The sequence below is a fragment of the Streptomyces sp. NPDC003697 genome, from assembly GCF_053587115.1.
The window spans coordinates 1-56,968 of sequence record NZ_JBSFNN010000027.1; the positions used below are offsets into that span (position 1 = coordinate 1).

The following is a 56,968-nucleotide window of genomic DNA, read 5'->3' on the forward strand; positions in this document are numbered from 1 at the left end:
GTCCTGGCGGTGGTGGCTGGAGTACTGGCCATGCACGCGCTGTCGCCATCGGGGTCACCCTCAGCGGGACAGCACGCCGCCCGGAGCGGTGGCTGCACCGCCGGTTCAATTCACGCAGGGTGCGGAAAGTGTGAAATCGGGCATGACCTCAGGACGGGTGGAAACCCGCATCGCGTCGGGCGCCGGTGCGCAAAGGGAACCCGCGCCTCCACCCCGGCGCCCGGCATCCGCCCAGGGGGCTGTCCGGCGGAGCGGACCCCGAGGAAGCCGACGGCACCTGGCAGCCCGCGTCTCCGGCATGATCCGCCGGACAGACCCTGGCCCTCGGCCGAGCCCGTCGCGCGTAGGCTGCTCGGCATGAGCATCATCGGGGTAGGCATCGACGTGGCCGAGATCGACCGGTTCGCCGCGTCGCTGGAGCGTACGCCCACCCTCGTCCAACGCCTGTTCAGGGACAGCGAGTTGCTGCTGCCCTCCGGGGAACGCCGGGGCGTCGCCTCGCTCGCCGTCCGCTTCGCCGCGAAGGAGGCCGTGGCCAAGGCCCTGGGTGCCCCGGCCGGGCTGCACTGGACCGACGCGGAGGTCTACGCCGAGGACTCCGGGCAGCCCCGCCTGCGGGTGAGGGGCACGGTGGCGGCCCGTGCGGCCGAACTGGGGGTCCGCTCCTGGCACATCTCCCTGAGCCACGACGCGGGCGTGGCCTCGGCGGTGGTGATCGCGGAGGGCTGACGGGCGGGGGCCGAGGTGTTCGGCGGGGGGTCGGGCCCCGGCCTGTGACGGCGGGACCTGGTGTGCGTCGGGGCCGAGCCTGTGACGGCGGGGACCGGATGTTCGGCGGGGCGGCTCCCGGCCCGTGACAAGCGGTGAACGCGGCGTTCGGCGTTCGTCTGATTACTCGTCAATATCCATAGGACCGTCTGGGCTGGCTGGGCCGTCTGGGCTGTCCGGGCCCTCAGGACAGTGGGCGGTCCCCCGCCCCCGCCCCGGACGGGCGTCGCAGCCGTCGCCGGGGGCGGATGACGCGCCGGGGCCGACCGGATCGCTGCAGCACGGGACGCATCCGGGGCAGACTCGACCACATGCGTACCGCGTACAGCGTAGAGACGGTAAGGACGGCCGAACGCGAGCTGATGGCGAGGCTCCCCGACGGCGCCCTCATGCAGCGGGCCGCTGCCGGACTGGCCGCCGCCTGCGCGGACTTGCTCGGCCGGGTCTACGGGCGCCGGGTCGTGCTCCTCGTCGGCAGCGGGGACAACGGTGGGGACGCCCTGTACGCCGGCGCCCGCCTCGCCCGCCGCGGTGCCGGTGTCACCGCGGTGCTGCTCGCGGACCGCGCCCACCCCGGCGGTCTGGCCGCCCTGTGCCGCGCGGGCGGCACGGTCGCGCGGCCCCCGGACGCCGGGGACCTGATCGACCGGGCCGACCTGGTCGTCGACGGCATCGTCGGCATCGGCGGCAAGGGCGGCCTGCGCCCCGACGCCGCACTGCTGGCCGAGCGGGCGGCCGCGTCCCGGGCCGCGGTCGTCGCCGTCGACCTGCCGAGCGGGGTGGAGGCCGACACCGGTGAGGTGCGCGGGGCCGCCGTCCGCGCCGACCTGACCGTCACCTTCGGCACGCACAAGCCGGGGCTGCTGATCGACCCGGGGCGGGAGCACGCCGGTACGGTCCGGCTCGTCGACATCGGCCTCGACCTGCCCGCCACCCCCGAACTCGAGGCGCTGCAGCACGTGGACGTGGCCCGGCTGCTGCCGCTGCCCGCCGCCGAGAGCGACAAGTACCGGCGGGGCGTCGTCGGCATCGCCGCCGGCTCCGCCCGCTACCCGGGCGCCGCCGTGCTCGCCGTGTCGGGCGCGCTGCGCGGCGGGGCGGGCGCGGTGCGCTACGTCGGTCCCGCCGGGCAGGCCGTGATCGCCCACTTCCCCGAGACCCTCGTGTCCGACCGGGGGCCGAGCAGGGCGGGCCGCGTGCAGGCGTGGGTGGTCGGACCCGGCGCAGGGGACGACGCCGCCACCGTCGCCGAGGTCGTGGACACGGACGTGCCCGTGCTGATCGACGCCGACGGGCTGCGGCTGGCCGACCGGGACGCCGTACGGTCCCGTACCGCGCCGACCCTGATGACCCCGCACGCCGGCGAGGCCGCCGCGCTGCTCGGTGTGACCCGCGAGGAGGTGGAGGGCGCCCGGCTGTCGTCCGTCCGCGAACTCGCCGCCCGGTACGGAGCCACCGTGCTGCTCAAGGGGTCGACCACCCTGGTCGCCGCGCCGGACGGCGCTCCCGTGCGGGTCAACCCGACCGGGACGCCCTGGCTCGCCACGGCCGGCAGCGGCGACGTGCTGTCGGGCCTGGCCGGCTCACTGCTGGCGGCCGGCCTGTCCGCGCGGGACGCGGGCAGCGTGGCCGCCTACCTGCACGGCCTCGCCGGCCGCTTCGCCGCGGACGGGGCACCGGCGGGCGCCCACGACGTGGCGGAGATGATCCCGCAGGCCTGGCGGGACGTACGGGAGGCATAGCGTCACGGGGGACGGAGTCGAGGGGGGTGTGGCCCCGGCCCCGCGCCGTCCCGGGCCCTGCCCGGCGGTGCGGAGCCGTGCCCGGCCGGGCCGCTGAGCCCGCGGGGCGGCACGGCTTCCGCCGGGGGCGCACACGTCCCGCCCGGACGGCCGGGTCTGTCTGATGGCTCACATTCCCCGCCGGGCCCCGCGCGTCCGGCCGGGGCGGAGGGTGGCGCCCGGGCCCGTGCGGGTGCGCCGGGCCGTCAACTGCCCCTACCGGGACCGGTGCGGGACCTGTGGTTCCGGGGCGGAAGGACGCGCCCGTGCCCGGCCCGGCACCCGATGGGACGCGGCCCCGGTGCCGCGGGGCCGTCCGGCCCCTCTGAGACACTGGGGGCGCGATGACTGAGACAGCACACCCGCGGACGGCACCGCTGCGTGCCCGCGCCGAGATCGATCTGGCCGCCCTCCGGTCCAACGTCCGCGCCCTGCGCGCCCGGACGTCCGGTGCGGCGCTCATGGCCGTGGTGAAGTCCGACGCCTACGGCCACGGCGCCGTTCCGTGCGCCCGCGCGGCGCTCGCCGCGGGAGCCACCTGGCTCGGCACCGCCACGCCCGAGGAGGCCCTCGCCCTGCGCGCGGCCGGGCTGGCGCCGGAGCAGGTCAGGATCATGTGCTGGCTGTGGACGCCCGGCGGTCCCTGGCGGGAGGCCGTCGAGGCCGACCTGGACGTGTCGGTGAGCGGGATGTGGGCGCTGGAGGAGGTCCGTGAGGCCGCCCGGCAGGCGGGACGGCCCGCCCGCGTGCAGCTCAAGGCCGACACCGGGCTGGGACGCGCCGGCTGCCAGCCGGCCGACTGGGCGGAGCTCGTCGCCGCGGCGCTGCGCGCCGAGGCCGACGGCCTGCTCCGCGTCACCGGACTGTGGTCCCACTTCGCCTGCGCCGACGAGCCCGGCCACCCCTCCATCGCCGCCCAGCTCACCCGGTTCCGCGAGATGGTGGCGCACGCCGAGGCCCAGGGCGTGCGGCCGGAGGTGCGGCACATCGCCAACTCGCCCGCCGCGCTCAGCATCCCCGAGGCCCACTTCGACCTCGTACGCACCGGGATCGCCCTCTACGGCATCTCGCCCAGCCCGGAACTGGGCACTCCGGCCGACTTCGGGCTGCGGCCCGTGATGACCCTGTCCGCGTCGCTGGCGCTGGTGAAGCATGTGCCGGGCGGCCACGGCGTCAGTTACGGGCACCACTACGTCACTCCGGGCCGGACCACCCTCGGCCTCGTGCCCGTCGGTTACGCGGACGGCGTCCCGCGCCACGCCTCCGGCACCGGACCGGTCCTGGTCGGCGGCAAGTGGCGGACGGTCGCGGGGCGGGTGGCCATGGACCAGTTCGTGGTGGACCTCGGCGGCGACGAGCCCGAAGTGGGCTCCGAGGCGGTGCTGTTCGGGCCCGGTGACCGGGGCGAGCCCACCGCCGAGGACTGGGCGCAGGCCGTGGGCACCATCGCCTACGAGATCGTCACCCGGATCGGGACGCGCGTTCCCCGCGTCCACGTGAACGAAGTCGAGGACGTGAACGTGGATGTCTGCGGGAACGAGGACGTCCATGGCGACGACGACGCGGACGGGCCGGCGAACCGGCGGCACGGATAACGGGCAGCAGGTCCCGGCGCCGTCGCGCCCCCGGCGACGCGAGGACCGCCACCACGGCACCGGCACCACCGGCATCGGGCACCAGGCCGGCCCACCCGACAGTGAACGCACCGAACTGCAGTACGGCGAGGAGGAGCGCGACGTGAGCGAGAGCAGCGCGGAGGCCGCCGCGAGCGCCGCCAGGGCCGCCGCCTCCGCCACGGCCGGGCCCGGCTGGCGCAGGGCGACCGGCGTCGCCGGCGCCGCGCTGGGCGTGCTCGCCGCGGGCGCCGCCGCGGGGGTCGCCATAGAGCGGATGACCGTCGGACGCGGCATGCGCAGGAAGGCCCGGCTCGCCCTGGACGCGGCCGCGCCGTTCGGGACGCTGCGCGGCACCCCCGGCACCGCGTACGCCGACGACGGCACCGAGCTGTACTACGAGGTCGACGAACTGTCCCCGGACACCGCCGCCGCGCACCCCGCGCGGCGCCGCCGGCGCTTCGGGCGCAAGGACCCCGCCCCCCTCACCGTGATATTCAGCCACGGCTACTGCCTGAATCAGGACTCCTGGCACTTCCAGCGGGCGGCGCTGCGCGGCCTCGTCCGGACCGTGCACTGGGACCAGCGCAGCCACGGCCGCTCCGGCCGGGGTGTGTCCCAGGTGCGGGACGACATGCCGGTCGACATCGACCGGCTGGGCCGTGACCTCAGGGCCGTCATAGACGCCGCCGCCCCCGAGGGCCCGCTGGTTCTCGTCGGGCACTCGATGGGCGGCATGACGGTCATGGCCCTGGCCGCGCACTGTCCCGAGCTGATCCGCGACCGGGTCGTCGCCGCCGCCTTCGTCGGCACCTCCCCGGGGCGGCTCGGCGAGGTCAACTTCGGGCTCCCCGTCGCCGGCGTCAACGCGGTGCGACGGGTGCTCCCGGGTGTGCTGAAGGCGCTGGGACAGCGGGCGGACCTGGTGGAGCGGGGACGGCGGGCCACGGCCGACCTGTTCGCCGGGATCATCAAGCGGTACTCGTTCGGGTCCCGGGACGTCGACCCGGCGGTCGCCCGGTTCGCCGAACGGATGATCGAGAGCACACCGATCGACGTGGTCGCCGAGTTCTACCCGGCCTTCACCGAGCACGACAAGACCGACGCGCTGGCCTGTTTCCGGAACATACCGGCGCTGGTCCTCGCGGGTGTGGACGACCTCGTCACGCCCAGCGAGCACAGCGAGGCGATCGCCGGCCTGCTGCCGGACGCGGAACTGGTGCTGGTCCCGGACGCCGGGCATCTCGTCATGCTGGAACACCCCCAGGTCGTCACCGACCGCCTCACCGCTCTGCTCGCCCGCACCGGGGCGGTGTCCACCACGGCTACCGTGGGTGGCTGCGACTCCGCCTCCTCCTGACGGAGGTGGCTGCCGGCCCCGGCTGCGGTCCGGCCCGGACCGGCGCCCTGCGGGGTGCGATCGGTAACTACTGCGAGTGTGCGAGTGAGTGAGTGATGGTGGAAGAAAGCGCGGCCCCGCCCCCCTCGGCCGAGTTGATCGTCAACTCCCCGGAGCAGATGCGGGAGCTGGGGCGTGAGCTCGCCGAGCTGCTGCGCGCGGGCGACCTCGTGATGCTCACCGGGGAGCTCGGCGCCGGCAAGACGACGCTGACCCGCGGACTGGGCGAAGGTCTCGGCGTGCGCGGCGCCGTCACCTCCCCGACGTTCGTCATCGCCCGTGTGCACCCGTCCCTCGGCGACGGCCCGCCGCTGGTCCACGTCGATGCCTACCGGCTGTCGGGCGGGCTGGACGAGATGGAGGACCTCGATCTCGACGTCTCGCTGCCGGAGTCGGTCGTCGTCGTGGAGTGGGGCGAGGGCCGGATGGAGGAGCTGACCGACGACCGGCTGCACGTCCTCATCCACCGGGCCGTCGGCGACACCACCGACGAGGTGCGGCACGTGACGCTGACCGGGATCGGCGCGCGGTGGGCGCACGCGGACCTCGGGGCGCTCACCGCCTGAGCGGGCGAACGCCGGACGGGCCGCCGCCCGGACGACGGCGGTCCCACGGCGGCTGCCCGCTGCCCGAACGAAGCCGGCACACGAGGACGCCGCCACCGGGCAGCGACGCCGCTACCTGATGACGACGACCTTCTGCCCGATGGTCGCGAACATCCACATCGCCTCGCCGTCCTCGCGGGCCTCGCGGATGCCTCCGGTCCTGACGGCCGGGTCGGCCACGGGCTTCGCACCGTTCACGGCGGCGCTGAAGCCGATGACGGTGTCGCCCACGGTGGCGAACCGCACCACGTGCTCGACGGGCACCCCGTCGGTGCCGTTGGCCGCGCTCGAACGGGACGTGACCGCGTAGGTGCCCGGCAGCGGGTCGACACTGCCGGGCATGACCCTGAAGGTGTTCTCGACCCTGTTGCCCGGGCCGACCAGCCACACCCGGTCGTCGTCCACCGAGTACACGACCCGTTCACCCGTGCCCGAGCCGCCGGGCAGGGCGGTGGGGTGGCGTTTGTCGCGGGGTGCCTTGGTGGCGCTCGCCGTGGGCCTCGCACTCGGGTCGGGACGGCCGCTCAGGCCCGGCGGAACGGTCGCCTGGGCCTGGTAGGCGAGGTAGCCGACCGCGGCGACGGCCACCGCGGTGAGCCCGGCCGTGAATCCCGAGCTGCTCCCTGCCACCTCGTCCACCTCGCGTCGCGTCGTACGAGCTGCTTTTCCGGGACCGTAGCAGCCGGGGGGCGCCGGACCCGGGCGGCCGTGCGCGGCCCGCGGGAGCCGTAGGCTGTTTGCGTGCTCTTGCTCGCTCTGGATACCGCCACCCCCGCCGTCACCGTCGCCCTGCACGACGGGTCGGCCGTCATCGCCTCGTCGAGTCAGGTGGACGCCCGTCGGCACGGGGAACTGCTGCTGCCGGCCGTCGACCGGGTGCTCTCCGAGGCCGGGCTCAAGCTGGACGCCGTCACGGGCGTCGTGGTCGGCGTCGGCCCCGGCCCGTACACCGGGCTGCGCGTCGGGCTGATGACCGCCGACACCCTCGGGCTCGCCCTCGGCGTCCCGGTTCACGGCGTGTGCACGCTCGACGGCCTCGCCTACGCGGCCGACGTCCCCGGCCCCTTCGTCGTGGCGACCGACGCCCGCCGCAAGGAGGTCTACTGGGCCCGGTACGCCGACTCCCGCACCCGTGTCACCGAACCGGCAGTGGACCGGCCCGCCGACATCGCCCGCCAGGTCGCGGGGCTGCCCGCCGTCGGCGCGGGCGCACTGCTCTACCCCGACACCTTCCCCCATGCGCACGAGCCCGAGCACGTCTCGGCGGCCGCCCTGGCCTGCCTGGCGGCCGAGCGGCTGGCCGCCGGGCAGGAGCTGCCCGCGCCCCGGCCGCTGTACCTGCGCCGACCGGACGCCCAGGTGCCCAAGAACTACAAGGTGGTCACCCCCAAGTGACAGGACAGACGACGACCGGGCCCGCGACCGGCGGCCCCGCGGCTCCCGTCCTGCGCGAGATGCGCTGGTGGGACATCGATCCGGTGCTGGAGCTGGAACGCGACCTCTTCCCCGAGGACGCCTGGTCCCGGGGCATGTTCTGGTCCGAGCTGGCGCACGCCCGCGGCCCGGAGGCGACCCGGCGCTACCTGATCGCCGAGGACGGCGGCCGGGTCGTCGGTTACGCCGGCCTCGTCGCCTCCGGCGACCAGGCCGATGTCCAGACGATCGCCGTCGCCCGCGACCACTGGGGCACCGGGCTCGGCTCCCGGCTGCTGACCGAGCTGCTGCGGGCGGCGACCGCCTTCGAGTGCGCCGAGATCATGCTCGAGTGCCGGGTGGACAACGTCCGCGCGCAGAAGCTCTACGAGCGCTTCGGTTTTGAACCCATCGGCTTCAGGCGCGGCTACTACCAGCCGGGGAACGTGGACGCCCTGGTGATGCGCCTGTCCACAGCGTCCGACGGCGGCCCCGCCGCGGACGCCCCTTCCGTCAACGGCGTACAAGGAACCGAGATCCATGGCTGACCTGCGGGACGAACCGCTCGTCCTCGGCATCGAGACCTCCTGCGACGAGACCGGCGTCGGCATCGTCCGCGGCACCACCCTGCTGGCGGACGCGGTCGCCTCCAGCGTCGACGAGCACGCCCGCTTCGGCGGTGTCGTGCCCGAGGTCGCCTCCAGGGCCCACCTGGAGGCGATGGTGCCGACCATCGAGCGCGCGCTGAAGGAGGCCGGCGTCACCGCGAAGGACCTCGACGGCGTCGCGGTGACCGCCGGTCCCGGCCTGGCCGGTGCCCTGCTGGTCGGGGTCTCGGCGGCGAAGGCGTACGCCTACGCGCTGGGCAAGCCGCTGTACGGCGTCAACCACCTCGCCTCCCACATCTGCGTGGACCAGCTGGAGCACGGCCCGCTGCCGGAGCCGACGATGGCGCTACTGGTCAGCGGTGGCCACTCGTCCCTGCTGCTGTCCTCGGACATCACCTCCGACGTGCGGCCCCTGGGCGCGACGATCGACGACGCGGCGGGCGAGGCCTTCGACAAGATCGCCCGGGTGCTGAACCTCGGCTTCCCCGGCGGCCCGGTGATCGACCGCTACGCCCGCGAGGGCGACCCGCAGGCGATCGCCTTCCCGCGGGGCCTGACCGGGCCGCGCGACTCGGCGTACGACTTCTCCTTCTCCGGTCTGAAGACGGCGGTGGCCCGCTGGATCGAGGCCAGGCGGGCCGCGGGCGAGGAGGTCCCGGTGCGGGACGTGGCGGCCTCCTTCCAGGAGGCGATCGTGGACGTGCTGACGCGCAAGGCGGTGCGGGCCTGCAAGGACGAGGGTGTCGACCATCTGATGATCGGCGGTGGGGTGGCGGCCAACTCGCGGCTCCGCGCGCTGGCGCAGGAGCGCTGCGAGGCGGCCGGCATCCGGCTGCGGGTGCCGCGCCCCAAGCTGTGCACGGACAACGGCGCGATGGTCGCCGCGCTCGGCGCGGAGATGGTGGCCCGGGGCCGTACGGCGTCGGACTGGGACCTGTCGGCGGACTCGTCCCTGCCGGTGACGGACACGCACGTGCCCGGCGAGAACCACGCCGGTGGTCACGACCACGTGCACGAGGCCGGCGAGGAGAACCTGTACTCGTGACGGTCGCCGTGATGTGGGAGGCCCGGGCGGTCGCGGGCCGCGGTGAGGAACTGCTGGCCTGGGCCCGGACCCGGGAGCTCCCGGTGAGGCCCCTGCGCCGGGAGACGTTCCGGGCGCCGCAGGAACGCGTCCTGGTCATCACCTGGTGGGACGCGCCGTACGACGCCGACCTGCCGGAACTGCCCGAGCCGGGCGAGGACCTGGTGACCCGGGCGGTGCACCGGTGGCGGTTCGAGTCGCTGGGCGAGGACACGCAGGAGGCGGGGACGCCGGACACGGCACCGGCGCCCTGAGACACGGGCGGCACCCGCGCGGTCCCGGCCCGGGTCACCCCGCCCGCGACACCCCGGCCTGTGACGCCCCCGCCCGCGAGGCATCCGTCCGGGACCCGCCCGTGCCCGCCACCCCCACCTGCGACACCTCCGTCTGGCAGCGCAGCCGCCGGTCCGGGCCCAGGACCCGCAGCGGTCCCGTCAGCGTCAGCCGGGCCGTGTGCCGGACGTCCGCCGTCGAGGCCGCCAGCCTCAGTTCCAGCGCCCCCGGCTCGACCACCCGGGCGCCCGTGCGGTCGGTGAACGCCGACAGGTCCGCGTGGAAGCGGAAGGTCACGCGCCGCGCCTCGCCCGGGGCCAGGGCCACGCGCCGGTAGCCGATCAGGCGGACGTCCGGACGCGTCACCGACGCCACCGGGTCGTGCAGGTAGAGCTGGACCACCTCGGCGCCCTCCCGGTCACCGGTGTTGCGGACCGTCAACGAGAGGTCGTACGAGCCGTCCGTGCCGATCTCCGTGTCCTCCCCGCCCGCGAAGTCGCCCCAGGCGAACGTCGTGTACGAGCGGCCGTGCCCGAAGGGGTGGAGCGGGGTCGGGTCCAGGCTGCTGACGTCACCGGCCAGGCCCAGCGGGGGCTGGAGGTACGTCCACGGCTGGCCTCCCGGGGTCCTCGGCACGCTGACGGGCAGTCGGCCCGAGGGGTTGACCCGGCCCGACAGGACGCCCGCGACCGCGGCGCCGCCCTCCTCGCCGGGGAAGAACGCCTGCACCGTCGCGCCCAGCCGGCCGTGCCAGCGGCCGAGCGCGTAGGGCCGGCCGGTGAGCAGGACCAGGACCACCGGCACGCCCGTCGCCAGCAGCGCCTCCAGCAGCTCGCCCTGGACGCCGGGCAGGGTCAGGTCCGCCACGTCGCAGCCCTCGCCCGACGTGCCCCGGCCGAACAGCCCCGAGCGGTCGCCGAGCACCGCCACGCACACGTCCGCCTCCGCCGCCCGCGCGACCGCCTCCGCGAAGCCGGAGACATCCGGCTCCGAGACCGCGCAGCCCTCGGCGAAGGTCACCTTGGCGTCGGGCAGTTCGGCGCGCAGTGCGTCGAGCAGCGTCGGGATGGCGATGCCCGTCGGCACTTCGGGGTGCTGGGTGCCCACGTGGGAGGGGAAGGAGTAGCAGCCCAGCATGGCGAGCGCGTCCGCCGCCCGCGGGCCGACCACCGCGACACGGAGGTCCGGGGACAGCGGCAGCAGGCCGTCCGGGTTGGACAGCAGGACCACCGACTCCTCGGCCAGCCTGCGGGCCACGGCCCGGTTCGCCGGGGAGTCCAGGTCCACCGACTCGGGCACCTCGGGCTGCCAGTCCTCGTCCAGCAGGCCCAGCTCGCACTTCTGGAGCAGGACGCGGCGGGCGGCGCGGTCCACCAGCGACTCCGGGACCGTGCCCCGACGCACGGCCGCGACCAGGTCCTCGCCGTAGCACTTCAGCGTCGGCAGCTCCACGTCGATCCCGGCGCGCAGCGCCACGTGCGCCGCCTCGGCCGGGCTGCCGGCGACCCGGTGCAGGGTCCGCAGGAAGTCGATGCCGAAGTAGTCGGCGACCACCGTGCCGGTGAAACCCCACTCCTCCCGCAGCAGCCCGGTCAGCAGGTGCGGGTCCGCCGACGCCGGGACGCCGTCGGTCTCGGTGTACGCCGCCATCACCGAGCGCGCGCCGCCCTCGCGCAGCGCCATCTCGAACGGCGGCAGGGTGACGTCGGCGAACTCGCGCGTGCCCGCCCGCACCGGAGCGAGGTTGCGGGCGCCCGCCGAGGAGGCGTACCCGGCGAAGTGCTTGAGCGTGGCGACGATCCCGGCCGACTCCAGGCCCCGCACATAGGCGGTGCCGATCGTGCCGACCAGGTACGGGTCCTCGCCGATCGTCTCCTCCACCCGTCCCCAGCGCGGATCGCGTACGACGTCCAGGACGGGCGCGAGGCCCTGGTGGACGCCGACCGCGCGCAGGTCGGCCCCGATCCGGCGGGCCATCTCCTCGACCAGGTCCGGGTCGAAGGACGCCCCCCACGCCAGCGGCACCGGGTAGGCCGTGGCCCCCCAGGCGGTGAAGCCGGCGAGGCACTCCTCGTGCGCGACGGCCGGGATGCCGAAGCGGCCCGCCGCGGCGATCCGGCGCTGGGCGGTGGCCAGGGAGCGGGCGCCCACGGCCGGGTCCACCGGCGCCGTGCCGAAGGAGCGGGTGAGCTGGCCGAGCCCCCGGGTGATCAGCTCGTCCCAGTCGTGGTCGGTGTCCATGGCCTGCTGGTGCGGGGCGACCCCGTCGCCGTCCGTCGCGGCACCGACCCACACGCCGTACAGCTGAGCGGTCTTCTCCTCCAGGGTCATCCGGGAGAGCAGGTCGCCGACGCGGGCGGCGGCGGGCAGCGCGGCATCGCGCCACGGGGCGGTGGTCATGAAGCTCCTGTCGGTACGGAGGGGATCACTTGCCGCCCACACCCATCAGCCCGCCCACCAGGGAGCGGCGGGCCACGAGGTAGACGGCGAAGATCGGAATGCCGGAGAGGACGACCGAGGCGAGCAGGGCGGGGATGTTCACGCCGAACTGGCTGACGTAGGTGAACAGGCCCAGGGTCAGCACGCGCGGGCCGTCGGACTGGGTGAAGATCAGCGGGAACAGGAAGCCGTTCCACGCCTGCAGGGCGGAGTAGATGACGACGGTGCCGATGCCGCCCCTGGCCAGCGGGACGACCATCTGGAACAGCATCCGCGTGGTGGACGCGCCGTCCAGCGCCATCGCCTCGTACAGCTCCTCGGAGATGTCCCGCAGGGTGCCGGTGAGGATCAGCACCGACACCGGCATCGCGAACGCCGCCGTCGGCAGGATGATCGCGAGCAGGCTGTCGTAGAGGTTCAGTTTGGCGATCATCAGGTACAGGGGGACGACGACCGCCTGCGCCGGGATGGCGACGCCGAGCAGGAAGAGACGGAAGGCGGCCGTGGACCAGAAGGTGCGCGAGCGAACGGCCACGTAGGCGAGCGGGACGCACAGCACCAGGACGATCGCCACGACCGCCGCGGCCACGAGCGCCGTGTTCGCCAGGAAGTGGCCGAAGCCGCTGTGCAGGACGGTGTCGTAGTTCTCCAGGGTCGGGTCGGTGGGCGGCCGCAGGGCGTTGTGGCCCAGCGCCCGGTCCTGGCGGGTCAGCGACGCCGAGACCATCGCGTAGATCGGGACGACGACGACCACCAGCCACAGGGCGGAGCCCAGGCCGGCGAGCCGGTGGGGGCGCCTGGACCAGTGCCGGCCGCGGCGCGGACGCGGCGGGGACACCGGCGGCCCGGCCGTCGTCACCGGACGCGGCAACGTGTCGTGCGGCATTCCGGTCACATCCCTTCACGCGTGCTGCGCATGGCACCGAAGCCGGACAGCCGCACCAGCAGCAGGGACAGCCCGGTGGCGACCACGACCAGGAACGAGGCGACGGCGCTGGCGTAGCCGAAGTCGTAGCTCTTGAAGCCCGCCTCGTACATCAGGTACGGCAGGATCGCGGTGTCGGTGCCCGGGCCGCCCTGGGTGAGGATCAGGACGGTCTCGAAGTACGTCAGCGAACCGACGACCATCAACACTCCCGACGTGGTGGCCGTGTTGCGCAGCTGGGGGAGGGTGATCGAGAAGAACCGGCGGTAGCGGCCGGCGCCGTCGATCGCGGCCGCCTGGTAGAGCACCTCGGGGATCTGCCGTGCCCCGCCCTGGTAGATCAGGGTGTGGAAGGGGATGAACTGCCAGCCGCCCACGAACACGATTGCGAGGAACGCGCCGCCGGAAGAGCCGAGGGTGTCCTGGTGGATGATGCCGAAGTTCGGGTCGAGCAGGGCGTAGAAGAGCAGCGAGATCGCCGTCGAGGACAGCAGGAACGGCACGAAGAAGATCGCCGAGAGGACGGCCCGGTTGCGCTGGCGTCCCGCGGCCCAGACGCCCAGCAGCAGGGACACCACCGTCTGGAAGGCCCAGCTGACGCCGGTGAGCAGCACGGTCACCGTCATGGACTGGGTCAGGCGGTCGTCGGTCAGCAGCTTGCGCCAGTTGGCCAGGCCGACCGGCTGGGGATCGCCGAGGCCGTTCCACCGGGTGAAGGACAGGTAGAACGCGAGGGCCATCGGGACGACGGCGAAGAAGGCGAAGAACAGCACGCCGGGCACCACCCAGGCGGCGTGCGGGCGGCCGGCCCGCACGCCGCCGCGGGGCCCCGTGGCCGGCGCGCCCCGCGCCGCGGTGGCGGGGACGCTCACTTCAGCCCCTTGAGCGCCGCCACGAACTGGCCCGGTGTCGACTTGCCCACGAACAGCTTGTTGATCTCGGTGAGCATCGGCGTCTGGACGCTCGGGTCGACGGCCTGGTCCCAGCTCAGCGTGAACGCCGGCGCCTGCCGCACCATCTCGTACTGGAACCTGGCGAACTCCGGGTTGGGGGAGGCGTCCAGCAGCTTCTCCGCGCGGGAGGTGGCCGGGATGTCGCCGTTGGCGACGAGGTCCCCGGCGTACGCCTCGGAGGCGCAGTCGCGCAGGAACGCGATCGCCGCGTCCTTGTTGCGTGTGCGGGCGTTCACGGACCAGTAGTTGGTGGGGTTGCCGACGACGTTGCGGATGTCGCCGGCGCCGCCCTCGAAGGCCGGGAAGGCGCACCAGCCCAGGTGCTTCCTGGCGAAGTCCGGGAACTTGCCGAGCTGCGTGGAGTACTCCCACGAGCCCATGAGGTGCATCGCGGCCCGGCCCTTGGCGAAGACGGCCGGCGCGCCGCCGTTGGTGTACGCCACCGAGTTGAAGCCCTTGCCGAAGGCGCCGTCGTCGATGAGCTGCCTGACCGTCTGGGCAGCCCTGAGGACGGCCGGGTCGCCCCAGCCGGCCGGGTCGCCGTTCTTGACGCGGTCGAAGACCTTCGGGCCGCCGATGCGGTCCACGAGGTACTCCAGCCACATCAGCTCGGGCCAGACGTCCGAGCCGCCGAGCGCGAAGGGCGTGATGCCCGCCTTCCTCAGCCTGGCGTTGACGTCGAGCAGCTGGTCCCAGGTGGTGGGCGGCCGCAGCTTGTGCTCGGCGAACAGGGTCTTGTTGTAGAAGAGGATCACCGGCTGCATGCCGCGCATCGGGATGCCGTAGTTGCGGCCTCCCAGCGCGCCCGCGGCGAGCACGGAGGGCAGGAAGCCGTCCCTCAGGACCGGGTCCGAGGCGATCGTGTCGGTGAGGTCGATCAGCCGGCCGGCCTCCTGGTACGCCTTGATGGAGCCGCCGCCCCAGTTGAAGAACACGTCCGGGGCGTTGGGCGAGCCCATCGCCGTGCGCAGCTTGGCCGGGTACTCCGACCCAGGGACCTTCTGCAGCTCGACCGTGCCGTTCGCCTTCCTGGCCGCTGCCGAGGCGTTGAACCGCCTGACCGCCGCGACCTGCACCTTCACCGCGTCGTCGCCGTACACCAGCGCGGTGAGCGTGCCGTCGGAGCCGCCGGAGCCGCCGCCGGATCCGCAGGCGGTGAGCCCGGCGGCCGAGGCGAGGGTGGCGGCGCCGGCGCCGAGGAACCAGCGCCTGCTGTAGGACTCCATGGGACGGACACCCCTCTGTTCCGGCTCGTTCACCTCGGGCGGCCGGGCCCGGGTCCCGGCCCGCGTCCGGCCCTTCGGGCCTCGGCGTGCTCGGATCCCGGTGCGGGAGCGCCCCGTCGGCTCACTCGCCTGCGCGAATGTTTCGTCTGACACCTCGAATGTTCCGGGAACGTATGGCTGGCGGGGGGCTCCGTCAAGGGGTCGCGCACAGATACGATCCCGACCATGAACCCAGCCAAGCCCGCGGAAACACAGACCGCCACGCTCGCCGAGATCGCCCGCGAGGCCGGTGTGTCGGCTCCGACTGTTTCGAAGGTCCTCAACGGCCGGGCGGACGTCGCACCGTCGACCCGCGCCCGAGTCGAGGAGCTGCTGCGCGCTCACGGCTACCGGCGCCGGCGCGCCGAGGCGACCCGCTCGCCGCTGATCGACCTGGTCTTCCACGAGCTGGAGAGCGCCTGGGCGATGGAGGTCATCCGGGGCGTGGAGAACGTGGCGCGGGACGCGGGCCTGAGTGTCGTGCTCTCCGAGAGCGCGGGCCGGCTCACACCGGGGCGGACCTGGGCCGACCAGGTCGCCGCCCGCCGCCCGCACGGTGTGGTCCTCGTGCTGTCCGGGCTGGACGAGTCCCAGCGCGCCCTGCTGACCAGCCGGTCCATCCCGTTCGTGGTGATGGACCCGGCGGGCGACCCCGGCGCGGACGTGCCCTCGATCGGCGCCACCAACTGGCAGGGCGGGCTGGCCGCCACCCGGCACCTGGTGGAGCTGGGGCACGTGCGCATCGGCGCGATCACCGGGCCGTCGCGGATGATGTGCAGCCGCGCCCGGGTGGACGGCTACCGGGCGGCGCTGGAGACCGCCGGGCTCCCGGTGGACCCCTCGCTGATCGTCACCGGGGACTTCCATCACGAGGCCGGCTACCGGCTGGGCCTGCGGCTGCTGGGCCGTCCGGACCGGCCGACCGCCGTCTTCGCGGGCAACGACCTGCAGGCGCTCGGCCTGTACGAGGCGGCCCGCGAGCTCGGGCTGCGCGTCCCGCAGGACCTGAGCGTCGTCGGCTTCGACGACCTGCCCGTGGCCCGCTGGGTGGGGCCGCCGCTGACGACCGTACGGCAGCCGCTGACGAAGATGGCTGAGGCGGCGGCGAAGCTGGTGCTCGACCTCGGACGCGAGGACCCGTCCCCGGTGGCGACCCGCGTGGAACTGGCGACCAGCCTGGTCGTCCGCAGCAGCACGGCGGAGCCCCCGGCGTGAGCGCGGAGGTCCGGGCGCATGCGGCGCCGGCCGCAAGACCGTCGTGGCGTGCTGCCGCGGCGGCGCCCGTGCGGAGAGCCGATGCGGTACACGTGGTGGCCTGAAGCCGCCGTTCCGGGGGGTGCGGAGCCGGTCTCCCGCACGACCCCGCGGCCAGTCGGCTGAGCAGGCGAAACTTTCGAAGCCCCCCGCCGTAAGAGGCGTGAGGCCGGTCGTGCCTCCGCACGACACCGACGAGGAGGGCCTCGGCGTGGACGCCGCCGGGGTGCGGAGGGTCGTCGAGGTCACCTCGCTCCGGGCACCGCACCCTCCAGCGCGACCGGGTCCGCAAGCGCCGTGAGTACGCCAGGGCCGGAATCCCCGTGTACGTGATCGTCGACGACTTCGACGACGAGGGCGCCGTCACCGTCCTGACCTCCCCCGCCAGGAGGGCCAAGTACACCGACGAGCACCGCGTTCCCTACGGCACCGACGCGGTGATCCCCGAGGGCCCGGCGAAGGGCTTCGCCGTCGGCAAGGCGATCATCGCGTCCTGAGGACGCGGGCCTCCACCGGGCCACCGGGTCGCGGTGGTGCTCGCCCCGCTCCGCGCCGCGGGACAGGGCCTAGGTGTGCTGTCCCGGGACGGGCCGGCCCAGGAGCATGGTCGGCGCGCCGGCGACCCGGGTCAGGAAGACGGTCACCGCGTTCGGGCCCTGCGGCTTGGGCAGCGCCTTCCTGCGCAGTTCCTCCGGCTCGACCGCCGAACCCCGCTTCTTCACCGTCAGTGTGCCGACCTCCCGCTCCCTCAGCAGCGCCTTCAGCCGCTTGACGTTGAAGGGGAGCCGGTCGGTGATCTCGTAGGCGGAGGCGTACGGGGTGGGACGCAGCACGTCGGCGGTGACGTAGGCGATGGTCCCGTCGAGGAGGCCCCCGTCGAGCTCCTCGGCGACCTCGGCGACCAGATGGGCGCGGATGACGGCGCCGTCGGGCTCGTACAGGTACCGCCCCACGGCGCGGACGCCGGGGTCGGGGAGGCCGCGTCCGCGCAGGGTCCGCGGCCCGGGGAGCAGGGTGGCCCGCACCAGCCCCGGCTCGGTGCCGAACCACAGCACGGCCTCCTTCACGTCCCCGCCGTGGGAGATCCACTCCGCCTCGGCCTCGGCGGGCACCGCCTCGTGCGGGATGCCGGGGGCCACCTTCAGGGCCGCGTGGGGCGCCTTCAGTGCGGTGCCCACCGCCCAGGACAGCGGCGGGGAGTACGCCTCGGGGTCGAAGATCCGCCCGCCCGCCGCCCGGCCGCCCCTCGACCGGCCGCCCCGCCGGGCCGGATCCACGAAGACGGCGTCGAACGGCGAGACGTCCACGTCCGTGACGTCCGCCTCCCGCACCTCGATGAGGTCGCCGAGCCCGAGCGCGCCGGCGTTCGCCCGCGCCGCGGCCGCCGTGAGCGGGTCCCGGTCCACGGCGAGGACGCGGATCCCGGCGCGGGCGAGGGCGATCGCGTCGCCGCCGATCCCGCAGCACAGGTCGGCGACCGCGGTGACGCCCAGGTCGCGCAGGCGCCGCGCCCGGTAGGCCGCCACCGCCGCCCGGGTCGACTGCTCGACACCGTTCGGGGTGAAGAACATCCGCTCCGCGTCCGCGGCTCCGAACTTCGCCACGGCCCGCTGCCGCAGCCGGGCCTGGCCGAGCGCCGCCGACACCAGCTCGGCGGGGTGCTCGCGGCGCAGCCGGGTGGCGACGGCGAGTTCGTCGGCGGGGTCGGTGCCGCGCACCGCGTCGAGGAGGGCACGGCCCTCGGGGGTGAGGAGCGAGGCGAAGGCGCGGAGGGCGTCGAGATGGTCGTTCACCGGCTCATTGTCGGCCAGTCGGTGGATGGTGCGCCTCCGGCCGCGGTGTCGGCCCGGGGGCCGGGCGGTGCGCTGCGAGGATCCGGCGCCATGAGGCTAGTAGTACAAAATGATAAAAAGCATTACAACGGTCGCCCGCACCGGAAGGCGTACGCACCCGTCGTCCTGGTGGTCCTGGCGGTCGCCGCCCTCGCCGCCGGCTGCGCGCAGCCGGACCCGCCGGCGCGCCCGGCCCCCGGCCCACAGCGCCTCGACACGCCGCCGGCCCGCGCCCTCGACTCCCACGCCTCCCGGCTGCGGGCCGCCCACCGGGCCCGGGTGGCGGCGGCGAAGCGCTGGGGCCTGGAGCGGGTCCCGCTGACGCCCCCGGCCCCGCCGGCCGTGAAACCGAGGATCACCGTCCGCCCGGGCTTCGAGGTGACCGGGCAGGAGGGGCTGGACCTGCCCCCGGTCTTCACGACCGTCCCGACCGGGGAGCGGGTCGTCTTCCTCACCATCGACGACGGCGCGGAGAAGGACCCGGCGTTCCTGAGGATGATGCGGGAGCTGAAGATCCCGTACACCGTCTTCCTGAGCGACTACCTGATCAAGGACGACTACGGCTACTTCCGCACGATGCAGGCGGACGGGGTGACGCTCAACAACCACACCCTCCACCACCCCTACCTGCCCGCACTGTCCTACGAGGAGCAGCGGCGCGAGATCTGCGACATGCAGGACGTCATGCGCGAGCAGTTCGGCAGGCGCCCGAGGCTGTTCCGCCCGCCCTACGGCAACTACAACCGGGACACCCTGCGCGCCGCCAGGTCCTGCGGCATCGTCTACGCGCCGATCTGGAACGAGGAGGTCTTCGTCGACCACTGGGAGTACCGGGAGCCGGACCAGCGCCTGCATCCGGGTGACATCGTCCTCACCCACTTCCGGGGCCCGGACGCCTGGCACGGGACGATGCCCGACCTGGTCCGCCGCTTCCTGCACAAGGTCACGGCCGAGGGGTACGCGGTGGCCCGGCTGGAGGACTACCTCTGACCGGCGGCCGTCCTCGGCGCCGGCTCCGTCGCCGCTCCATGGGTCGCACGCAGGTGCGGCCACAGGCGGCCCGGCTCCGACGCGCCGCACGCAATTGGCACTCCGCTTGACCGAGTGCTAACGACGGTCATAGTCTCAGCTTTGGCACTCCTCCCCGGAGAGTGCCAACAACGCGACGGGCAGGTCCGGCACCCGCGACGACGGATCGACCTGGTCGCCACCTCAGACAGTTAACCCCGTGAGATCTCCGAAGGGGGAGGTCGGATCGTGACGACCACCAGCTCCAAGGTTGCCATCAAGCCGCTCGAGGACCGCATCGTGGTCCAGCCGCTGGACGCCGAGCAGACCACGGCCTCTGGCCTGGTCATCCCGGACACCGCCAAGGAGAAGCCCCAGGAGGGCGTCGTCCTGGCCGTGGGCCCGGGCCGCTTCGAGGACGGCAACCGTCTTCCGCTCGACGTCAACGTCGGCGATGTCGTGCTCTACAGCAAGTACGGCGGCACCGAGGTGAAGTACAACAACGAGGAGTACCTCGTTCTCTCGGCCCGCGACGTGCTCGCGATCATCGAGAAGTAAGGGATCTGGGGTCACCCCCAGAAGTCCCGACCCGGAAGCAACTCCCGCTTTCAGCTGCGCCCCTGGCCCCCGCGACCGATAAGAAGCCGGGCGCCCGGGGCGCAGTGTCTTTTCACCCACGTTTTCCGAGAGGGCTCCCGCTGCCATGGCGAAGATCCTGAAGTTCGACGAGGACGCCCGTCGCGCCCTCGAGCGCGGCGTCAACAAGCTTGCCGACACGGTCAAGGTGACCATCGGCCCCAGGGGCCGCAACGTCGTCATCGACAAGAAGTTCGGCGCCCCGACCATCACCAACGACGGCGTCACCATCGCCCGTGAGGTAGAGGTCGAGGACCCGTACGAGAACCTCGGCGCGCAGCTGGTGAAGGAGGTGGCGACCAAGACCAACGACATCGCGGGTGACGGCACCACCACCGCCACCGTGCTCGCCCAGGCGCTGGTGCGCGAGGGCCTGAAGAACGTCGCCGCCGGTGCCTCCCCGGCCGCCCTGAAGAAGGGCATCGACGCCGCGGTCAAGGCCGTCTCCGACGACCTGCTGGCCACCGCCCGGCCGATCGACGAGAAGTCCGACATCGCCGCGGTCGCCGCGCTGTCCGCCCAGGACCAGCAGGTGGGCGAGCTCATCGCCGAGGCGATGGACAAGGTCGGCAAGGACGGCGTCATCACCGTCGAGGAGTCCAACACCTTCGGCCTGGAGCTGGACTTCACCGAGGGCATGGCCTTCGACAAGGGCTACCTGTCGCCGTACTTCGTCACCGACCAGGAGCGTATGGAGGCCGTCCTCGACGACCCGTACATCCTGATCAACCAGGGCAAGATCTCCTCGATCGCGGACCTTCTCCCGCTGCTCGAGAAGATCATCCAGACGAACTCCTCCAAGCCGCTGCTGATCATCGCCGAGGACGTCGAGGGCGAGGCCCTGTCGACCCTGGTGGTCAACAAGATCCGCGGCACCTTCAACGCGGTCGCCGTCAAGGCCCCGGGCTTCGGCGACCGCCGCAAGGCGATGCTGCAGGACATCGCGGTTCTGACCGGCGGCACGGTCGTCGCCGAGGAGGTCGGCCTCAAGCTCGACCAGGTCGGCCTGGAGGTGCTCGGCTCCGCCCGCCGCGTCACCGTCACCAAGGACGACACCACGATCGTCGACGGCGCCGGCAAGCCTGAGGACGTCCAGGCCCGCATCGCGCAGATCAAGGCCGAGATCGAGTCCACCGACTCCGACTGGGACCGCGAGAAGCTCCAGGAGCGCCTCGCCAAGCTGGCCGGCGGCGTGTGCGTGATCAAGGTCGGCGCCGCAACCGAGGTGGAGCTGAAGGAGAAGAAGCACCGTCTGGAGGACGCCATCTCCGCGACCCGCGCCGCGGTCGAGGAGGGCATCGTCTCCGGTGGTGGCTCCGCGCTCGTCCACGCCTCCAAGGTCCTCGAGGGCAACCTCGACAAGAGCGGTGACGAGGCCACCGGTGTCTCGGTCGTCCGCAAGGCCGTCGTCGAGCCGCTGCGCTGGATCGCGGAGAACGCGGGCCTCGAGGGCTACGTCATCGTCTCCAAGGTCAGGGAGCTGGAGAAGGGCCAGGGCTACAACGCCGCCACCGGCGAATACGGCGACCTGGTCAAGGCCGGCGTCATCGACCCGGTGAAGGTCACCCGCTCCGCCCTGGAGAACGCCGCCTCCATCGCCTCCCTCCTCCTCACGACCGAGACCCTGGTCGTCGAGAAGAAGGAAGAGGAGGAGCCGGCCGCCGCGGGCCACGGCCACGCCCACTGACACACCCGGCAAGCCGCACCGAGGCCCGGTCCCCTTTCCTTTCTTCGGGGGGCCGGGCCTCGGCGCGTCCCCGGGTTCAGCGCGTTGCGGTGTCCCGGACGGCCTCGGCGCCCTCGCCGCTGGTGCCGCGCCGCCACGGCCCGAACCCGGAGACCACCACACCGACCCCCAGCAGCCCGTACACGGTCAAGGCGCTGCCGAGCAGGTAGTACTGCCTGCGCTGCTCGTTCTGCGCGACCTGCTGCTGGCGCACGGTGCGCGTGCCCGACGAGTCCCCGGTGACGATGTTGTACACGTGGCACGTCGTGTCCCGGCTCATGCGCGGCCCGCCGTGCTCCTCGCCGTCCTGGCCCACCACGATCCCGGGACACTCCGGCTTCTCGGGCACGGCGACCCCCTTGCCCAGGACGACCAGGCCCACCGCCGACGGCACCAGGAAGAGGAAGAGCAACACCCCACGCTTCGTCATCCGCCGGAACATATCCGACGACACGGCCCGGGGAAAGTGATCGGCTGCGACTGGTACCGCATCCCTGTACCATGCGATGGGTGCGGCTCTTCCGTACCAGTCTGCCGAACCGGAGGGAGCGGGCCATGTCCATCACCGCCAGCGAGGCCCGAGCCAGGCTTTTCCCGTTGATCCAGCAGGTCAACGACGACCATGAGCCCGTCGAGATCACCTCCAGGGGCGGCAACGCCATACTGATGTCCGCCGACGACTTCCGCTCCTGGCAGGAGACCGTCTACCTGCTGCGTTCACCGGCCAACGCCGCCCACCTCATGGCAGCTGTCGCCGCCGACAAGGCTGCCGACACTCCGGTGATCACCAAGAGCATGGAGGAACTCCAGGCCCTCGCGGAGGACGGGGAGTGAGGGACGTACGGTTTCGTCCCACCGGGTGGGAGGACCTCCTGTACTGGCAGGACGCCGACAAGAAGCTGTTCCGAAAGCTTGTCCGCCTCATCGGCGAGATCCAGCGCGACCCCTTCACCGGCATCGGCAAACCGGAACCGCTGAAGGGTGACCTGTCCGGCTACTGGTCGCGCCGGATCGACGACGAGCATCGACTCGTCTACCGGGCCACCGAGAAGGAAGTCGTGATCATCAAGGCCAGGTACCACTACTGACGTTCCCGCGATGCCAACGGGACCCCGGTGCCTACGACGGCCCACACTGTCTTGCCGGGAGCGCCAGGGCGGCCCGTCACACCCCACTCCTTGGCCAGTGCGCCGACCAGGACGAGCCCCCGCCCGCCGTCCTCCTCGCTCCCGGCGCCCCGCACCACGGGCAGCCGCTCACCGCAGGTGTCGCTCACCTCGATGCGGACCAGGCCGTCCCCGTCTTGCCTGCACAGCCGCAGTTCCGCGTCCCGGCCCGGTACCCGTCCGTGCGTGACGGCGTTCGCGGCCAGCTCGGCGACGATCAGTTCCACCGCGTCCTGCACGGGGGTGCCGTAACGCCGGCCCCACGCGTCCATCTGGCAGGAGGCGAGTCTTCGGGCGAGCCGGGCACCGCGCGGTGAGGAGGTGAAACGGAAGGAGAACACCGTCTGCTCGGGGAGCGGAACCGGGAGCGTGGCCCGTCGAATCCGGCCGGGGGAAGTGGTCATGCATTGAAGATCCCGCGCCGCAGCCCCGCTGACCAGGCGCGACGCCCCCACGACCGTGCTCCGTGGGGGTGGTGGGCGAGGGTGTCGGGCTTGTCGGGCACTGGCCGGAGCCGCCCGTCAGGTGTCGCTCGCCCCCTGTGAGGCCGTGCCTCAGTGCAGGCGGTGCGTGATGATGCCCTGGATGTCGGTGAGCCACTGGCGCAGTGAGACGCCGTCGGGGGGGTAGACCATGAGGCCGAGGATCTCCGCGGCACGTTCAAGTTCCTTGTCCGACGAGACACATGAAAGAAAGGCGGAGAGTTCTTTGGTGGCTTTGGTGAGATATTCTTTGGGGTTTCCGTCGAGATAGTCGTCAAGAGCCTCTCGGTGGGACCCGTAGAACCTTGGGTATTCCTGGTGGAAGTAGCCGCCCAGCAGAGAGGAGACCTCCGGGAACCGCTTCCTCCATTCCCAGTCGGTCTGTGGAAGCTGTGTTTGTTCGAATACGCCGGAGGTCCTGATCTGTTCCAGGTGCGAGCGGATGGTCACGAGGCACTGCTCCACGCTGCGCCCGGCCGGGGGCTCGACGTGGGGCAGGAGGTCCACGTCGTCGGCGATCTCGTCGTTGAACAGTCCGATCTGCAACAGGTCGTCGATCTCCGCGATGACCGCGTCCAGGGTTCCTGGTGTACGCATGGCTTGTCGCACATACGCTTTGAGTGCTACGCCAGGCTCATCGGGGGTGTCCGTGAACGAGTTTCCTGAGAAGGCATAGGAATCGAGCATTTCGTGCAGCGCGGGGAACCGCTCGTCTCTGTCCAGGAACCCTTCCGGGTAGTGGTGGGTCACAGCGTGTTCCTTGCGCTCACGAGGTGGGATAAGAGGTGTGGATACGGTACCCGCTCGGCAAGTCGGGGTCGCGGCGCAGCAGCAGGAAGACCTTGTGCACGTTGTGCGGGCCGGTTCCCCTGATGAAATCCTCCCGGGACAGACTCCGGCCGGTGACCTCGTCCCCGAAGTCGACCCTGAACGTAAGCTCCGGCTTTCTGGTGTTCTCGAGCCACCGCCTGACGTCGTGCTGACGTTGAACGATCGCCCGGTCCGTCAGGTCCTGTGCTGCCTCGGGGCTGACGAAGCTGGAACTGCCGGTGATCCTCTTCTCGGCACGCAGGCGGGCCCGGAGCTCCCGGTCGGTCTTCTCTACGTGCTTCTCCAGGGTGTGGGAGTGCGATCTGCCAGTCCCCTTGCCCTCGTCTCCCGCCAGGTCCGCCCGGTACTTCGGCTTGACCGCGCCCTTGCGTTTGCTGCGCGGCCACGCGTTCGGCTCCCCGTCGCCCTTCATGAGCAGGCCGAGGTCGTCCGCAGAGGCCGTCACGCCGCCCGGCAGGGCGAACTCGGGGGACAGGCCGGGCAGCCGGACCCCGCCCAGGAGTTCGCTCCAGCCGCCTGCCCTGCCGGCGGCCCTGACGGCAGCGCCCCCACCGCCGAAGCCACCGCCCAGGAGCGCGCCGTAGACGGCGGCCTCGCGGGCCTCGTCGAGGCTGAGACCCTTCTGCTCCCCCAGGGCGATGGACAGGGGCTGGGCGACGGCGAGGTCGACGGTGACGGACTCGATGCCCGCGAGGGCCGCGGTGGCCAGCGTGGTGCCTGCGATGGCGGCGACCTCGGCCGTGACCGTGACGCCCAGCCCGGCTGCTAGTTCTGCGACGGTCGCCGCGGCCGCGACGGCCGCCCCCTCGGAGAGACCCGCGGTGAAGACGGCCAGCAGGGTACCGCCCACCAGGGTGGCGCCGACGATCTCCAGTTCGTGTTCGAGCTTCTTCTTCGCGGCGTGTACGGCGTCGGCGTACGCGTCCAGGGCCTTGGCCATGTCGCGGGCGCCGTCGGACAGGTCCTTCAGCCAGCCGTGCTTGTCGTGGTAGTAGCGGCGCCAGAAGGGGTCGTCGAAGGCGGAGATGGCCTCGCCCTTGTTGTGCTCGATCAGGGAGCGGGCGGCCCTGTTGGCGGCGGCGGTGACGTCCTCGACGTCGTCGGCGAAGTCACGCCACGCCTTCGCCGCGTCCCTCAGCCCGTCGATGTCGGCCGCAGGCCACCACATGCCCGTCAGGTCCTGGACGACCTTGCGGGCCTTGTCGGCGACGCTCACTTGCCGTGGCCCTCGGTGTCGTGAGGGACGTCGATCCGGCCGAACATCGATCGGATCAGTTCTTCGTTGTCGATGTGGCCGTCGGCCATGTCGACCATCGCCGTGTGGATACTGGCCAGTCCGGCGGCCAGGATCTGGGCGGACTTCTCAATTCGTGTGACCAGGGGACCGTACGTCTCGTGGAACTTGGTGCCCTGCTCGTCGTCACCCCAGGGTGCCCCGGCCGCCGACAGACCGGTCTTCAGCTTGGTCAGCGCCTGTGCGAGCGCAACGCTCTCGTGGCTGAAATGCGGTGCTGTCCGCTTGATGTCGGCGATCTTGATGTCGAGTATCTCGCCCTCGTCGCCCATGACTTGGTCTCCGCCCCCTCCGTCGGCCGCCCGGACCGTTCGACTCTAACTCGGCGGTGTCGAGCGCGAGTTCGATCACTGCAAAGGGGGAGCAAAGGCTGTTCTGGGGGCCTGGGCGTGGCCGGCGATGTGTCCCGGAGAACCGATGCCCCGCCGAGCCGGAGGCCCGGCACTTGTGCGCGTCCGGCCTCCGGGACGCCCCGCCTCGGCGCTGGGTCCGGTGCCGCTCGCTCCTGTCAGGTCGTGCCCGTGTTTCCCGGTGGCTCAGATATGCGGGTGGCGTTCGTAGGAGGGTACTTCGTCCGGGAAGTCGTCCGGGAAAACATCGCTCAGGATGTCTCGCCGAAGGATGCGCAACAGGTAGCTCTCCACCGGACCTTCGAGGAGGTCGTACTCGCTCCCCCGGCCGATGACCGATAGGACAGCCCACTTGCGGTAGTCCTCGTGAGGGATCAGGAAGCACATGTCAGCGTTGTCCGTGCCGCCCCAGCAGATCAGCTCGGACGTGCCCGTTCCGCGTTCTGCCAGCAACTTCTGGATATGGGGCCGGGTGGTGGCCACGATCTTCCTGGCCTGCTCGGTTCGGGTCAGGAGATCGGCGTTCAGGTTGTCGGCGCCCGCTCGGTAGACGCGAAGGAAGTCGTCGAACTTCGCACCTCCGAAGACGTCCAGGAAGCGCATGAAGGCAGAGGGGAAGGTGACGCCAAGCGCTGCTTCGGTCCGCTCCCAGTCGTTGAGTACCAGCCCCGCTTCACCGGTAGCCGGAAAGGCTGTCAGAAGTTCCAGGTCAGTCATGCTCTGCCTACTTGTTGATGATGGTCTGGTCGATGTCGAGTCCGCCGCCCTTGGTCTCTCGACGCGCTTTCCGCTCAGCTGACGGCCGAGGACACCGACCAACCGTGCAGGGAGTTGGCCCGTACGAAGGGCATCGCTCCGGGAAGCGGCTGGTGGTGGAACCGCCGTCCTGACCCCCTGCCTTGGTGAAGCGGCCTCGTCGCTGCGATCAACGGGGTGGCGGGCGAGGGTGTCGGGCTTGTCGGGGAAGGGGCCGGTCGCACCGCTCCACCGGGGCGGCTTCCCTCACGCGGTCAGCCGGCGCACCCTGTTGTCGTCCGTCACCTCGTACACCTCTATCCGCAGCAGGTCGCGGACGTGGCCCGGAACGCGCTCGACGGCCTTCAGAGACGAAGACGGCAGAATCCGATTGCACAGGCCGACGACGTACGCCACGTCACTGTCGCCTCTCGCTCCCATGGCGCGCATCCTGCCACGGGCCCGGCGTGTGCCGACTTGCCTTCCGCGGCATCGAGTTGAGGCAGTGGCGGCACAGTGTCTCGTCGCCGACCGGGCGGAAGAGGGACGCCTGTACGTGGTCGCCCTCGCACTCCCGGAGGGTGGCGAGTCGGCTGGACAGACGGGATTCTGTGGGTTCCGTGGCTGCGGCGGTCGGTGCGTCGCTCGGGGTGGGCACGGGTGGCACGTCCCGGAGCAGGTAGCGCAGGAGACCGCCGGGGCGGTGGACCGGAGGGCCGTCGTCGGGGAGGCCGCTCAGGATGTGGGTGCGGATGCCGGCGGGGGTGTGCCCGGCCGTGAGCCATCCGGATACGAGCCGGGCCAGCTCGTCGTGCATGCCTCGGGGGATGCGGCGGAGGTCCGGGGAGAGGTGGGGGAGGGCGGCGACGAAAGCGCGGGCGGCCTCGGGAGGCTCGGTAACGGTGGTGCTCGGCTCGGCGGGACGGTGGGAGGTGTTTTCCCCGGGGTCTTTCTTTGGATGACCGTCGGTGAGCGGAGGAGCCGGAGCGCCGACGGCCGGATTACGGGGACTCGGTGCGAGCTGCGTCGATGACGGGGATACGGGGACCTGCCCCAGGATCTTGGCGGCTTCGGCGGCGCTCAACGGCACGTTGGAGACGAGCTGTTGGGTGACCCAGTGGCCGCCGGGGCCCTGGACGCGCCGCTCATGCACGAATCCTTCGTCCTTGAGCTGGCGCTTGGCTCGGGTGAAGGCACAGGCGCCGATGTTGGCCCGTTCGGCGGTTCGGGAGAGGGATTCCCTTGTGCCCTGGGGGAGGGAGAGCTGCCAGGTCAGCAGGCGGACCGCGTCCGAGGAGAGGCGGGGGTGCCGGATGATGTCGTGCGAGAACTGGGTGTAGGCGCGCGGGGGCGCGATACAGTGCCGGTAAATCACGGTGGAGTCCTGTCCACTGGTGGTTCAGGCCCTCGCGAACGGTTGCCGCCGTTGCGGGGGCCGAGTCATGTGCTGTGCGCTGTCGGGGTGACCGTACCGCACCGAGAGTGTGCGGATGAACGCGTCGAGTGAAGAAAGCTTTCGCTGGTCAGCGTTCACTCACATGAGTCAACCTGCCCGACTTTGCGATCGGTTGACGTACGCGACTCCTACTCTGCGATCACGGACAGTGAGCGGTGGGTGAGGAGGGTCGTGTGGAGTCGGGGGCGGACTCGGGCGCGGGTGCGGAGGGGGAGGCCGGCGGGGAGTTCCTGCGGTGCTTCGGGCGTCAGATCAAGCTGCTGCGGGAGCACGGCGGGCTCACTCAGGCGCAGTTGGGGGAGCGGGTCGGGTACGGCGAGGCGCAGATCGCGGCGGTGGAGCAGGGGCGGCGGATTCCCAAGCCTGAGCTGATCGACACGGTGGACAGGGTGCTGGGGGCGCGGGGTGTGCTGGTGGCGATGAAGGAGGAGGTGGCGAAGGCTCGGTATCCGTCGTTCTTCCGGCGGTACGCGGAGATGGAGGCCCAGGCTGCTGAGCTGCACGCCTACGACAATCACGTGGTCAAGGGTCTGTTGCAGACGCAGGATTACGCGCGTGCGGTCTTCACCATGTGGCGCCCGTTGCTGGACCCTGAAGTCATCGAGCAGCGAGTGGCCGCACGACTGGAGCGGCAGAAACTGTTCTCCCGGCGACCTACCCCGCTTCTGAGCTTCGTCGTCGAGGAGCAGGTACTCAGGCGCCCTGTCGGCGGTCGCCAAGTGCTGCGTGGCCAACTGGAGCAACTGCTGCTCGTCGGGCACGAACGAAACGTGGAGTTGCAGGTCATGCCTACCGACCGCGACGAACATGCAGGGCTCGGCGGCGCATTGACGTTGATCAATCTGGAAGGCGAGCGCAGGATTGGCTACATGGAGGTGCAGGAGGCAAGCATCCTGTACACCACGCCCAAGAAGGTCAGTCCTTTGGCATCGACGTATGGCGTTCTCCGAGCGCAGGCGCTGACTCCCAGGGAGTCGCTGGCCTTCGTCGAGAAGCTGTTGGGAGAGCTATGAAGGCAAGCAGCCCCGAGCCTGCCGCTGGCGAGCTGAGCTGGTTCAAGAGCAGTTACAGCTCCGGCAGTGGCGGAGACTGCATAGAGGTCGCCTGGACGAAGAGCAGCTACAGCTCAGGCAGCGGCGGCCAGTGCGTCGAGGTTGCGGGCGCTGGTACGGCCGTGCTCGTCCGTGACTCCAAGCGGCCGGGGGAGGCGTTCCTCTCCGTCGGCGCCGATGAGTGGGCCGCGTTCGTGCGGATGGCCGCGCGCGGCTGAGGTGAGCAAGCAGGGGCGGTCGGCAACCGGCCGCCCCTGTCCGTCGGACCCCAGGCCCGGTACGGCTCGGTTCCGGGCGTCAGTCGCAGCGGATCCGCCGCGGGACGGCCGTCACCGCGGTCCCTGCCGCCGTCACTGCGGGCCGTACTTGCGGCCCGTCCTCGATGTGATTCCGCCCAGCAGCGACCGGGGCGTCACCTTCACCAGGCCCATCAGCGCCTTGTACCGGGGGTCCGGGATGGACAGGGTCCTGCCGCGGGCCAGGTCCGCCAGGGCGGCCGCGACGAGTTTGTCGGCGTCCAGCCACATCCAGTTCGGGATGTTGTCGGTGCCCATGCCGGCCCGCTCGTGGAACTCCGTGCGGACGAAGCCCGGGCACAGCGCCATCAGCCGTACGCCGCTGCCCGCCAGGTCGCGTGCCGCGCCCTGCGTGAACTGCACGACCCATGCCTTCGACGCCCCGTAGGTGCCGCGCGGCACGAAGGCCGCGACCGACGCGACGTTGACGACCGCGCCCCGGCCCCGGTCCCGCATGCCCTCCGTCGCCGCCGCCGTCAGGCGCAGCACCGCCTCGCAGTGCACCTTGAGCATCCGCAGCTCGTCGGCCATGGAGACGTCCAGGAACCGGCCCGTGTTCCCGAAGCCCGCGTTGTTGATCAACAGGTCGACCGGGTTCGTGCGGTTGCCCAGCCGGGCGGCCACCGCCTCGATGCCGTCGTCGGTCGCCAGGTCGGCGGTCAGCACCTCGGCCTCGATGCCGTGCCGGTCGTGCAGCTCGGTCGCCTGCTCCGTGAGGCGCTTGGTGTCGCGCGCCACCAGGACGAGGTTGTGCCCGTCGGCTGCCAGCCGACGCGCGAACGCGGCGCCGATGCCCGCGGTGGATCCTGTGATCAGAGCCGTTGTCATGGTGAGAGGTTAGTGGTCCGCGGGCGGTGCTCCCGTAGCCTGCACACGCCCTGCCGTTCGGTGAGGACGGCGTGCGGGAAGGTCCGCGACGTGCGGCCGGCCACCGTGCGCCCGCGCGGGTCGCGGAGGACCGGGGCCCGATGGCCGGCCGGCGCCGGCCCGGACCCTGACGGGCGCTCAGTGGCCGTGCGCCGCAGCGTACTTGCGCGCCGCCGCCAGCGATTCCGGGTGCAGTGCCGTACCCGCCGCCAGCAGCCGCGGCAGCAGCGCCCGGTCGGTGGTGACGGCCCGGAACTGCAGGGCGACGGTGACGTCGTGGTCGGGCCGGTGCACGACCTCGATCGGATCGCCCGCCTGGATCTCCCCGGGCTCGACCACCCGCAGATACGCCCCCGGTGCCCCCCTCAGCGTGAACCGCTTCACCCAGCCCTTCTCACCCAGGTGCCCCTGGAACGTCCGGCAGGGGATGCGCCCGCTGGTGACCTCCAGGACCACGGCGGAGCCGACGCGCCACCGCTCACCGATGCGCGCGCCCGAGACGTCGAGGCCCGTGGTGGTGAGGTTCTCGCCGAACGACCCGTTCGGCAGGGTCCGCAGGAGTTCCCGCTCCCATTCGTCCATGTCCTCGCGCGCCATCGCGTACACGGCCTGGTCGTCCCCGCCGTGGTGGCGCGTGTCGCAGACCACGTCCCCGGTCAGCCCGCTCGCGCCGACGCCCTTCGGGCCGGGCGCCGCCACCCGTACCGGCCCGTCCGCCGGCTGCTTGTCGATACCGGTCAGGCCCTCGGCCTGGTCCGTGTACGGCACGGCCCGCGGGCGGCCCAGGTTCACAGACAGAAGCTTCATGGCCGAACGGTAGGCGAGCGGTGACCAAAGTGTCGAACGCGTTATCGGCTTTGCTGCCCAAGGGTCACTTATGCTCGAAGGGTGATCGAGGTTCGTCATCTCCGCGTGCTGCGTGCCGTGGCCACCACCGGCTCCTTCTCCGCCGCCGGACGTCAACTGGGCTGCACGCAGCCCGCCGTCAGTCAGCAGATGAAGGCCCTGGAGGCGTCCGTCGGCACGCCCTTGCTCGTCCGCAGCGGCCGGGAGATGCGTCTGACGCAGGCCGGCGAGGCGCTCGTCCGGCACGCGGGCGGCATACTCGCCGGACTCACCGCCGCCGAGGAGGAGGTCGCCGCGATCGCGGGCCTGCGCGCGGGACGGGTCCGGCTGGTCTCCTTTCCCAGCGGCAGCTCCACGCTCGTGCCCGCCGCGCTCGCCGCGCTGCGCGCCGCGCATCCCGGCACCCGCGTCTTCCTGGAGGAGGCCGAGCCGCCCAGGTCCGTGGAGATGCTGCGCGAGGGCGACTGCGACATCGCGCTCGCCTTCCGCTACGAGGGGTCCGGGGGCCCGGAGGAGTGGGACGACCTGGTCGTGCGGCCGCTGCTGAGCGACCGGCTGGTGGCGCTCGTGCCCGAACGGCACCGGTTGGCCGGCGCCGCGTCCGTCTCCCTCGGCGAACTCGCCGGGGAGGCGTGGATCGCGGGTTGCCCGCGCTGCCGCGGCCAGCTGGTCGAGGCCGCCGAGAGCGCCGGCTTCACGCCCCGCATCGACTTCGCGACCGACGACTATCCGGCGGTGGTCGGCCTGGTCGGTGCCGGTCTCGGTGTCGCCGTGCTGCCCCAGCTCGCGATCGAGTCCGTACGGCCCCGGCACGCCCGCACGGTCACTCTGGAACCGGCGGTACGGCGGGAGATCGTCGCGCTGACGCTGCCCGACCTGGCCCAGGTGCCGGCGGTGGCGGCGACCCTCGACGAACTGGGGCGCGCGGCCCGCCGGTGACCGTGCCCGCGGCCGGTGCGCGGCGGTGACGGTGCCGGCGGCCGCCGGTGACGGTGCCGGCGGCCCGCCCCGGCGGGACCGGCCGGTGGCTGGGGGCGGTCACGGCGGGCACGCGGGGTCGCGGCCGGTGGGCGCGGAGGCGGTGGGTGCAGGCGGTCACGGCGGGCACGGGGTCGCGGTGGGCGTTGCCGGTACGGCGGCCCTCCCGGTACGCACAGGCACGCAGGGTCACGGCGCGCGCAGGTGGTCATGGCGGCAGATGGCACGGCGGGCGGTGGGCGGTCAGGGCGGCGCGGAGTCAGCGGCACAAGGTCACAAGCACGGCACAAGCGGCGCCGCTTCACGGCGGACACCTCGTCACAGCGGCTCACGGCGCCGCAGCGCACCCCTCGTCACGAGCGGCAGGCGGCAGGCGGCACGCGTCGGCATCGAACGGCACGGACGGAGCCCGAGCGGCCGGGGCGCGCCGAGGTCACGGAGGGCGGCGCCCAAGGTCGACGAGGTCCCGTTTCGCCACGGAGGTCACCCGCCCCCGTCGCGGGCGGTCGGGTCACGGTCACCGCCAGGCGCCGGTAGGGGCCGGCGGACTAGGGCACGCCCCCGCGTGCCCTGGTGAGAAGAAACGTTCCTTCAACTGCTGTTCGATGCGGCGTCCGCGCCGGTCGGTGACGTCGTCACCAGCCGGTTGCGGGCCCGCCCCATGAGCTCCTCGCGCTCGTCCTCGGTCAGTCCGCCCCACACTCCGTACGGTTCGCGCACCGCCAGGGCGTGTGCCGCGCACTCCGCGCGGACCGGGCACCTCATGCAGACCTCCTTGGCCGAGTTCTCTCGAGCGCTCCGAGCCGCCCCGCGCTCGCCTTCCGGATGGAAGAAGAGCGAGCTGTCCACGCCGCGGCAGGCAGCCAGCAACTGCCAGTCCCACAGATCCGCGTTCGGTCCGGGAAGGCGGGAGAAATCTGCCATTTCGTGACCCCTTGTAGCCGTTCGTGGCGGATACGGTGCCGGCGACCGTCCATCTCCGATCTAAGGAGATGAAAATATGACTCATTGCGAATCTAGCTCCAGACACCGACTAACGGGAAGAAAAGGGGCTGAACGGGGCACGGTTGTGATGAAAAGTTGAGAGTGCGGCGGCATAACTCCGCTGTGTCCGCCTCCTCACGTAGAGTGCCGAAGATGGCAGACAGCCCCGTAACTCTTTCGGGTGACCGTCGTTGAGAGTGCGGAGGCGCTTGAGAACACAAGCGCTCGGGCGGACGTCCGAGACGGTCGACCGCACAGGTGACGATTCGTACCAGCCTGGAGGCTCAAGGTGACGCGCATCAGCTGCGGAGGACGGCCATGACATCCGTCCTCGTCTGCGACGACTCCCCGCTTGCCCGAGAGGCGCTCCGCCGCGCGGTGGCGACCGTGCCCGGCGTCGAGCGTGTGACGACGGCGGCCAACGGCGAGGAAGTCCTCCGCCGCTGGGGCGCCGACCGATCGGACCTCATTCTCATGGACGTGCGCATGCCCGGTCTGGGCGGCGTCGAGACGGTCCGGCGTCTGCTGTCGGCCGACCCGGGCGCGCGCATCATCATGCTGACCGTCGCCGAGGACCTCGACGGTGTGGCGCTCGCCGTCGCCGCCGGCGCCCGCGGCTACCTGCACAAGGACGCCTCCCGCGCGGAGCTGCGGGCCACGGTGACGCAGGCGCTGGCCGACCCGACCTGGCGACTCGCCCCGCGCCGGCTGCGCTCCGCCGAGATGGGTGCCGCGCCCACGCTCACCGCGCGTGAGATCCAGGTGCTGGAAGGCATGAGCCACGGTCGCTCCAACGCGGAGATCGGGCGCGAGCTGTTCCTCTCCGAGGACACGGTCAAGACGCACGCCCGGCGTTTGTTCAAGAAGCTCGGCGCCTCCGACCGCGCCCACGCGGTCGCGCTCGGCTTCCGGTGGGGGCTGGTCCGCTAGGGACCGGGACGTTCCGAGGACGTTCACCGGTGCGGCAGACGACGGACCGGGCGGCATCCCGGCGGCGAGAGGTTTCCGGCCCGGGCGGGCCACTACGTCACGGCACCCCCCACGCGCCGCCGGCCGAGCATGGGGGAGGGTCCCGGACACCCCGAGTCTGTGAGCTCGCCGACGTCCGCACGGCGTGTGCCGACCGCTGCACCGGGGCGGGCGGGGCCGCCCGGCGTAGGCACTCCGGACCGCGCGACCTCGTGGACGACCGTGCCGGTGCCGTGGGCACCGCCGCCGGTCGCAGGGTGCGCGTCGACGCTGGTCGGACGGCGTGCGACACCGCCGGTCCGCCGGTGAGCGCCGCCGCCGTCCGCACGGCGGCACCCCCGCCCACCGCCGCCGCGTCATCTCACAGTCCGCGCCCGGACACGGCCGCCCGACGGGCGCCCGCTGCTCGTTTCGTCGCGGATGCCGCATCCTTGAGGTGTGGAGTTCCTCAGGGACGAGTCGGTCGAGCGGAAGGGGAGGGCGCACAGGATGAGTTCCGGCGCACCTGCTCATAACGCTTCGGTGCACAACCACGGAGGCGGTGCCACGGAGGGAACGACGCCAAGGCACCATGGACCGATGCGCGAGGACGAGGCGGCACGTGCCCAGGGGGCGATCGGAGCACTCGTCCACCGCGCCGTCGACGGGGACGAGCAGGCCACGCACGATCTGCTCGCCCGCGTCCACCCGCTGGCGCTGCGCTACTGCCGCAGCCGTCTGACGCGGCTGCCGGGCGACGCACGTCACTTCGTCGAGGACCTCGCCCAGGAGGTCTGCGTCGCGGTCCTGCTCGCCCTGCCGCGCTACCGGGACACCGGCCGCCCCTTCGAGGCCTTCGTCTTCGCCATCGCCGCCCACAAGGTCGCCGACCTGCAGCGGGCGGCCATGCGGCATCCCGGTTCGACGGCCGTCCCGTCGGACGAGATGCCCGAGCGCCCCGACGACTCCCTCGGCCCGGAGGAGCGCGCCCTGCTCAGCAGCGACGCCGAGTGGGCCAAGAAACTGCTGGCCAACCTGCCCGAGAACCAGCGCGAGCTGCTCCTGCTGCGCATCGCCGTAGGGCTGACCGCGGAGGAGACGGGCCAGATGTTGGGAATGTCACCGGGGGCCGTGCGGGTTGCCCAGCACAGGGCGCTGAGCCGCCTCCGGGCGCTCGCGGAACAGTAGCCGCGGCGGCAACGGCCTCCACGGCACCCGCGGGTGGGTTGCGTCTGAACAGGCGCCCGCCCCTTTCCGTACGAACACACGAAGCCGGGCGTCCTCCGGAACCGTGGAATGAGCCAGGCTCGCTTCCCGTTAGCATGGACATCCGCACCGATCAAGGCCATTTGGGGAAGGTGTCATGACTGCCAACGTCGACGGAGTGCCCGAGAAATTCGCGACACTCGGGCTGACCTACGACGACGTGCTGCTGCTGCCGGGCCCGTCGGACATGGCACCCGACGAGATCGACACCGCCTCGTACGTCTCGAAGAACGTGCGGGTCAACATCCCGCTGCTGTCCGCCGCCATGGACAAGGTGACCGAGTCCCGCATGGCGATCGCGATGGCCCGCCAGGGCGGTGTCGGCGTGCTGCACCGGAACCTGTCCATCGAGGACCAGGCCAACCAGGTCGACCTGGTGAAGCGGTCCGAGTCGGGCATGGTCACCGACCCCATCACGATCCACCCGGACGCCACCCTCGCCGAGGCCGACGCGCTGTGCGCCAAGTTCCGCATCAGCGGCGTTCCGGTCACCGACGGCGGCAAGAAGCTCCTCGGCATCGTCACCAACCGCGACATGGCCTTCGAGACGGACCGCAGCCGTCAGGTGCGCGAGGTCATGACGCCGATGCCGCTGGTCACCGGCAAGGTCGGCATCTCCGGGCAGGACGCCATGGAGCTGCTGCGCCGGCACAAGATCGAGAAGCTTCCGCTGGTCGACGACGAGGGCGTCCTCAAGGGCCTGATCACGGTCAAGGACTTCGTCAAGGCGGAGAAGTACCCGCACGCCGCCAAGGACGCCGAGGGCCGTCTCCTCGTCGGCGCGGCGGTCGGCGTGGCCGGTGACGCCTTCGAGCGCGCCCAGGCGCTGATCGAGGCGGGTGTCGACTTCATCGTCGTCGACACCGCGCACGGCCACTCCCGCCTGGTCGGCGACATGATCGCCAAGATCAAGTCGAACTCCACCGGCGTCGACGTCATCGGCGGCAACGTCGCCACGCGCGACGGCGCCCAGGCACTCGTCGACGCGGGCGCCGACGGCATCAAGGTCGGTGTCGGCCCCGGTTCCATCTGCACCACCCGCGTGGTCGCCGGCATCGGCGTCCCCCAGGTGACCGCCATCTACGAGGCCTCGCTCGCCGCCAAGGAGGCCGGTGTCCCGGTCATCGGCGACGGCGGTCTGCAGTACTCCGGCGACATCGCCAAGGCCCTGGTCGCCGGCGCCGACACGGTGATGCTGGGCTCGCTGCTGGCGGGCTGCGAGGAGTCGCCCGGCGAGCTGCTGTTCATCAACGGCAAGCAGTTCAAGTCGTACCGCGGCATGGGCTCCCTGGGTGCCATGCAGTCCCGCGGCGACCGCAGGTCGTTCTCCAAGGACCGCTACTTCCAGGAGGGGGTCGCCTCCGACGAGCAGCTGATCCCCGAGGGCATCGAGGGCCAGGTGCCCTACCGCGGCCCGCTGTCCTCGGTCGTCCACCAGCTGGTCGGCGGACTGCGCCAGTCGATGTTCTACGTCGGCGGCAGGACGGTTCCGCAGCTGCAGGCGAACGGCCGGTTCGTGCGGATCACCTCGGCGGGTCTGAAGGAGAGCCACCCGCACGACATCCAGATGACGGTCGAGGCGCCGAACTACAGCGGCAGGCGGTGACGGACCCGCGCGTGGGGCACCCGAGGTGGCCCGCGCGCGGAAACCAGTGCCCCGAGGGCGGCCCCGGAAGTCCCGGGGCCGCCCTCGCCGTGTCCGCGCCGGGAGCGCCGCGCCCCCTGCGCAGGCCGCCCGCCGCTCCGGTCGGCGATACTGGAAGACGCTGAAACGCATCAGGGAAAGGCCACAGACGTGACTGAGATCGAGATCGGGCGCGGCAAGCGCGGCCGCCGGGCGTACGCCTTCGACGACATCGCCGTCGTCCCCAGCCGCCGTACGCGGGACCCGAAGGAGGTCTCGATCGCCTGGCAGATCGACGCCTACCGCTTCGAGCTGCCGTTCCTGGCCGCCCCCATGGACTCCGTCGTCTCCCCGGCCACCGCGATCCGCATCGGCGAACTCGGCGGCCTGGGCGTACTGAACCTCGAGGGCCTGTGGACCCGGTACGAGGACCCGCAGCCGCTGCTCGACGAGATCGCCGAGCTGCCCGCCGAGTCCGCGACCCGGCGGCTGCAGGAGATCTACGCGGCCCCCATCAAGGAGGAGCTGATCGGCGCGCGCATCAAGGAGGTGCGTGAGGCGGGCGTGGTCACCGCGGCCGCGCTGTCCCCGCAGCGCACGGCGCAGTTCTCCAAGGCCGTGGTGGACGCGGGCGTGGACCTGTTCGTCATCCGCGGCACGACCGTCTCGGCCGAGCACGTCTCGTCCTCGCACGAGCCGCTCAACCTGAAGCAGTTCATCTACGAGCTCGACGTGCCGGTGATCGTCGGCGGCTGCGCCACGTACACCGCCGCCCTGCACCTGATGCGCACCGGCGCGGCCGGCGTCCTGGTGGGCTTCGGCGGCGGCGCCGCGCACACCACGCGCAACGTGCTCGGCATCCAGGTGCCGATGGCCACGGCCGTCGCCGACGTGGCCGCCGCGCGCCGCGACTACATGGACGAGTCCGGTGGCCGCTACGTGCACGTGATCGCGGACGGCGGCGTCGGCTGGTCCGGCGACCTGCCCAAGGCGATCGCCTGCGGCGCCGACGCCGTCATGATGGGCTCCCCGCTGGCTCGTGCCACGGACGCGCCCGGCAAGGGCCACCACTGGGGCATGGAGGCCGTCAACGACGAGCTTCCGCGCGGCAAGAAGGTCGACCTCGGCACGGTCGGCACGATCGAGGAGGTCCTCACCGGCCCCTCCCGCATCCCCGACGGCTCGATGAACTTCTTCGGCGCCCTGCGCCGCGCCATGGCCACGACCGGCTACAGCGAGCTCAAGGAGTTCCAGCGCGTCGAGGTCACGGTGGGGGACTCGCAGCACCGGCGGTGACGCCGCGCCGAGCCCGGACGAGGGGCCCGGTCACCCACGGTGGTGGGTGACCGGGCCCTCGGCGTGTGTGCGTTTGGTTCCCGGGGCCTCACAACCGGTGCGCCGCCCCGGTCGGCGTCGCCCCCCGGGTGTCGAGCAGCAGCTGCGCCTTCACCGACAGGCCCTGCAGATCGTAGGTGCGGTGGTGCTGCACCAGGATCGTCAGGTCGGCGCCGGCCACCGCCTCGTACAGGGAGTCGGCGCGCGGGACGGGGCGCTCCAGGACGCTCCAGGCGGGGACGTGGGGGTCGTGGTAGCTGACGGAGGCGCCGAGCTCCATCAGCCGGACCGCGATCTCGTGGGCGGGCGTGCCCTCCAGGTCGGCGAGGTCGGGTTTGTAGGTGACGCCGAGCAGCAGGACGCGCGCCCCGCGGGCGGACTTGCCGTGCTCGTTGAGCAGGGTGGCGGCGCGTCCGACGACGTACCGCGGCATCCTGCCGTTGACCTCCTGGGCCAGCTCCACCATGCGCAGGGAGCGGCCGGCGCGCCCGGCCAGGTCCTGCGGGACGCTGTGGCCGCCCACGCCGGGCCCGGGGCGGAAGGCGTGGAAGCCGAACGGCTTGGTCTCCGCGCAGCGGATGACGTCCCACAGGTCGACGCCCAGTTCGTGGCACAGCACCGCCATCTCGTTGACCAGGGCGATGTTCACGTGCCGGTAGTTCGTCTCCAGCAGTTGCACCGTCTCCGCCTCCCGCAGGCCCCGGGCGCGGACCACCTTGTCGGTGAGCCGCCCGTAGAAGGCGGCGGCGGACTCGGTGCAGGCCGGGGTCAGGCCGCCGATCACCTTCGGGGTGCCGGCCGGGACGGCGTCGCGGCTGCCGGGGTCGACGCGGCTCGGCGAGTAGGCGAGGTGGAAGTCGCGGCCCGCGCGCAGGCCCGAACCCTCCTCCAGCAGCGGCCGCAGGAAGTCCTCCGTCGTCCCCGGCAGCACGGGGGACTCCAGGATCACGGTGGTGTGCGGGCGCAGGCGCGCCGCCAGGGCGCGGGCGGCCGCCTCGACCTGGCCGAGGTCGAACCCGCCGTCCGCGCCGCGCGGGGTCGGCGCGCAGATCACCGCGGTGCGCACCCGGCCGAGGTCTGCGGGGTTGGTGGCGTGCCGGAAGCCCCCGGAGAGCATCCGGCGCAGCTCGGCGGGGCTGAGGGCGCCGTACTCGGGCCCGGTCCGGTAGCCGAGGGTGGTGATGCCGGCGGCGACGGCGGCCTGGGCCAGGGGCAGGCCGAGAGGACCGAGTCCGATGACGGCGAGGTCTGCGGGCATGGCGTGGGCCGTCCTTCCCAATAACCGAGGCGGGGCAGATGCGCCAGCCCGGTGGACAGGGTGAGCGAGCGCAATGTCAGACTAGGAGTAAATATGACCGTTTTGCGGGATTGACCAGCGTGTTTCTCGCGGAACCGGGACCGGGTGGTCCACAAGGTGGGGGCGACTGGTGGCTGAAGCAGGGCAACGAGGTCAGAATTTGGGCAGAGGTGGGGGACGGGGGCCACGCCCGACGGGCGCGGCCGGCGCGACCGACAGCGGGAGGCAGCGGTGAGGACAGCGGCACTGGGACCGGCGCAGCGCGTCGAGTCCCTGGCGGGAATGGCCGAGCGAGAGCTGGACGTGCTGGTCGTGGGTGCGGGCGTGGTGGGCGCTGGTACAGCGCTGGACGCCGTCACGCGTGGCCTCACCACGGGCCTGGTCGAGGCGCGCGACTGGGCGGCGGGCACGTCGAGCAGGTCCAGCAAGCTCATCCACGGCGGACTGCGCTATCTGGAGATGCTGGACTTCGCGCTCGTCCGGGAGGCACTGAAGGAGCGCGGCCTGCTGCTGGAGCGCCTCGCTCCGCACCTGGTCAAGCCGGTCCCGTTTCTCTACCCCCTCCGGCACCGCGGCTGGGAGCGGTTGTACGCGGGTGCCGGCGTCGCCCTGTACGACCTGATGTCGATGGCGCGCGGCCACGGTCGCGGCCTGCCCAGGCACCGGCACCTGACCCGCCGTCAGGCCCTGCGCGTCGCGCCGTGCCTCAAGAAGGACGCGCTGGTGGGCGCGCTGCAGTACTACGACGCCCAGGTCGACGACGCACGCTTTGTCACGACGCTGGTGCGCACCGCGGCCTCCTACGGCGCCGAGGTCGCGAACCGGGCCCGGGTGACCGGGTTCCTGCGTGAGGGCGAGCGCGTCGTCGGCGCCACCGTCCGGGACGTGGAGGCCGGCGTCGAGTACCAGGTCCGCGCCAAGCAGGTCGTCAACGCCACCGGTGTGTGGACCGACGACACCCAGGCGATGGTCGGGGAGCGCGGCCAGTTCCACGTCCGGGCCTCCAAGGGCATCCACCTGGTCGTGCCCCGGGACCGGATCAACTCAAGCACGGGCCTGATCCTGCGCACCGAGAAGTCCGTGCTCTTCGTCATCCCCTGGGGCCGGCACTGGATCGTCGGCACCACCGACACCGACTGGGACCTCGACAAGGCGCACCCGGCCGCGTCCAGCGCGGACATCGACTACGTGCTGCAGCACGTCAACTCGGTGCTCGCGGTGCCGCTCACCCGCGCTGACGTCGAGGGCGTGTACGCCGGGCTGCGGCCCCTGCTCGCGGGCGAGTCCGACGCCACCAGCAAGCTGTCGCGCGAGCACACCGTCGCGCATCCGGCGCCGGGCCTCGTGGTGGTCGCGGGCGGCAAGTACACCACCTACCGGGTGATGGCCAAGGACGCGGTGGACGAGGCCGTGCACGGACTCGACATGCGGGTCGCCGACTGCGTCACCGAGGACGTCCCGCTGCTGGGCGCGGAGGGCTACCGGGCGATGTGGAACGCGCGGGCCCGGATCGCCGACGAGGCCGGTCTCCACGTCGTGCGCGTGGAGCACCTGCTGAACCGGTACGGGTCCGCCGCCCAGGAGGTCCTCGACCTCATAGCCGGTGACCCTTCGCTGGGCGCGCCCCTGCAGGGGGCCGACGACTACCTGCGCGCCGAGGTCGTCCACGCCGCCTCGTACGAGGGCGCGCGCCACCTCGACGACGTGCTGACCCGGCGGACCCGCATCTCGATCGAGACCTTCGACCGGGGCACGCGCAGCGCGCGCGAGGTCGCGCAGCTGATGGCGCCGGTGCTCGGCTGGGACGAGGACCAGATCGAGCGCGAGATCGCGCACTACGAGAAGCGGGTGGAGGCCGAGCGGGAGTCGCAGCGCCAGCCGGACGACCTGACGGCCGACGCGGCACGGCTCGGGGCGCCGGACATCGTGCCGCTGTAGGCGCGCTTCCCCTGCTGCCCCGTTCCTCCGGATTCCTGTCACCCGTTCGCCGTTGCGCACGCCGGTGCGGAAAAGTCCGCGCCGGCGGAATTTCCGCCCCCGGCGTGTCGCCGGCGGCACGGTTTGCCAGAAGTGTCCGATGCGTCGGCACCCTTGGCTTTCCACTTGTCACGGCCCGTCATGCCCGCACGGCGACGCGGTCGTTCGCCCTCGCGAAGGCGCCGCGCCAGGGGCCCCCTGGGCGCGGGGTACTTGTCGGGTGAGGGACAATGGAGGCTCTGTCAGGGCGGGTTGCATGAGGGGACGCATGTCGGAGGCGGAGCGGGCGGGGACATCCCGTCAGGACACTCGTCAGGACAAGAACGAGCAGCGTCTTCTCGCCGGGCGGTACCGGCTGGGAGACGTGCTCGGCCGGGGCGGCATGGGCACGGTGTGGCGGGCCGAGGACGAGACGCTGGCCCGCACGGTCGCGGTCAAGGAGTTGCGGTTCCCGTCGAACATCGACGAGGAGGAGAAGCGCCGCCTGATCACGCGCACGCTGCGTGAGGCCAAGGCCATCGCCCGGATCCGCAACAGGAGCGCGGTGACGGTCTTCGACGTGGTCGACGAGGACGACCGGCCCTGGATCGTGATGGAACTCGTCGAGGGCAAGTCCCTCGCCGAGGTCATCCGCGAGGACGGCGTGCTGGAGCCGAGGCGCGCGGCGGAGGTCGGGCTCGCCGTCCTCGACGTGCTGCGCTCCGCGCACCGCCAGGGCATCCTGCACCGCGACGTGAAGCCGTCGAACGTGCTGATCGCCGAGGACGGCCGGGTCGTGCTGACCGACTTCGGCATCGCCCAGGTCGAGGGCGACCCGTCCATCACGTCCACCGGCATGCTCGTCGGGGCGCCCTCCTACATCTCCCCGGAGCGGGCCCGCGGCCACAAGCCCGGCCCGGCGGCCGACCTGTGGTCCCTCGGCGGCCTGCTGTACGCGGCGGTCGAGGGCTCGCCCCCGTACGACAGGGGCTCGGCGATCGCCACCCTGACCGCGGTGATGACCGAGCCCCTGGAGGAGCCGAAGAACGCCGGCCCGCTGCGGGACGTCATCCACGGGCTGCTCACCAAGGACCCGGCCCAGCGCCTGGACGACGCGGGCGCCCGCGCCCTGCTGAAGGCCGTCCTCGACACGCCCGGCGCGACGGCGGACGCCGAGCCGCCCGCGGACGCCACCAGGGTCGTACCGCTGCCCGCGCAGCCCGACGAGCGTGCGGGCAAGGGGAGCGCGGGTACCGGCGGCAAGCGGGGGGAGGAGGCGGCCGATCGGCTGCGGGGCGCGCTGCGGTCCGTGCGCAAGGCCGCCGTGGCGGGCGGCGCGGCGGGCGCGGCGGACACGGACCGTGCCAAGTCCGCGGAGCGCGGGTCCCCGGACGCCGGCTCCGCGGCCGCGGCGGACTCCGGCGCCGGGGCCGCCGAATCCCCGTCACCGTCCGCGTCCGGCGGGCGGGACGGCTCCGACGCGTCGTCCGACGCCGGCGAGCCGGCCACGGACGGGACCGGGACGGGCTCCGGGCGCACCAGTTCCGGCTGGCCCGCGGTGCCGCCGCCGGACCTGCCCCCGCGTCCGGCCCCGAAGGCGCCGCTCACCGACGTGATGCCGCGACGGACGCTCGTGATCATCGCGGCGATCGTGGCGCTCGCCGTCCTCGGCACCGTGCTCGCCCTCGTGCTGGGCGGCGGTGACGACGGCGGCCCGAACGACGGCCGGGGCAGCGCCGCGGGCACGTCCGGCACGGCGGGTCCCTCCCCGGGCGCGTCGACCAAGGAGGACGGGAACGGCGGGACGCGACAGAGCGGCGACCCGTCCGGCTCCGCGACCGCGAGCGGCTCCACCGGCGGCGCGGGCGCCGGCCCGAGCGCCACCGGCGACGCCGACGGCGGCACGGGTTCCGGCGGCCACGGGTCCGGCTCCGGCGCGGGCGCCCCGGTGGCGTCGACGTACAAGGCCGGGCAGGGCTTCTCGATCGGGCTTCCCGCGGGGTGGAAGTACGCGGGCACGGACAGCGCGGGAGCCCGCTTCACCGGCCCCGACGGGCAGAAGCTGCTGGTCGCCTGGACGTCCACGCCCAAGAGCGACCCGGTCGCCGACTGGAAGAACCAGGAACGGGGCATGGTGCGCTCCCAGTACCGGCGCATCCGCATCGAGAAGGTCCAGTACCGCGGCTGGAACACGGCCGACTGGGAGTTCACCTACGCCACCGGCGGGACGACGTACCGGACCATCGACCGCGGGTTCGTGGTGAACGACCACCTCGGGCACGCCCTGATGTACACGGCGAAGGCCGCCACCTGGGACAGCGACCTGCGGCAGAAGACCTGGCAGACGCTGGCGAACACCTTCAGGCCGAAGTCCTAGTGCCGCGGCAGGCAATGTTCGCCCCGTCGCGACGCCCGGCACTCGCCGCACCGGCCGGAAGCCCGAGTACATCCCGTACGAGGGCGTCCGGCCGGGACGCCGAGAGCACGCACCGGACGCCGCTCCTCGACGGGTAAACGTCGCCTGCCGCGGCACCAGCCGCCGAGCGCCGTGACCGGTCGCCGCGCCCGGCCCCGAATTCGTTCCCGAGTTCGGGAAACGAGATATGTCATCCCCTCATTGCGGGTTGCCTCCGGCACGTATCGTGAGGGGTTGCGGACCGTACGCAGCCGGAACGGGACGCATGGCGAACGGAACTGACCGACCGGGCGGCCGGGGGAGGCAACGTGGACGACTACGCGGGACGGGTACTCGCCGACCGCTACCGCCTGCCGCTGCCGCCCTCCGACGAGTACGAACTGACCGAGACCCGGGCCTTCGACACCTACAGCGGACAGGAAGTCCTCGTCCGGCAGGTGCCCCTGCCGGAGGTGGTCGAGGCCGAGGTGCTCGACGCGGACGGGCTGCCCGCCGGTTTCACGGCGCGTGACGGCGTCTCCCGGCGGCCCCCGCCCCGGACGGCCACCCGGCGCCCGGCCGACCCGGCCGTCCGGCGGGCGGTCGAGGCGGCCCAGGCCGCGGCCCGCATCCCCGACCATCCCCGGCTCGACCAGGTCTTCGACGTGTTCGCCGAGGGCGGTTCGCTGTGGGTCGTCAGCGAACTGGTCGCCGCGCGGCCGCTCGCTGCGCTGCTGGCCGAGAAGCCGCTGACGCCGTACCGGGCGGCCGAGGTCGCCTCGGACATCGTCACGGCGCTGCGCGTGCTGCACGCCCACGGCTGGGTGCACCGCAACATCACTGCCCGCACGGTCCTGGTGTGCGACGACGGCCGGGTGATGCTGACCGGCCTCGCGGTCGGCGCGGCGGAGGAGGCGCTGTGCGGGTACGACCCCGTGCCGCCGCAGGACGGCGACGACGACCCCGTGCGGTCCGGCGGCGCCGAGGCCCCCAGCGGGGACGGCGGGTCCGGCGGGTTCGGCGGGCCGGGCGACACCGGGCGGCCGGGCCGTGCGCCCGGGAACGGCGGTGCCGCGGGCGGTGGCCGGACGGGCGGGCCGGACGGCGGGAGTTCCGGCGGCGGTCCCTGGTGGACGGCCCCCGACGCCTCCGGGGCAGCCCGGTACGCCGCCGGCCACGGCAGCCACGGCGGGGCGTCCGGGCGGGCGCCGGGTCCGGGGGCGATCGGCGGGGGCGCCGCGTCCGCCGTGGACCCGGAGGCGGCGCGGCGGGCCGCCATCGAGGCACGCGCGGCCCGCGGACCGGCGGCCGGGACGGACCCGGCGTACGGCGGAGCCGGAGCCCTGGAACAGCGCTCCCCCGAGACCGGCGCGGACGTCCGCGCGGCACGCGCCGGCGCGATAGCCGCCTATCGCGCCGGGGCACGGGCGGCGGCCCGGGTGCAGGAGGCCCAGCAGGGCGCGCGCGCCGCGCTGCCCGGCGGCGACGACCCGCAAGCAGGCGGACCCGAGCGCACCCCGTACACCTCCGGAGCCGGCGCCGACCGCACCGGCACGGCACCCCCGGGCCGGACAGTCGCCCCCCACGGCATCCACGGCCCGGCACGGCGTGGCGCCGCACCCGGTGCGGGGGCGGTACCGGCCCCGGGCGGGCCCGGCGCCCGCACGGCACTTCCCGGCCCGGGCGGCGGCCCGGAAGCGGGCACCGGACCCGTCGCGGGCGCCCTTCCCGCACCCGGCGGATTCGCCGGCGGGCGGGGGACCGAGGGCGCGGCCTTCCCAGCCGTGCCCGAACGCGACGGCGCGCCGACCGGCGCCCGGGTGCCCCAGCAGACCCGGTGGGACGAGCAGCCCGCCGGGGCACCCGCCCGGCGCGGGCCGGGCACGGCGCTGGCCGCGGAGCGGGCGCGGCAGGCGCGGATGGCGGTCGTCGGGCCGGTGACCGAGCGGTGGGCGCCGGAACAGGCCGGGCCCGTGCACGAGAACTGGCAGCTGGCCGCTCCCATCGGACCCGCCACCGACCTGTGGGCGCTCGGCGCCCTGCTCTTCCGCGCGGTCCAGGGCCACGCCCCCTACCCGGAGGAGTCGACGGCCGAGCTGGTGCAGCTGGTGTGCGCCGAGCCGCCCGCCTTCGCCGAGGAGTGCGGCCCGCTCCGGCCGGTCGTGGAGTCGCTGCTGCGCCAGGACCCCACGGAGCGCATCGACTTCGAGGAACTCAACGGCTGGCTGCGCTCGCTGGTGCGGTCCGCGCCCGAGCCGGAGGCCGGCGCACATGTCGTCGCCGCCCCGCCCGCGGACCCCAGCCGGCTGCCGATCGTGCGCCGCCGGGGCGAGCTGGTGCGCAGGCGGCGCGCCGGGCTGCCCGCGCACCACGGGCGGCACAAGCGCGACAGACGGCCGGCCGGCTCGCCGCGCCGCCTCGGCCGCACCCTGCTCCTGCTCATCCTGCTCGCGCTGGCGGCGGCGGTCGCCTACGCGGCGCTGTTCATGCCGAAGGCCGGTCACGGCGGCGCGACGGGCGGCGACCGCACCGGGGCCGTCGGCGAGGCGAGCCAGGCGCCGGCGGACCCGGGCCGCGACGCGAGCGGCGCCCCGCGGCCCGGCCGGACGGCACCCGGCGGGAGCGCCGGAGCCTCGGAGTCGGCCGGTGCGGCCGAGACGCAGACCACCGACCCCCGCGTCGCGGACGGGTTCACCCTGCGCCGCGACCCCGAGGGCTTCCAGGTCGCCGTCGCCGACGGGTGGAACCGCACGCCCAGGAACGGCCGGGCCCAGGTGGTGTACTCCCACGGCGGCTTCGAGCTCCTCGTCGTGCCCGGCCGGGACGGTGCGGCCCGGTTCGGCAGCGATCCCATGGTCTACCAGCGGGACAAGGAAGGGGAGTTGCAGGGCTACCGCGACTCCAGCTGGGCCACCGCGTCCGGGCTGCGGACCATCGAGGTGGGCGGACGGACCATGGCCGAGGGGCAGTTCACCTGGACCGACGCGAGCGGACGGGACCTGTTCGTGCGCAACGTCGCCATCCTGCTCGACGGGCGCTACCACGTGGTGCAGGTCCGCGGCCCCGAGTCGCAGCGGGACGAGGTGACCCGTCTGTACGAACAGGCCTCCACCACCTACCGGTTCACGGGCTGACCCGGTTCCCGCCGGGCCGCCGGAGCGACAACCGTCACAGTGCTGTCTCCGTGGCACCCCGCCGGTTCCCCGGGCGGGTACCGGTCCCTAGTCTGACCCTGTCAAGAGCATTGCGGGGGAACGTGAATCAGATGCAGGGCCTGCTTCTCGCGGGCGGCCGCTATCGCCTCGCCGACTCCATCGGCAGCGGCGGCATGGGGAGGGTGTGGCGCGCACACGACGAGGTGCTGCACCGGGCCGTCGCCATCAAGGAGTTGACCGCCGCGCTCTACGTCTCCGACAGTGACCGGGCCGTCCTCCTCGCGCGCACCCGGGCGGAGGCGCGCGCGGCCGCGCGGATCAACCACTCCGCCGTCGTCACCGTCCACGACGTACTGGAGCACGACGGCCGGCCCTGGATCGTGATGGAGCTGGTCGAGGGCCGGTCCCTGGCCGACGCCGTCCGGGAGCAGGGCAGTCTGGAGCCGCGGGAGGCGGCGCGCGTCGGCCTGTGGGTGCTGCGCGCCCTGCGCGCCGCGCACACCGCCGGCGTGCTGCACCGCGACGTCAAACCCGGCAACGTGCTGCTCTCCGACGACGGGCGCGTCCTGCTCACCGACTTCGGCATCGCCCAGATCGAGGGCGACACGACCATCACGCGCACCGGCGAGGTCGTCGGCTCGGTCGACTACCTGGCCCCCGAGCGTGTCCGCGGCCACGACCCGGGCCCGGCCTCCGACCTGTGGGCGCTCGGCGCCACGCTGTACACGGCGGTGGAGGGCCTGTCGCCGTTCCGCCGGACCTCCCCGCTCACCACCATGCAGGCGGTCGTCGACGAGGAGCCGGCCGCGCCGCGCGGCGCCGGGCCGCTGGCACCCGTCATCGCCGCCCTGCTGCGCAAGGATCCGGCCGCACGGCCCGGCGCGGCGGAGGCCGAACGGATGCTCGCCGAGGTCGCGGAGGGACGGCGGCCCGGCGCCGCAGCGCCCCACCTGCCCGCGCAGGCCACCGGTCCGCGCGCTGAGACGGCGACGCACCCGGTGACGGGGACCGCGGCCACGGCGCCCCACCACCCGGCGACCGGTCCGGCCACGGCCGGCGCCGGGTATCGGGTGACCGGTCCGACGGCGCTCGGCGGCCCCGCGTTCCCGGCGGCGACCGCGCCGGGCACGAGCGGTTCCACGTACCCGGTCACCGGTCCGGCCGGAACCGGACCCACCACGGCCGGTCCGCGGTACGCCGCACCCCTGCCCGGACGGCGCCGTCGGCGCACGCTGGCCCTCGTGGTCGTCCTCGCCGCGCTGTTCGGCGGCGGCACGGCCGTGGTCGTGCAGAAGTGGGACGAGGGCCGGCGCGGCGGCGACCGGACGGTCACGTCCCCTCCGCCCGGCCCCACGCCCACCGCTTCGGCCACCCAGGGGGCGAGCCGCCTCCCGGACGGCTGGGTCCGCCGCAGCGACCCCTACGGCTTCAGCATCGCCGTGCCCGGCGCGGACTGGAAGCGCACGGTGTACGACGAGGCCACCCACCAGGTCGACTACACCCCCGACGACGGCGAGCACTTCATCCGGATAGCCGTCGACGACTCCCCGGACTACGCCGACCCCCACGACCACCAGGCCGACCTCGAGCAGCAGTTGCAGCGGCTGGTCGCCTACCGGCGGGTGACCCTGGAGGCCAACACCTACCGCGACCGGCCCGGCTCCCGGTGGGAGTACACCTGGACCGCGCTGGCCAAGGACACGCCCTTCCCCGGGCCGCGCCGCGCCACCGAGCAGACGTACATCACCCGTGACGGCGTCGAATACGCCATCTACATCTCCTCACCCGCGGAGGACTGGCCGACCACGCGCCGGCAGTTCACGGCGGTGCTGCAGAGCTGGCGCCCGGACAGACCCTGACCGGCGCCCGTGCCGGCCGGAGGCACCGGCGACCGGACCCGCGCGACGGCCGGCCGGCCCCGGAGGGGGCTGCGGACGGCGGCCGGAAAAGGCGTCGGCGACGCTCCGCTGCGAGGTCCGGCGGGGCCCTGAGGGCGGGCGCACCGCGGTGGCCGGACGGACCTTTCGGCGCCTGCCGCAGCGGCCGGAGGGGCAGCGGGGTGCTGCGCTGCGAGAGCTGGGCGGGTCCCTGGAAGTGGGCAGCGCCGCGGTGGCCGGACGGGGCCTGTGGCGGGCTGTGCCGGGGCGCCGGATCGGCCGTGGGGGCGGGCCGTGGCGCGGTGGCCGTACACGTCGTGATGAATTGGCTGGTCGGCGCCCCGGAGGGCGGGCGTCCGATGGGGCATCATGGGGCGCATGGGGACCGAGGGGGACGGCTGCCGTGTGATCGCGGGCCGGTACCGGCTGGAGACCAGGGTCGGGCGCGGCGGCATGGGCGTCGTATGGCGGGCGACCGACCAGCTGCTGGGCCGGCACGTGGCGGTCAAGGAACTCCCGCTCGACGAGACGCTGTCCCCCGCGGAGGCCCGGCTCCAGCGCGACCGTACGCTGCGCGAGGCCCGCGCGGTCGCCCAGCTGCACCACCCGCACATCATCGTCGTCCACGACGTCGTCGAGCAGGACGAACGCCCCTACATGGTGATGGAGCTGATCGACGGCGGCTCGCTCGCCGACCGGATCGCCGAGCGCGGCCCGGTCGACGCCCGCGAGGCCGCCCGGATCGGCGTCGCCCTGCTCAGTGCGCTGGCGACGGCGCACGCCGCCGGTGTCCTGCACCGCGACATCAAGCCGGCGAACGTGCTCCTGGAGGCCGGCACCGACCGCGTCGTCCTCACCGACTTCGGGATCGCGCAGGTCGCGGGCGCGACGACGCTCACCGAGACCGGGTCCTTCGTGGGTTCGCCCGAGTACACCGCGCCCGAGCGGATGTCCGGAGCCGGCACCGGCCCGGCGTCCGACCTGTGGTCACTGGGTGCGCTGCTGTGCACCGCCCTGAGCGGCGCGTCGCCGTTCCGGCGCGACTCGCTGGGCGGCATCCTCCACGCGGTCGTCGTCGACGAGATCCGGCCGCCCGCGCAGGCCGCGCCGATCCTCCCGGTGATCCGGGGGCTGCTGGAGCGTGATCCGGACCGGCGGCTGGACGCGGCCGAGGCGGAGCGGATGCTGCGGGCCTTCCTGGAGTCGGGCCGCACCCCGCAGCGGCCCGCCGTCCACACGCCCACGCAGTGGGACGTGCCCCGGCCGCTGCCGGTCACGTCACCGCGGCAGTCGCCCGAGGCTCCCGGCCGGCTCTCCACACGGGGCGTGCTCGTGACGGCGCTGCTGGTGGCCGCAGTGGCCGGGGCGGGCGTGTCGGCGGCCGCGCTGCTGGTGGACCGTGACGGGCCGGGCGGCCACCCGCCGAAGGTTCCGGCCCCGCGGACGTCGGCGAGCACCGGAGCCGTCCCGCCCTCCTCGTCCTCGCCGCCGCCCCCGGCGTCCCGCACACCGGCTCCCACGGTCACCGTGACCCGGTCCGCCTCCCCGGCCGCCAACACCCCGACCGCGCCCTCCGGTTACCACCTGGTGCGGGATCCGGCGGGCTTCTCCGTCGCCGTGCCGGACGGCTTCACCCGCGCACCGCAGGGCGAACGGATCTTCTACCTGTCCCCGGGAGCGGCCTTCCGCCTCGGCGTCAAGGTGGCCGGCCCCGCGACCGGCGGTCCGCTCGCCGCGATGCACCGCGCGGACGCCGGGGGACCGGAGACCAACCCCGGCTACCACGACGGCCGGGTCACCGCCGCCACGCACCGCGGACACCCGGCCGCGCTGTGGGAGTTCACCTGGAACGGGTTCAGCACGGCGGAGGGCCCGCGGCACACGTACGACCTGTGCTGGGAGCAGGACGGGCGGCTCTACGACGTGTGGGTGTCGGCGCCGGTCGGAAAGGTGCGGGAGGCCCAGGAGCACTTCGACGTCGCGGTCGACACCTTCGTCCCCGGATGAGCCGGCGCGCCCGGACGGTCCGGCGGTCCCATGGCGAGGTGGGATACCGGCGCGGGGCGGGACAACGGGGCGAAGCGGAGATAAGCGGCGCCGCGGGTCACGGGTTCGTGACCGGGGGTCCCCCACGGTGGAGGGGGCGGCGGTTGTCGCGATATGCATGGATCCATGAGCAACAACGGGGGAGCCCGGCACGGGGCCGACGAACCGACGAGCTTCGTCCTGCGTCCGCCGAACGGGCAGGCCGCACGGGCACCGGAGGCCCAGCAGGCCCCGCCGAACACGCCTGACACGCCCAGCGCGCAGGCCCAGCAGGCCCCGCCGAACACGCCGGTCCCGCCGAACCAGCCGCACGCGCAGGCCGAGCACGCCCCGGCCGCCCCGGCGGAGCCCCCGCGGGTGCCGCACCCTCCGGCCCGGGTGCCCCACCCGCTCAACCCGTACGCGGCGCCCGTGGCGGATCCCGGCACCGGGCGGCTGATCGCCGGGCGCTACCGGCTGCTGGCCAAACTCGGGCACGGCGGCATGGGGACCGTGTGGCGGGCCAAGGACGAGACGGTGGACCGCGAGGTCGCCGTCAAGGAGCCCCGCGTCCCGGACCACCTTCCCGAGCGTGAACGCGCCAACGTCTTCGAGCGGATGCGCCGCGAGGCCCGTGCCGCGGCCCGGCTCGACCATCCGGCGGTCGTCAACGTCCACGACGTCGCCGTCGTCGACGGGCAGCCGTGGATCGTGATGGAGCTGGTGCGCGGCCGCTCGCTCGGCGACGCGCTGCAGGAGGGCACCCTCGACGCCCGCGAGGCGGCGAGGATCGGCCTGCAGGTCCTCGGCGCGCTGGAGGCCGCGCACGCGGCGGGCATCCTGCACCGCGACGTCAAGCCGGACAACGTACTGCTCGGCCGGCACGGCCGGGTGGTGCTCGCCGACTTCGGCATCGCCCGGATCGAGGGCGAGACCAGCCTGACCGACACCGGCGGCTTCGTCGGCTCGCCCGAGTACATAGCGCCGGAACGGGTGCTGGGCCAGCGCCCCGGCCCCGCGTCGGACCTGTGGTCGCTCGGCGTGGTGCTGTACGCGGCCACGGAGGGCCTCTCCCCGTTCCGCCGCAGCAACACCCCGGCGACGTTGCAGTCGGTGCTCAACGCGGCGCCCGCCCCGCCGGCCGCCGCCCGGGGCCCGCTGGCCGAGGCCGTCACCGGGCTGCTGCGGAAGGACCCGGCGCAGCGCCCCGACGCCGCCCAGGTGCGCGCCCTGCTCAAGGCCGCCGCCGAGCCGCCCGCCCCGGTACCGCCCGCGCAGGCCGTGACGTCCGTCGACGGCACCGGGGCCGCGCGGCGCCGGTTCCGGCCGGGCCGCGGGACGTGGCTCGGGCTCGGTGCGGCGGCCGTCGCCGCGGCGGTGGCGGCGTACCTGCTGATCGCGGACCCGTTCGCGGGGCCGCTGCCGGACGGCTGGCGCACCCGTCACGAGAAGGACGTCGCGGCGACGCTCGCCGTGCCCGCCGGCTACCGGCGTGTGGTGCCGGACCCGGCGTCGGACAAGGGGCACTGGGTCAGGTACGACGACTGGAGCGGCAGCGTGTGGATCAGCCTCGCGCTCACGCGCAGGGCCGAGGACACCGGCCACGCCATCAAGGACTCCGCTGCCGCCCAGATGTACGACGACAACGGCACCTACAAGCAGTCCGGGGACTACAGCCTGGACATGCCCTCCGGCCCGGGGACCGACCCGAAGCCGCAGACGGCCCACCAGGGCAAGCCGGCGGCCGAGAACACCGTCGTCTACACCACCGATGACAGCGACAACCCGCGCCCGCGCGAGCTGCGGCTCTTCTACTACAAGAGCACGGCGGGCGACCTGTACAAGCTCACCGTGAGCTACCCCGGCAAGGGCGACTTCACCGACCGCGGCCGTGAGGTGGCCCGGACGGCGATCAGGAACCTGGACATCGACCGGCTCTGAGGCGCCATGTGGGGCAGGGGTCCCGGAACGCCGCCGCGCCCCCGCACCGAGGCTCCGGCAGTCGCCGGGCTCCGGGGCGCGGGTCCCCGGGGGCGGCCGAACCACCCCCGGTACCGGTCGTCCCCGCGCAACGCCCTGATCAGCGTGTTCGACGCCAGTGATCGCTGGCGGCGTGTGAGCACTCCGTGAATCCCCGTTACCGACGGGTACACAAAGCCGTCGCCGCGGCATACCCTGCGCGTCATGACGGACTCGCAGGCCCCGGCACAGACCGGCACCAACCCTTCGGCCCCCGCCCCCGCGGGCGCCCGCACGGCCGCCGACGTGGTCACCCCCGATCTGGTCGCCCGGCTCACCAAGGGCGTCGCCGGGTCCGGCCGGACCGCCAACCACACGCCGTACACCGGCGCGAAACTCGCGGACCTGCCCGAGTCCACCCCCGAGGATGTCGCCGCCGCCTTCGAACGGGCGCGCGCCGCCCAGGCCGTCTGGGCGCGCACGCCGGTACGGCAGCGCGCGGCCGTCCTGCTGCGCTTCCACGACCTGGTGCTCGACCGCCAGGCCGAAGTCCTCGACCTGGTCCAGCTGGAGACCGGCAAGGCGCGGCTGCACGCCCACGAGGAGGTGCAGGCCGTCGCGGTGGCGGCCCGGCACTACGGCCGCAGGGCCGCCGCGTACCTCAGGCCCAAGCGGCACGCCGGTGCCATGCCGGTCCTCACGCGCGTCACCGAACTGCGGCACCCGCGCGGGGTGGTGGGCCAGATCGCCCCCTGGAACTACCCCCTGGAGCTGTCGGTCGGCGACGCGCTCCCCGCCTTCGCCGCGGGCAACGCGGTCGTCATGAAGCCCGACACGGAGACCTGCCTGACGGCTCTGTGGGCGCGGGACCTGCTGATCGAGGCTGGGCTGCCCGCCGAGGTGTTCCAGGTGGTGATCGGCGACGGACCGGTCGTCGGCCCGGAGATCGTCCGGCACGCCGACTACGTGTCCTTCACCGGCTCCACCCGCACCGGCCGCGAGGTCGCGCAGGGCGCCGCCGCCCGCCTGGTCGGCGTCTCCCTCGAACTCGGCGGCAAGAACGCCATGCTCGTCCTGGCGGACGCCGACGTCGAGAAGGCGGCCGCGGGAGCGGTCCGCGCCTGCTTCTCCTCCGCGGGCCAGCTGTGCATCTCCGTCGAGCGGCTGTACGTCCACGAGTCGATCGCGGACGCCTTCCTGGAGCGGTTCGCCGCCCGCACCAGGGCCATGCGGCTGGGTACGTCCCTGGCGTACGGCGCCGACATGGGGTCCCTGGTCGGCGAACGGCAGCTGGAGACCGTCAAGCGGCACGTGGAGGAGGCCGTCGCCAAGGGCGCCAGGGTCGTGGCGGGAGGCGTCGCCCGTCCGGACATCGGCCCGTACTTCTTCGAGCCCACCATCCTCGACGGCGTCGAGGCACCCATGGCCGTGTGCACGGAGGAGACCTTCGGCCCGGTCGTCTCCGTCTACCGCTTCACCGACGAGGAGGAGGCCGTCGAGCGCGCCAACTCCACGCCGTACGGCCTGAACGCGTCCGTGTGGACCAAGGACGCCCGGCGCGGCCGCGAGGTCGCGGCCCGGCTGCGCACCGGCACGGTGAACGTCAACGACGGGTACGCCCCCGCCTACGGCAGCGTCCAGTCGCCGATGGGCGGCATGAAGGACTCCGGCCTGGGCCGCCGGCACGGCTCAGAGGGCATCCTCAAGTACACCGAGGCCCAGACCGTCGCCCACCAGCGGCTGCTGCCGATGGCGCCGTCGCTGGGCATGGACGACGAGAAGTACGCGGAGTTCATGACCCGGAGCCTGAAGCTGATGAAGGCGTTCCGCTTCCGCTAGAGCATCACCCCAGACAGCACCCGTTCTCGACGAGGAGAGCACGTGTCACAGGAGAAGTCTGTCCAGACCCGGGACGAGGACGGGTACGACTACGACGTCATCGTCGTGGGATCGGGGTTCGGCGGGTCCGTGTCCGCGCTCCGCCTGACCGAGAAGGGCTACCGGGTCGGGGTCCTGGAGGCGGGCCGCCGCTTCACCCGCGAGACCCTGCCGAAGAACTCCTGGGACCTGAAGAACTACCTCTGGGCCCCGAAGCTCGGCTTGTACGGCATCCAGCGCATCCACCTCCTGGGCAACGTGATGGTGCTGGCCGGCGCCGGAGTGGGCGGCGGCTCGCTCAACTACGCCAACACCCTCTACGTACCGCCGAAGGCCTTCTTCGAGGACCCGCAGTGGCGGGACATCACCGACTGGGAGGAGGAGCTGAAGCCGTACTACGACCAGGCCCGGCGCATGCTCGGCGTCCGGCTCAACCCGACGATGACGCCCTCCGACGTGCACCTGAAGGCGGCGGCGGAGCGCATGGGCGTCGGCGACACCTTCCACATGGCCCCGGTCGGCGTGTTCTTCGGGGACGGCAAGGACGCCGACGGCACGGCTACGGCCGGCCCCGGGGAGAGGACCGCCGACCCCTACTTCGGCGGGGCCGGGCCCGAGCGCACGGCGTGCACCGAGTGCGGGGAGTGCATGACGGGCTGCCGCCACGGCGCGAAGAACACCCTCAACGAGAACTACCTGTACCTCGCCGAGAAGGCAGGCGCGGTGGTGCACCCGATGACCACGGTCGTGTCGGTCACGGACGACTCGCGCGGCGGATACGCGGTCGCCACGCTGCCCACCCACGACAGGAGGAGCGCGGGCCGCGTCCTCACGGCCCGCCGGGTCGTCCTCGCCGCCGGTACCTACGGCACCCAGACGCTGCTGCACCGGATGAAGGCGGGCGGGCAGCTGCCGTACCTCTCCGACCGGCTCGGCGAACTGACCCGGACCAACTCCGAGGCGCTCGTGGGCGCCCAGACGGACAACCGGCGCTACCGCCGGGCGACCGGCGAGCCTGCGGCCGACTTCACCCGCGGTGTCGCCATCACGTCCTCGATCCACCCGGACGAGAACACCCACATCGAACCCGTCCGCTACGGCAAGGGCTCGAACTCGATGGGCAGCCTGTCGATCCTCCAGGTCCCCTACGCGGAGGGCTCCTCACGGGTCGCGGCCTGGCTGCGCAACGCCGCCCGCCACCCGGTGCTGGTGCTGCGGTCGCTGTCCAACCGGCGCTGGTCGGAGCGCACCATCATCGGCCTGGTGATGCAGTCCCTGGACAACTCCCTGACCACGTACCTGAAGCCCGGCGGGGTGGGCAAGGGCCTGCTGACGGCCCGGCAGGGCCACGGTTCGCCCAACCCCAAGCAGATCAGGGCCGCCACCGAGGGCGCCTCCGCGCTCGCCGCCGAGATCAACGGTTTCGCGGGCTCCAACGTGGGCGAGCTGATGGGCACTCCGCTCACCGCCCACTTCCTCGGCGGCTGCCCGATCGGCGCCTCCCGAGAGACGGGCGTCATCGACCCCTACCACCGCGTGCACGGCCACCCCGGCATCTCGGTCGTCGACGGCGCCGCCGTCTCGGCGAACCTGGGCGTGAACCCGTCCCTGACCATCACCGCCCAGGCCGAACGGGCGATGTCGTACTGGCCCAACAAGGGCGAGGCCGACCCCCGTCCGGCACCGGGCGCCGCCTACGAACGCCTCAAGCCGGTGGAGCCGGCGTCACCGGCCGTCCCGGCGGACGCGTTCGGCGCGCTGCGGCTGCCGTTCCTGGGGATGCCGGCGGTGCCGCCGAAGAAGTGACGCACCACCGCCCGAGCACCGGGCGGTGGCCGGCACAACATGAGAGAAGGACCTGCGCCCCCCTCCTGGCGCAGGTCCTTCTCTCATGTTGTGCGCGGTGCCGCTACGACGCGCTGAGCCCGCGCGCCGGCGGGGGCGTCACGCGCTCGCGCCGGCCTTCCGGCGGCGCACCAGCACCATCGCGCCCGCACCGGCGACGACGGCGGCACCGCCGACGAGGCCGATCGCCGGCAGGGCGGAGCTGGAACCCGTCTCGGCGAGGCTGCCCTCGACCTTCGGGGTGGTGCTGTCCGGCTTGGTGTCCGTGACCGGAGCCTTGCCGCCTTCCTGCGGCTTGGTGCCCTCGGTGTCCGTGCCGGCGGAGACGATCTGGAACTTGTAGGCGACGTCGCCGAAGCCCATGCACTTGCCGTCACCGTCGCCGTACACCGTGGCGCCGATCGAGAAGCCGGCACCGACCGGGGCGGACTTCTTGACGTTGATGCGCAGCGGGATGTCGATCTCGTAGTCGGGCTCCAGCGTGTCGCT

The 56,968-nt window shown here is 73.1% G+C and carries 50 protein-coding genes and 1 pseudogene (1 of these 51 cut by a window edge); 32 read left to right on the top strand and 19 right to left on the bottom strand.

Going from position 1 to position 56,968, the window contains the following annotated elements; translation table 11 throughout:
• Positions 1–12: 12 nt before the first annotated feature.
• The 6 genes and pseudogenes from ACWDNY_RS13780 to tsaE all read left to right on the top strand — a co-directional run.
• Positions 13–300, top strand: a pseudogene (locus ACWDNY_RS13780) (hypothetical protein); the annotation flags it as partial.
• A 57-nt stretch (positions 301–357) separates the two neighbouring features.
• Positions 358–729, top strand: coding sequence for a holo-ACP synthase (locus tag ACWDNY_RS13785; protein WP_451645993.1), 372 nt, complete (start codon positions 358–360; stop codon positions 727–729).
• Positions 730–1,079: 350 nt separating this feature from the next.
• The gene (locus tag ACWDNY_RS13790; protein WP_451645938.1) at positions 1,080–2,510 is read left to right on the top strand and encodes an NAD(P)H-hydrate dehydratase; all 1,431 of its coding nucleotides are present in this window, start codon (positions 1,080–1,082) and stop codon (positions 2,508–2,510) included.
• A gap of 383 nt (positions 2,511–2,893) precedes the next feature.
• On the top strand, positions 2,894–4,144 hold the full coding sequence (gene alr / locus ACWDNY_RS13795) for an alanine racemase (protein ID WP_451645939.1): 1,251 nt from the start codon (positions 2,894–2,896) through the stop codon (positions 4,142–4,144).
• Between the two features lie 142 nt (positions 4,145–4,286).
• Positions 4,287–5,522 carry an alpha/beta fold hydrolase gene (locus ACWDNY_RS13800; RefSeq protein WP_451645994.1) on the top strand — a complete coding sequence of 412 codons (1,236 nt, stop codon included), beginning with the start codon at positions 4,287–4,289 and terminating at the stop codon, positions 5,520–5,522.
• Between the two features lie 95 nt (positions 5,523–5,617).
• A complete protein-coding gene (tsaE, locus tag ACWDNY_RS13805; protein ID WP_451645940.1) occupies positions 5,618–6,127 on the top strand; it encodes a tRNA (adenosine(37)-N6)-threonylcarbamoyltransferase complex ATPase subunit type 1 TsaE in 510 nt (169 codons plus the stop codon).
• 111 nt (positions 6,128–6,238) lie between these two features.
• Here the strand turns inward: tsaE and ACWDNY_RS13810 are convergent, their stop codons facing one another.
• Complete coding sequence (locus ACWDNY_RS13810) at positions 6,239–6,796, bottom strand: hypothetical protein (protein ID WP_451645941.1); 558 nt, start codon at positions 6,794–6,796, stop codon at positions 6,239–6,241.
• A 111-nt stretch (positions 6,797–6,907) separates the two neighbouring features.
• Here ACWDNY_RS13810 and tsaB point away from each other — a divergent pair, with 111 nt between their 5' ends.
• The 4 genes from tsaB to ACWDNY_RS13830 are packed head-to-tail and all read left to right on the top strand — an operon-like array spanning position 6,908 to position 9,525.
• Positions 6,908–7,561, top strand: coding sequence for a tRNA (adenosine(37)-N6)-threonylcarbamoyltransferase complex dimerization subunit type 1 TsaB (gene tsaB, locus ACWDNY_RS13815; RefSeq protein ID WP_451645942.1), 654 nt, complete (start codon positions 6,908–6,910; stop codon positions 7,559–7,561).
• A 59-nt stretch (positions 7,562–7,620) separates the two neighbouring features.
• Positions 7,621–8,127, top strand: a complete 507-nt coding sequence (gene rimI, locus ACWDNY_RS13820) for a ribosomal protein S18-alanine N-acetyltransferase (RefSeq protein WP_451645995.1) — start codon at positions 7,621–7,623, stop codon at positions 8,125–8,127.
• Positions 8,120–9,232, top strand: coding sequence for a tRNA (adenosine(37)-N6)-threonylcarbamoyltransferase complex transferase subunit TsaD (gene tsaD, locus ACWDNY_RS13825; RefSeq protein WP_451645943.1), 1,113 nt, complete (start codon positions 8,120–8,122; stop codon positions 9,230–9,232). The genes rimI and tsaD overlap by 8 nt, the downstream gene beginning before the upstream one ends.
• Positions 9,229–9,525 carry a hypothetical protein gene (locus ACWDNY_RS13830; protein ID WP_451645944.1) on the top strand — a complete coding sequence of 99 codons (297 nt, stop codon included), beginning with the start codon at positions 9,229–9,231 and terminating at the stop codon, positions 9,523–9,525. The genes tsaD and ACWDNY_RS13830 overlap by 4 nt, the downstream gene beginning before the upstream one ends.
• Positions 9,526–9,559: 34 nt before the next feature.
• On the opposite strand, the gene ACWDNY_RS13835 is transcribed toward ACWDNY_RS13830, so the two are convergent.
• From ACWDNY_RS13835 to ACWDNY_RS13850, 4 genes are all read right to left on the bottom strand, one after another.
• A complete protein-coding gene (locus tag ACWDNY_RS13835; protein WP_451645945.1) occupies positions 9,560–11,944 on the bottom strand; it encodes a beta-xylosidase/alpha-l-arabinosidase in 2,385 nt (794 codons plus the stop codon).
• A gap of 25 nt (positions 11,945–11,969) precedes the next feature.
• The gene (locus ACWDNY_RS13840) at positions 11,970–12,869 is read right to left on the bottom strand and encodes a carbohydrate ABC transporter permease (protein ID WP_451645946.1); all 900 of its coding nucleotides are present in this window, start codon (positions 12,867–12,869) and stop codon (positions 11,970–11,972) included.
• A gap of 5 nt (positions 12,870–12,874) precedes the next feature.
• Positions 12,875–13,690, bottom strand: coding sequence for a carbohydrate ABC transporter permease (locus ACWDNY_RS13845; RefSeq protein WP_451645996.1), 816 nt, complete (start codon positions 13,688–13,690; stop codon positions 12,875–12,877).
• A gap of 86 nt (positions 13,691–13,776) precedes the next feature.
• The gene (locus ACWDNY_RS13850) at positions 13,777–15,087 is read right to left on the bottom strand and encodes an ABC transporter substrate-binding protein (protein ID WP_451645947.1); all 1,311 of its coding nucleotides are present in this window, start codon (positions 15,085–15,087) and stop codon (positions 13,777–13,779) included.
• Positions 15,088–15,312: 225 nt separating this feature from the next.
• Between ACWDNY_RS13850 and ACWDNY_RS13855 the strand changes: the two genes are divergently transcribed.
• Both ACWDNY_RS13855 and ACWDNY_RS13860 read left to right on the top strand, forming a co-directional pair.
• Entirely contained in the window at positions 15,313–16,341 is a 1,029-nt protein-coding gene (locus tag ACWDNY_RS13855) for a LacI family DNA-binding transcriptional regulator (protein ID WP_451645948.1), read from the top strand.
• Between the two features lie 362 nt (positions 16,342–16,703).
• Entirely contained in the window at positions 16,704–16,877 is a 174-nt protein-coding gene (locus ACWDNY_RS13860; RefSeq protein ID WP_451645949.1) for a hypothetical protein, read from the top strand.
• 69 nt (positions 16,878–16,946) lie between these two features.
• On the opposite strand, the gene ACWDNY_RS13865 is transcribed toward ACWDNY_RS13860, so the two are convergent.
• Positions 16,947–18,173, bottom strand: a complete 1,227-nt coding sequence (locus tag ACWDNY_RS13865) for a THUMP-like domain-containing protein (protein ID WP_451645950.1) — start codon at positions 18,171–18,173, stop codon at positions 16,947–16,949.
• Positions 18,174–18,263: 90 nt separating this feature from the next.
• Between ACWDNY_RS13865 and ACWDNY_RS13870 the strand changes: the two genes are divergently transcribed.
• The 3 genes from ACWDNY_RS13870 to groL all read left to right on the top strand — a co-directional run bounded on the left by ACWDNY_RS13870 (position 18,264) and on the right by groL (position 21,543).
• On the top strand, positions 18,264–19,202 hold the full coding sequence (locus ACWDNY_RS13870) for a polysaccharide deacetylase family protein (RefSeq protein WP_451645951.1): 939 nt from the start codon (positions 18,264–18,266) through the stop codon (positions 19,200–19,202).
• A gap of 267 nt (positions 19,203–19,469) precedes the next feature.
• The gene (groES, locus tag ACWDNY_RS13875; protein ID WP_366064149.1) at positions 19,470–19,778 is read left to right on the top strand and encodes a co-chaperone GroES; all 309 of its coding nucleotides are present in this window, start codon (positions 19,470–19,472) and stop codon (positions 19,776–19,778) included.
• Between the two features lie 145 nt (positions 19,779–19,923).
• A complete protein-coding gene (groL, locus tag ACWDNY_RS13880) occupies positions 19,924–21,543 on the top strand; it encodes a chaperonin GroEL (protein WP_451645952.1) in 1,620 nt (539 codons plus the stop codon).
• A gap of 76 nt (positions 21,544–21,619) precedes the next feature.
• Here the strand turns inward: groL and ACWDNY_RS13885 are convergent, their stop codons facing one another.
• Entirely contained in the window at positions 21,620–22,012 is a 393-nt protein-coding gene (locus tag ACWDNY_RS13885; RefSeq protein WP_451645953.1) for a hypothetical protein, read from the bottom strand.
• Between the two features lie 125 nt (positions 22,013–22,137).
• On the opposite strand from ACWDNY_RS13885, the gene ACWDNY_RS13890 reads away from it, so the two are divergent.
• Entirely contained in the window at positions 22,138–22,416 is a 279-nt protein-coding gene (locus ACWDNY_RS13890; protein ID WP_061920649.1) for a type II toxin-antitoxin system Phd/YefM family antitoxin, read from the top strand.
• Positions 22,413–22,670: a Txe/YoeB family addiction module toxin gene (locus ACWDNY_RS13895; protein ID WP_061920648.1), complete on the top strand. Its 258-nt coding sequence runs from the start codon at positions 22,413–22,415 to the stop codon at positions 22,668–22,670. The genes ACWDNY_RS13890 and ACWDNY_RS13895 overlap by 4 nt, the downstream gene beginning before the upstream one ends.
• Here the strand turns inward: ACWDNY_RS13895 and ACWDNY_RS13900 are convergent.
• The 7 genes from ACWDNY_RS13900 to ACWDNY_RS13930 form a co-directional block, all read right to left on the bottom strand.
• On the bottom strand, positions 22,664–23,152 hold the full coding sequence (locus tag ACWDNY_RS13900; protein WP_451645954.1) for an ATP-binding protein: 489 nt from the start codon (positions 23,150–23,152) through the stop codon (positions 22,664–22,666). The genes ACWDNY_RS13895 and ACWDNY_RS13900 overlap by 7 nt on opposite strands.
• A 150-nt stretch (positions 23,153–23,302) precedes the next feature.
• Positions 23,303–23,980: a contact-dependent growth inhibition system immunity protein gene (locus tag ACWDNY_RS13905; RefSeq protein WP_451645955.1), complete on the bottom strand. Its 678-nt coding sequence runs from the start codon at positions 23,978–23,980 to the stop codon at positions 23,303–23,305.
• 16 nt (positions 23,981–23,996) lie between these two features.
• Positions 23,997–25,277, bottom strand: a complete 1,281-nt coding sequence (locus ACWDNY_RS13910; RefSeq protein ID WP_451645956.1) for an RNase A-like domain-containing protein — start codon at positions 25,275–25,277, stop codon at positions 23,997–23,999.
• Positions 25,274–25,627, bottom strand: coding sequence for a hypothetical protein (locus ACWDNY_RS13915; RefSeq protein WP_451645957.1), 354 nt, complete (start codon positions 25,625–25,627; stop codon positions 25,274–25,276). The genes ACWDNY_RS13910 and ACWDNY_RS13915 overlap by 4 nt, the downstream gene beginning before the upstream one ends.
• A gap of 264 nt (positions 25,628–25,891) precedes the next feature.
• The gene (locus ACWDNY_RS13920) at positions 25,892–26,422 is read right to left on the bottom strand and encodes a hypothetical protein (RefSeq protein WP_451645958.1); all 531 of its coding nucleotides are present in this window, start codon (positions 26,420–26,422) and stop codon (positions 25,892–25,894) included.
• A 285-nt stretch (positions 26,423–26,707) separates the two neighbouring features.
• Positions 26,708–26,881, bottom strand: a complete 174-nt coding sequence (locus tag ACWDNY_RS13925) for a hypothetical protein (protein WP_451645959.1) — start codon at positions 26,879–26,881, stop codon at positions 26,708–26,710.
• A complete protein-coding gene (locus tag ACWDNY_RS13930; RefSeq protein ID WP_451645960.1) occupies positions 26,859–27,815 on the bottom strand; it encodes a hypothetical protein in 957 nt (318 codons plus the stop codon). Before ACWDNY_RS13930 ends, ACWDNY_RS13925 begins: the two co-directional genes overlap by 23 nt.
• A gap of 254 nt (positions 27,816–28,069) precedes the next feature.
• Between ACWDNY_RS13930 and ACWDNY_RS13935 the strand changes: the two genes are divergently transcribed.
• Together ACWDNY_RS13935 and ACWDNY_RS13940 are read left to right on the top strand one after the other, a co-directional pair.
• Positions 28,070–28,909 (top strand): helix-turn-helix domain-containing protein, encoded by an 840-nt coding sequence (locus ACWDNY_RS13935; RefSeq protein ID WP_451645961.1) that lies wholly within the window; start codon positions 28,070–28,072, stop codon positions 28,907–28,909.
• Positions 28,906–29,166 carry a DUF397 domain-containing protein gene (locus ACWDNY_RS13940; RefSeq protein WP_451645962.1) on the top strand — a complete coding sequence of 87 codons (261 nt, stop codon included), beginning with the start codon at positions 28,906–28,908 and terminating at the stop codon, positions 29,164–29,166. Before ACWDNY_RS13935 ends, ACWDNY_RS13940 begins: the two co-directional genes overlap by 4 nt.
• A 132-nt stretch (positions 29,167–29,298) precedes the next feature.
• On the opposite strand, the gene ACWDNY_RS13945 is transcribed toward ACWDNY_RS13940, so the two are convergent.
• Entirely contained in the window at positions 29,299–30,072 is a 774-nt protein-coding gene (locus ACWDNY_RS13945) for an SDR family NAD(P)-dependent oxidoreductase (protein ID WP_451645963.1), read from the bottom strand.
• A gap of 177 nt (positions 30,073–30,249) precedes the next feature.
• Positions 30,250–30,918, bottom strand: a complete 669-nt coding sequence (locus ACWDNY_RS13950) for an MOSC domain-containing protein (protein ID WP_451645964.1) — start codon at positions 30,916–30,918, stop codon at positions 30,250–30,252.
• A gap of 81 nt (positions 30,919–30,999) precedes the next feature.
• On the opposite strand from ACWDNY_RS13950, the gene ACWDNY_RS13955 reads away from it, so the two are divergent.
• Positions 31,000–31,896, top strand: a complete 897-nt coding sequence (locus ACWDNY_RS13955; RefSeq protein ID WP_451645965.1) for a LysR family transcriptional regulator — start codon at positions 31,000–31,002, stop codon at positions 31,894–31,896.
• Between the two features lie 630 nt (positions 31,897–32,526).
• Here the strand turns inward: ACWDNY_RS13955 and ACWDNY_RS13960 are convergent.
• Positions 32,527–32,859, bottom strand: a complete 333-nt coding sequence (locus ACWDNY_RS13960) for a WhiB family transcriptional regulator (protein ID WP_451645966.1) — start codon at positions 32,857–32,859, stop codon at positions 32,527–32,529.
• 378 nt (positions 32,860–33,237) lie between these two features.
• Between ACWDNY_RS13960 and ACWDNY_RS13965 the strand changes: the two genes are divergently transcribed.
• The 4 genes from ACWDNY_RS13965 to ACWDNY_RS13980 all read left to right on the top strand — a co-directional run bounded on the left by ACWDNY_RS13965 (position 33,238) and on the right by ACWDNY_RS13980 (position 38,053).
• Positions 33,238–33,849, top strand: coding sequence for a response regulator transcription factor (locus ACWDNY_RS13965; protein ID WP_003948568.1), 612 nt, complete (start codon positions 33,238–33,240; stop codon positions 33,847–33,849).
• A 618-nt stretch (positions 33,850–34,467) separates the two neighbouring features.
• Positions 34,468–35,055, top strand: coding sequence for a sigma-70 family RNA polymerase sigma factor (locus ACWDNY_RS13970; RefSeq protein ID WP_361509974.1), 588 nt, complete (start codon positions 34,468–34,470; stop codon positions 35,053–35,055).
• Between the two features lie 175 nt (positions 35,056–35,230).
• Complete coding sequence (gene guaB, locus ACWDNY_RS13975; protein WP_451645967.1) at positions 35,231–36,739, top strand: IMP dehydrogenase; 1,509 nt, start codon at positions 35,231–35,233, stop codon at positions 36,737–36,739.
• 189 nt (positions 36,740–36,928) lie between these two features.
• The gene (locus ACWDNY_RS13980; RefSeq protein WP_451645968.1) at positions 36,929–38,053 is read left to right on the top strand and encodes a GuaB3 family IMP dehydrogenase-related protein; all 1,125 of its coding nucleotides are present in this window, start codon (positions 36,929–36,931) and stop codon (positions 38,051–38,053) included.
• Positions 38,054–38,141: 88 nt separating this feature from the next.
• Here the strand turns inward: ACWDNY_RS13980 and ACWDNY_RS13985 are convergent, their stop codons facing one another.
• A complete protein-coding gene (locus tag ACWDNY_RS13985) occupies positions 38,142–39,350 on the bottom strand; it encodes a nucleotide sugar dehydrogenase (protein WP_451645969.1) in 1,209 nt (402 codons plus the stop codon).
• Between the two features lie 270 nt (positions 39,351–39,620).
• Between ACWDNY_RS13985 and ACWDNY_RS13990 the strand changes: the two genes are divergently transcribed.
• The 8 genes from ACWDNY_RS13990 (at position 39,621) to ACWDNY_RS14025 (ending at position 56,440) form a co-directional block, all read left to right on the top strand.
• A complete protein-coding gene (locus ACWDNY_RS13990) occupies positions 39,621–41,327 on the top strand; it encodes a glycerol-3-phosphate dehydrogenase/oxidase (protein WP_451645970.1) in 1,707 nt (568 codons plus the stop codon).
• Between the two features lie 307 nt (positions 41,328–41,634).
• On the top strand, positions 41,635–43,722 hold the full coding sequence (locus tag ACWDNY_RS13995) for a serine/threonine-protein kinase (RefSeq protein ID WP_451645971.1): 2,088 nt from the start codon (positions 41,635–41,637) through the stop codon (positions 43,720–43,722).
• 347 nt (positions 43,723–44,069) lie between these two features.
• Entirely contained in the window at positions 44,070–46,874 is a 2,805-nt protein-coding gene (locus ACWDNY_RS14000; protein ID WP_451645972.1) for a protein kinase, read from the top strand.
• A gap of 131 nt (positions 46,875–47,005) precedes the next feature.
• A complete protein-coding gene (locus ACWDNY_RS14005) occupies positions 47,006–48,754 on the top strand; it encodes a protein kinase domain-containing protein (RefSeq protein WP_451645973.1) in 1,749 nt (582 codons plus the stop codon).
• A 396-nt stretch (positions 48,755–49,150) separates the two neighbouring features.
• Complete coding sequence (locus ACWDNY_RS14010; protein ID WP_451645974.1) at positions 49,151–50,779, top strand: serine/threonine-protein kinase; 1,629 nt, start codon at positions 49,151–49,153, stop codon at positions 50,777–50,779.
• A gap of 165 nt (positions 50,780–50,944) precedes the next feature.
• The gene (locus tag ACWDNY_RS14015; protein ID WP_451645975.1) at positions 50,945–52,738 is read left to right on the top strand and encodes a protein kinase domain-containing protein; all 1,794 of its coding nucleotides are present in this window, start codon (positions 50,945–50,947) and stop codon (positions 52,736–52,738) included.
• 243 nt (positions 52,739–52,981) lie between these two features.
• Positions 52,982–54,595 carry a succinic semialdehyde dehydrogenase gene (locus tag ACWDNY_RS14020; protein ID WP_451645976.1) on the top strand — a complete coding sequence of 538 codons (1,614 nt, stop codon included), beginning with the start codon at positions 52,982–52,984 and terminating at the stop codon, positions 54,593–54,595.
• A gap of 42 nt (positions 54,596–54,637) precedes the next feature.
• Positions 54,638–56,440 carry a GMC oxidoreductase gene (locus tag ACWDNY_RS14025; protein WP_451645977.1) on the top strand — a complete coding sequence of 601 codons (1,803 nt, stop codon included), beginning with the start codon at positions 54,638–54,640 and terminating at the stop codon, positions 56,438–56,440.
• 138 nt (positions 56,441–56,578) lie between these two features.
• Here ACWDNY_RS14025 and ACWDNY_RS14030 read toward each other — a convergent pair whose 3' ends face one another.
• Positions 56,579–56,968, bottom strand: partial view of an LPXTG cell wall anchor domain-containing protein gene (locus ACWDNY_RS14030; RefSeq protein ID WP_451645978.1) — the 3' end only. 570 nt of this gene lie beyond the right edge of the window; only the last 390 of its 960 coding nucleotides appear in the window; its start codon lies beyond the right edge, outside the window; its stop codon occupies positions 56,579–56,581.

Excerpts from the sequence above, each read along its gene's own strand:
- ACWDNY_RS13785 (WP_451645993.1), top strand. The coding sequence starts at position 358 with ATGAGCATCATCGGGGTAGGCATCGACGTGGCCGAGATCGACCGGTTC.
- ACWDNY_RS13790 (WP_451645938.1), top strand. The coding sequence starts at position 1,080 with ATGCGTACCGCGTACAGCGTAGAGACGGTAAGGACGGCCGAACGCGAG.
- alr (WP_451645939.1), top strand. The coding sequence starts at position 2,894 with ATGACTGAGACAGCACACCCGCGGACGGCACCGCTGCGTGCCCGCGCC.
- tsaE (WP_451645940.1), top strand. The coding sequence starts at position 5,618 with ATGGTGGAAGAAAGCGCGGCCCCGCCCCCCTCGGCCGAGTTGATCGTC.
- rimI (WP_451645995.1), top strand. The coding sequence starts at position 7,621 with ATGCGCTGGTGGGACATCGATCCGGTGCTGGAGCTGGAACGCGACCTC.
- tsaD (WP_451645943.1), top strand. The coding sequence starts at position 8,120 with ATGGCTGACCTGCGGGACGAACCGCTCGTCCTCGGCATCGAGACCTCC.
- ACWDNY_RS13835 (WP_451645945.1), bottom strand. The coding sequence starts at position 11,944 with ATGACCACCGCCCCGTGGCGCGATGCCGCGCTGCCCGCCGCCGCCCGC.
- ACWDNY_RS13840 (WP_451645946.1), bottom strand. The coding sequence starts at position 12,869 with ATGCCGCACGACACGTTGCCGCGTCCGGTGACGACGGCCGGGCCGCCG.
- ACWDNY_RS13850 (WP_451645947.1), bottom strand. The coding sequence starts at position 15,087 with ATGGAGTCCTACAGCAGGCGCTGGTTCCTCGGCGCCGGCGCCGCCACC.
- ACWDNY_RS13855 (WP_451645948.1), top strand. The coding sequence starts at position 15,313 with ATGAACCCAGCCAAGCCCGCGGAAACACAGACCGCCACGCTCGCCGAG.
- ACWDNY_RS13870 (WP_451645951.1), top strand. The coding sequence starts at position 18,264 with ATGAGGCTAGTAGTACAAAATGATAAAAAGCATTACAACGGTCGCCCG.
- groL (WP_451645952.1), top strand. The coding sequence starts at position 19,924 with ATGGCGAAGATCCTGAAGTTCGACGAGGACGCCCGTCGCGCCCTCGAG.
- ACWDNY_RS13885 (WP_451645953.1), bottom strand. The coding sequence starts at position 22,012 with ATGACGAAGCGTGGGGTGTTGCTCTTCCTCTTCCTGGTGCCGTCGGCG.
- ACWDNY_RS13890 (WP_061920649.1), top strand. The coding sequence starts at position 22,138 with ATGTCCATCACCGCCAGCGAGGCCCGAGCCAGGCTTTTCCCGTTGATC.
- ACWDNY_RS13900 (WP_451645954.1), bottom strand. The coding sequence starts at position 23,152 with ATGACCACTTCCCCCGGCCGGATTCGACGGGCCACGCTCCCGGTTCCG.
- ACWDNY_RS13915 (WP_451645957.1), bottom strand. The coding sequence starts at position 25,627 with ATGGGCGACGAGGGCGAGATACTCGACATCAAGATCGCCGACATCAAG.
- ACWDNY_RS13920 (WP_451645958.1), bottom strand. The coding sequence starts at position 26,422 with ATGACTGACCTGGAACTTCTGACAGCCTTTCCGGCTACCGGTGAAGCG.
- ACWDNY_RS13925 (WP_451645959.1), bottom strand. The coding sequence starts at position 26,881 with ATGGGAGCGAGAGGCGACAGTGACGTGGCGTACGTCGTCGGCCTGTGC.
- ACWDNY_RS13940 (WP_451645962.1), top strand. The coding sequence starts at position 28,906 with ATGAAGGCAAGCAGCCCCGAGCCTGCCGCTGGCGAGCTGAGCTGGTTC.
- ACWDNY_RS13945 (WP_451645963.1), bottom strand. The coding sequence starts at position 30,072 with ATGACAACGGCTCTGATCACAGGATCCACCGCGGGCATCGGCGCCGCG.
- ACWDNY_RS13950 (WP_451645964.1), bottom strand. The coding sequence starts at position 30,918 with ATGAAGCTTCTGTCTGTGAACCTGGGCCGCCCGCGGGCCGTGCCGTAC.
- ACWDNY_RS13960 (WP_451645966.1), bottom strand. The coding sequence starts at position 32,859 with ATGGCAGATTTCTCCCGCCTTCCCGGACCGAACGCGGATCTGTGGGAC.
- ACWDNY_RS13965 (WP_003948568.1), top strand. The coding sequence starts at position 33,238 with ATGACATCCGTCCTCGTCTGCGACGACTCCCCGCTTGCCCGAGAGGCG.
- ACWDNY_RS13970 (WP_361509974.1), top strand. The coding sequence starts at position 34,468 with ATGCGCGAGGACGAGGCGGCACGTGCCCAGGGGGCGATCGGAGCACTC.
- guaB (WP_451645967.1), top strand. The coding sequence starts at position 35,231 with ATGACTGCCAACGTCGACGGAGTGCCCGAGAAATTCGCGACACTCGGG.
- ACWDNY_RS13985 (WP_451645969.1), bottom strand. The coding sequence starts at position 39,350 with ATGCCCGCAGACCTCGCCGTCATCGGACTCGGTCCTCTCGGCCTGCCC.
- ACWDNY_RS13995 (WP_451645971.1), top strand. The coding sequence starts at position 41,635 with ATGTCGGAGGCGGAGCGGGCGGGGACATCCCGTCAGGACACTCGTCAG.
- ACWDNY_RS14005 (WP_451645973.1), top strand. The coding sequence starts at position 47,006 with ATGCAGGGCCTGCTTCTCGCGGGCGGCCGCTATCGCCTCGCCGACTCC.
- ACWDNY_RS14010 (WP_451645974.1), top strand. The coding sequence starts at position 49,151 with ATGGGGACCGAGGGGGACGGCTGCCGTGTGATCGCGGGCCGGTACCGG.
- ACWDNY_RS14015 (WP_451645975.1), top strand. The coding sequence starts at position 50,945 with ATGAGCAACAACGGGGGAGCCCGGCACGGGGCCGACGAACCGACGAGC.
- ACWDNY_RS14020 (WP_451645976.1), top strand. The coding sequence starts at position 52,982 with ATGACGGACTCGCAGGCCCCGGCACAGACCGGCACCAACCCTTCGGCC.